We start from the raw sequence: 57,671 nt of genomic DNA, 5'->3' as shown, positions 1-57,671 counted from the left end.
CGCCGGGGTCATAGCCGATCGGTGGGACCGTCCAGGCATCATGATCACCACCGACCTCATGCACGCCCTGGCGATCTCCGTGGTACTCCTGGCCCAAACGCCCGAGACGACCTGGATCATCTACGCGGCGTCGCTCGGCCAAGGCACCGCCGCGGTGATCTTTCGCCCAGCCGCCCAAGCGCACACCCCCGCCGTCGTGGGCGTCGGCCCACTACTCAGCAGCGCCAACGCGCTCGGCGCCTTCACCACGGGGGTGGTCGGACGCCGGCGGGTGAGACGCCCCAGCACCGCACGGCCTGAACTGAGGACTCAAGGCCCGGAACGGGCATAGGCGTTCACTGGGCACCTCCCGGCCTGCCGCCACGAGGCCCTCGATCGGCTCCATGGGATGTCATTGGGATAACACGCCGCGCTTGAGGCTGTGTCACGGGTCCGTGGTCTGCCGGGCGCGTAGAGCCCGGAGCTTGTGGCGGTTGCCGCAGCGCTCCATCGCGCACCAGCGCCGGGCGCCGGGACGAGACGTGTCGACGAACACCAGCGGGCAGTTGTCGCTCGCGCACTCGCGGATGCGCCCGGAGAGCAGCCCGGACAGCAGTTCGATCATCTCCCGCGCCAGCGTCGACAGCGCTTGCGTCGCGCGTACCGGCGGCGTCCACCCCGCGGTTGTGCCGTCGGCGGCGAGTTCGGGGATCAGCGGCGCCGCGGCCGCGGCCCGGTTGATGGTCGCGACCGCCACGGCGGGGAGGGGGCGGCGCGCCGCCCGGGCGTGCGCCGCGTCCCAGATCGCCTGGCGGAGGGCCTTGGCCGAGGTCAGCTCGCGGGTCGTCACGGGGACCGTCATGACCGCGGCCAGCGGCGGCTGGGCCAGCCATTCGCCCAGGTCGGCAGGCTCGTGGAGGGTCTCGAATACCGCGTACTGGCCTTCGCCGCCCGTGTGGGCGAAGTCCAGGCAGACGGCGCCGGCGTCGAACCGGAACGACCCTCCCTTGGGGTCGTGCAGCACCCGTCCGGTTGCGTTCGCTCGCATGAAACCACTATAACCGGTGTCAAGAAACCACTATTACTGGTTTCATCGTCGGAGGAGGCAACACATGGGTGTACGGCACATCAACCCCGATGGACTCCATCGCAGCCCGGCCTTCAGCCAGGCCGTCGTGGTCGAACAGCCGGCGAAGACGATCTACGTCGGCGGGCAGAACGGCGTCGGCGCCGACGGCAAGGTCGTCGGTCCCACGGTCGGGGAACAGGCCAGGCAGGCGTTCCGCAACCTCGCGACCATCTTGGAGAGCGAGGGGGCGAGCCTGGCGAACATCGTGCACTGGCGCATCGCCGTGCTGGACGGCCACACGTTCGACGAGGGTGTGGCCGCCTTTCAGGAGGTGTGGAACCGGGCCGACCCACCGCCGGCCATCACGGTCCACGTCGTGGCCGGCTTGGGCCCCGGGTTCCTCGTGGAGATCGACGCCGTCGCCGTCGTCTGACGCCCCAAGGCCGGAACCATCCACCGGTCGTCGGGTTGGCCCGGTTTTGATGCTGGGTGCGACCCGACCGCGACGTGCTCTGGCCCGTCATCGTGCGCTCGGCCGGCTCCGAGGTGGACCTGAGCGAACTGAGCGACGACCACGCCCAGCTCGACCCGCTGCTGAAGGAGATCGCCACCGCCGCGGCCGGGCTCGGCAAGGAGCAGTCGGCGGCCGGACGGATGGCCAGGTCCCTCGCCACCCTCTTCGACGAACACATCGAGGAGGAGGAGCGACTGCTCGTCCCTGTCATCGCGGAATACGTATCGGAGAAGGACTGGGAGGCGGCCGAGGACGAGGTGCGCAAAGGCGGCGACATCGGCTCCGACCTGCCGCGGATCGGGCAGTATGCGCGGCCGGACGAGCCGGCCGAGCTGCGGAGGCCGGCTGGGCCGCTGCCGGCGATCCTGCTCAGGCTGCTGAACCATGGACACCGGCGCCGCCAGCGCCTCATCTTCGGCACGGCGTGAGCCGCGGCGCTGGGCGTGGAGGAGTTCGTCCTGTCCGGCTGGCCGCATCTGGAGGAGGCGTACCGGGTGAGCGAGTACGTGCTCCCCCGCCTGAGACGCGTCACCGTCTTCCTGAACCCGTCCTTCTACGGCTTTTCTAAGGTTCGCCGACGGCGCGGTGAAGGTCGGCCGGATTGGCTGGCGACAGCCGCCGGCCGGAGATGCCGGCCCGGGCGGCCGGGAGGAGAAGCGACATGGACCGACGAAAGGCCGGTTTGGCCGCCGGGATGGTCGCGGTGATGGTGCTCGGCGGGTCGGGGGCGCTGGCGGCCTCGCCCCCGCCCGGCGGCGCCGACGATCCGTGCGCCAAGACCGCGACGTGCTCACCCGCCGACATCGCGAAGTTGAAGGAAGAGGCGGTGCTGAAGGAGCAGGCTGCGAAGGCCGAGGCGGCCCGGACCCAGGCCGTCGATCCCGGCCAGGACGGGTCCAGGTGCTCAGCCGACGTGAAGCAGCCTGAGGCGATCGATTCGGGCAAACTGGCCCGGGCGCTGGCCGACACGCTGGGCGTCGGGCTCGACCAGGCGACCGCCGCCATGGAGGAGCTCAACCTGCTCTCCCAGAAGGGCGGGATAAATCCCGACTCGGCGGAGTTCACGGCGGTGGCCGCGCGGCTGGGCGTGTCCGTGAACAGCCTGAACGAGGCGCTGGGCGCGATCAAGCGGAAATTCGCACCGCCGGAGGTCGGCACGCCGGACCGCGCCGGAACGCCGGAGCGCATGAACACGCCGGACCCCGTGAAGCCGGACTACGTGAAGCCGGATCCCGTGAAGACGCCGGACGGGATCGGGACGCCGGACCCGAAGATGCCGGACGGAGTCGGGACGCCGGACTCCAAGACACCGGACGGAGTCGGGACGCCGGACTCCAAGACGCCGGACGGAGTCGGGACGCCGGACTCCAAGACACCGGATGGAGTCGGCACGCCGGACTCCAAGACACCGGACGGAGTCGGCACGCCGGACTCCAAGACGCCGGACCCCGTCAAGACGCCGGGTTCCTGAGCCGCCGGACGGCCGGGTGGGCGACCAGCCCGCCGGGGATCACTGGGGGCTGGGCGATGGCCATCCCGCCCGGCTGTCCTGAGCGGCCGCACCCACCGAGACCCGAGCGGCCACGCCCTCCTGGCCATTCCAGGCATGGGAGGCAATCGCGCCACCCGGCTGTCCGAGGGACTCACCAGCGACCGTGCATCAGGCCTGGGGCATGAGAGGGCTGGGCGGCGGGGTGCTTCAGCAGGGAGAGTGTCATCATGCACGTCCTTGTGGCGGATGACGACGAGGCGGTGCGCCGCTCGCTGGCGCGCGCGCTCGCCCGTGAGGGCTATCACGTGAGCACGGCCGCCGACGGCCTGCTCGCCCTGGAGGCGGCCGGCGGTGGGAGGCAGGACGCGGTGGTGCTGGACATCATGATGCCCGGGCTGGACGGGCTGGAGGTGTGCCGCCGCCTCCGAGCCGGTGGCGACCGTACGCCGATCCTGATGCTCACGGCCCGCGACCTGGTCGCCGACCGGGTGGCCGGGCTGGATGCCGGGGCCGACGACTATCTGGTCAAGCCGTTCGCGCTGGAGGAGCTGCGGGCCCGCCTGCGTGCCCTGCTGCGGCGCAGCGGCGCGGCGGATGAGGTGCTGCGCTTCGCCGACCTCGAGCTGGACACCGCGGCCTGCCGGGCCTCGCGCGGCGCGCGGGTGCTCGACCTGACCAGGACCGAGTACACGCTGCTGAAGGTGTTCCTGCGCAACCCGAACCGGGTGCTGAGCCGCAGCGTGATCTTCGACGCTGTCTGGGGGTACGACTTCGGCCCGTCCTCCAACGCGTTATGGGTCTACATCAGCTATCTGCGGGCAAAGCTGGAGGCCGGGGGCGAGCCACGGCTGATCCAGACGGTGCGCGGGCTGGGGTACGTGCTGCGGGAGCAGCCGTGAACCCGCGGACCGAGGTCGACCACGACGGGTTCGTGCTGCGGGAGGAGCCGTGAAGCTGCGGACCCGGGTCGCGCTGGCGGGGGCGGCCGTGGTGGCGGCGGCGCTGCTGGTGGCCTCGCTCGTGCTGTATCCGTCGGTGGCGGCCGGACTGTCCGGACAGCACGACGGGGAGCTGGTGCTGGCCGCCGGCCAGGCGCCCCGCCTGCTGAAGACGTTCAAGGTCACCGAAGAGCCCCTGCCCGTGCGTCCGGTCAGCGTGGGCAACACACTGCTGCAGTTCTTCCCGCCTCCCGTGGAGCCGGGCGCGACGGGCGGCTTCGTGCCGCTCACCATCACGGATGCCGAGGTCGCGGTGGGCAGGAGCACCCCGTACTTCCAGGACGTGACCTATGACGGGGCCCGCTACCGCGTCTACACGGCCCCGCTGAACGAGGTCGACCAGGCCCTGGTGCGTACCGCGTTCCCGCTGGACCGGGACGACGAGACGCTGGGCAGGCTGAAGCTCCTTCTGGCGGCGCTGACATCGGGCGGCGCGCTGATCGCCGGGGTGGGCGCGCGGCTGCTCGCCGGGCGGGTGCTGCGTCCCATCGGCCGCCTGACCGAGGTGGTCGAGCACGTAACCGCCACCCGTACGCTCACCGCCGGCGGCCTGGACGCCAGCGGGCGCGACGAGGTGGCCCGCCTGGCCCGCTCCTTCACCACGATGACGGGCGCGCTGAACGAGTCCCTGCTGGCACAGCGGCGCCTGGTGGCCGACGCGTCGCACGAGCTGCGTACCCCGCTGACCAGCCTCATCACCAATCTGGAGCTGCTGGGGGAAGGACGCGGCACCGCCGACCCCCAGGCCCCTGCCCTGGTGCACGAGGCCCGCGCCCAGGCCGGCGAGCTGCGGGTGCTGGTCAACGACCTGGTGGAGCTCGCCCGGTACGGCGACACGCAGATCCACATCGAGGACGTCCGCCTCGACCTGGTGGCAGAGCGCGTGCTCGCAAGGGCACGGGCGCGCGCGCCGCACGTGCGGCTGCGGGCCGAGCTCGCCGAGTGCCTGGTGTGCGCGGACCCGGATGCCGTCGAACGCGCCGTCGCCAACCTCGTCGACAACGCGATCAAATGGAGCCCACCGGGTGGCGAGGTGCTGGTGCGGGTGGACCCCACCGGCACGCTGTCGGTCGCCGACCGGGGCCCCGGCATCGCGCCCAAGGACCTGCCCTTCGTCTTCGACCGGTTCTACCGCGCCGAGGCGGCCCGCGCGCTGCCCGGCTCGGGGCTCGGCCTGGCCATCGTGCGGCAGATCGCCGAGGCGCACGAGGGCACGGTACGGGCCGAGCCGCTTCCGCAAGGGGTCCGGCTCGCCCTGTCGCTCCCCTTGGCGACCTGAGCTGGGCCACCCCCCTGCGATCAGTGATGGGGCGGGGGGAACGTTCTGTCGGTGGCGGAGCGTAGCGTGCCGTCCATGGCGACACTACTCGGCAACCTGGTGGACCTCTCCGACTTCGCATGGCAGCGCCTGCGCACCCGGCTGGAGGGCCTGACCGACGAGGAATACCTCTGGGAGCCGGTGCCCGAGTGCTGGACGGTCCGCCGCGGCGAGGACGGCTCGTACGAAGCCGACGGGGCGCGGCTGCCGCCTGAGCCGCCGCCGTTCACCACGCTGGCCTGGCGGATCACCCACCTCATCGACGTGCTGCAGGCCGAGCGGACGGCGACCTGGTTCGGGCACCGGCCGTCGCCGCAGGACGGGCTGCCCGGGGTGCCGGGCAGCGCCGCCGACGCGCTGCGGGCGCTGGAGCATGCCTACGACGTGTGGCGGCGGCGGCTGGCCGGTTTGAGCGAGGACGATCTCGTCCGTCCCATGGGCCCGATCGCGGGGCCGTACGCCGAGCAGGACGGCACCGCCTTCGCCCTGCACATCCTCGACGAGCTCATCCACCACGGAGCCGAGATCGGCGTCGTGCGTGACCTCTACCATCAGCTCGGGCCGCGTGACCCCTTCGTGCTCGCCTGCGTGCGCGGCGACCGAGCGGAGATCGACGCCATGCTCGAGAAGGACCCCGCGCTGCTCGAGCGCACGCGTGCCGAGCATCCCGCCCTGCTGGTCCAGGCGGCCGCGCTGCAGCGCTGGGCGGCGGTGGAGGTGCTGGTCGAGCTGGGCTTCGACGTCAACGCCCGCTCCGCGTCCGGCCGCGTCCCGGCCCACTACGCCGCCGGAGCCGGGCACGTCGACACCCTGCGGCTGCTCCTCGGGCACGGAGCCGATCTGACCGTCACCGATGCGATGTACCAGGCCACACCGCTCGGCTGGGCCCAGTGGTTCGGCCAGGAGGAGGCCGCCGACTACCTCCAGCGGCACCAGGCCACCGGCGGCTCGGCCTGACAAGGGCCTTATACCGCCCAACCGCCCAACCATCCCGACCGACCCGCCGATCGGTCATGTCCCAGAGGGCCCGTGCGCCGGCACGTTCAGGAGCCCCGAGGGCGGGCGCGTCCATAAGACGTGCCCGCCCGCCAGAAGGGTCAGGCCAAGGGCTTCGACTCGTCCAGCTTGGCGATCTGGGTCAGCGCCGCCTTGTACTTCTTGGCCAGTTCCCGGATCTTGGCCCCATACGTGGCCGCGTCGGCGTTGACGATGTTGCGGGCGTTGGTCGCGTCCCACTTGGCCGGCAGGTCGTAGTCGGCCAGCTTGTGGTTGCCGCGGAACATCCCGTCCCGCATCCCCAGCACCATGATCCCCGCCGCGACCGCCGGTTTGGCGGCGTTCTCCGGGTTCGTCAGCAGGTCCACGTTCCCCAGCGAGGCCAGGTTGGTGAATTTGGCGTAGTTCGCCCGCCCGGTGACCTGGACGTAGCCGCGGCCGATGAAGACCATGAAGTCGCACTTCCTGGCCGCCTTCTTGACGGCGACCGGCTCGGCGTCCGGGTAGACGGTGCCGTTCCACAGAGCCACGTCCGCGGCGGTGCTGATGTCGCCCGCGTCCTTCAGCGCCTTGCCGGCCTTGATGTTGCCGGCGAGCGTGTTGTAGCTGCTCTTCTGGCCGGGGATGGCGTTGAAGAAGTACGCGTCGCGGGTGAACACGGTGTCGGTGGAGATGCCGTTGGAAAGCTCCGTGGTGTACTTGCCCATCGCCGATTCGTGGTGCGCGGTGGCCAGGACGTAGCTGACCGGGTTCAGGTCCGCCACCCCGTGGGCCGCGCAGGCGCCGAGTATCGCGTTCAGCGCCGTGCGTGCGGTGGCCGCGCCGTTGACGGTGTTGGCCACCGGCAGCGCGCGGTTCACCGCGACGGTGAGCGCGGCGGCCCGTACGCCGGCCACGTCGGCCGGCGGGAAGCCCGCGTCGTCCGGCAGCACCCCGGTCTTGACGAACTGGGCCGCGTAGAGGAAGCGGGCCGGGTTCTCCAGGCTCGCGCTGTGGGTGGTGACGACGTCCACGAACTCCGGGTACTTCAGCAGCGGATCGATCTCCTTGGCGAGGTTGCCGAAGCGCTTGGCCACGGCCGCCACCACGTCGGAGTCGGTGAGGAGCTGGAGCATCTGCACGAAGTCGAGCACGTTCGAGAACGTCGGCTCGGTGATGAGGACGGAGTTGAGCAGGGCGGGGTCCGAGACGGCAGGGGCCGGCGGGGTGGAACCGTTCTGGGTCACGGCGGGTTTCGTGTCGATCCCCTGGGCGGACAGCGCCTTGTCGACGAGGGCCGCCTTGACCGAGTCGCTTCCCGGCTGCACCCCGTCTCCATTGGTCTGGGAACCGTTCGCCCCGGCGTCCGCCTGTTTCTCGTTGATGGCCGCCTTCTCGTTGATGGCGGCGCCCGCCTCGGACAGCGTCTTCTCCTCGGGTTTCTTGGCGCTCATGGCGTCGGCCAGCGCGCTGAGCGTCGTCGCCAGAGCGGTGCCCGCGGCCTGGAGCTGGCCGATCGACGCCTTGCTCGCCGCGTCGAGCGCCTGCCCGGCAGCCTCACCGCTCGCGGTCAGCCCGCTCATGTTGCGGAAGGCGTCACTGGTCGAGATCGCGGTGAGCACGCTCGACAGGCCGGCCGGCTCCGGCAGCGCCAGCGGGCTCTGGATGTTGACCAGCGGCTTGTCGAACGTCCCCAGGTCCGGCGCCGTGGCCGGCGTGTGCGTGCCGGCCGTCAGCGGCTGGATCCCGGGCGGCGCGGGCGGCGGCGAATCGGCCCAGTCGAAGAACCGGGTGATGTCGAGCTTCTCCGCCGCGTTCGCCCGCCCGAGCACCGCTTCGGCGAACACGCCCCCGGTCGGCACCGCGACGGTGTCCACCGAGATCCGCGAGCGGTCGACGTGCTCGTGCACCCAGTCGCGCCAGTCGTCGTCCTCCTCGTACGTGAAGCGGTAGACGAGGTAGTTGCCCACGACCTGCAGGGGCGCGGGCGAAAGGTGGTCGACGAGGTTCACGGTGTGGCCGTCGCCCACGGCGACCTTGAACGGGGCCAGCTCCATGATCCGCGACTGCGGGTCCTCGTGCAGCCACACCTGCTGGCTGTAGTAGAGCCGGTTCTCGTTGAGCAGAGCGCCGAGCTGCGCCAGCGCGGGTGGGGTGCTGGTCTGGTAGAGGGGTACGTTGTTGAACTGGCTGACGCTGGTGTCGACGATGAAACTGCAGTCGAGCCATCGGGCCTCGGATCCGAGCCCGACCGCGAACTCCAGCTTCACCAGATGGTCCATGTGCGTACCCGGCGGGTAGCGGGAAGGCTGGTAGGACGGCTGCATCTGCAGCGACACCGCCGCGATCCGTCCGAAGGACAGCGGCGACTGGTCGGGCAGCTCGGAGTGGATCTCCGTGGGCGGGGCATCGTCGGCGGCCGACTGGTCGAGGGAGATGAGGTTGCCGTCCTCGAGCTGGATGTCGACCTTGAGCACGGCGGACCTGGGGTCGTCGGCGCTTACCGCCGGCCACCGCACGGTGTTGAGCTGCAGCCGGTAGTCAAGGGTCAGGCGATCCAGGTTCCCGTTGAACACGATGAACCCTTCACGCGCCAGTGCGCGCGCGTTCGCCTTCATCGCCGGCCCGAAGAGGTCGGCCAGCTTCCTGTAGAACGGAAAGGCCGGGTTCGGCGGGATGTCCGGCAGCCGGCTGCCCGTGGCGAAGTACAGCTCGAACCCGGCGGGGGCGCTCTCCTCGAGGTCGGCCAGCAGCGCGCGGGTCTGGCCGTCCAGCGCGGCCGCCCTGAGGATGGACAGGTACTTGACGATGTTGCGCTCGTCGGAGAAGTCGATGAGCCGCATCGGCAGGAAAATGCACCGCTCGGCGCCGGCCAGCCGCGTCTGCGTCTCGTAGACCTGCACCATCTCGTAGTACTGCACGGTGAGCGCGTGCATGTGGTTGTAGTTGGTGACCGTGCGCGTCGCCAGGTTCTCCGACTGCGTCTGGTTGACCTCGCTGACCGACGCGGCCCGCTGGTTGCGCAGCGAGGACGACACCTGCTGCGTCGCGTCCCTGATGTTCTGCTGCAGGTTGGTGGCGATGGCGCGGTCGCCGGTCGAGACCGTGTGCGTGGCCGCGACCTGCTGGTTTGCGCTGCCCGAGAACGAGCCGAAGAGCACGCCCGCGAGCCCGCCGACGCTGCCCGCTGTGGAGGTGGACTCGGTCGCCGTGACGGAGGCGCCTTTGGTGAACTCGGTCGCGACGCCGCTCGCGATCTGCGAGACCGTGCGGGCGCGATCGTTGCTGCTGCTCAGGCGCTCCGACTCGGTCAGCGACTGCTGCGTGGAGGCGGAGGACTTGCTGGTCCAGTCGATCACGGCGATGTTCGTGCTTTCCCCCGGTGCCAGCGGCAGGCTGTGCAGGAGGTGGCCCTTCGCCACGCCCACGGGGTTCCAGCTGTGCGTGTACGTCAGGCGCGCGCCGTACCGGACCCGGTCGAAACCGGCCTGCGGGGTGGCCGTGATGTCGAACAGCACACCTTCGAGCGTCTTGGGGTCCGCCCCGAACTCGCCGGGGAACATCACGACGGCCGAGTACAGGTGCCGTTCGGTGCCGAACTCGCCGCTCTTGGGCACCAGCTCGATCGGTGCCTCCAGGTCGGCGCCGTCGCCGACGACCGGGGTGTAGGCCTCGATCATGATCGCTTTGGCGGCGAGGTACGGCGGCCAGTACGCCAGATCCCTGATCGTCCGGACGCTGAGCTCCTGCCGCAGCGACTGCCCGATGGCCAGGTCGACGCCGGCCAGCACCTCGATGTCGGCGTAGGGCAGCTCGGCCGTGTCGGTGTCGAGGAACCCGTCGTCGACCAGCGACGAGGGGCCCCGCCCGTAGCGGCGCATCACCGATCGGGGGTTCTCGCTGGACGCCACGATACGGGCGGCGTCATCGAAGACGGCCGACACCGACAGGTCGAAGACCGTCATGGCCTTCACCGCCGCGATGGCCGCGGCGGCCGCGCCGCTCACGCCGAGCAGCACCGACGGCGGGCTCGTGAGGATCTGCGCGATCGACAGGTCGGCGAACTGCGATTTGACGAACGTCTGATATCCCATGTCGCTCTCCTGTCACACCAGCAGCGCGGCGGCCGCCGGCCCGAGGGCCTCGAGGATGGGCCCGATCTCGCCGCCGATGCCGGCCACCGCCTCAGCGCCGCCACCGGCGACCCAGTCGCCCAGCCCGGACGCGCCATCGGCCGCCGTCCCGGCGTTGACCGCCGTCCCGGCCGCGTTCCCGGCCTCGGCGCCCGCCGCGTTCCCCTTGCCTGCCAGGTTGAACAGCGACCCCAGGCCCTTAGCGGTCTTCGTGAGGTTCTCGCCACCGTCGGTGCCGGACGCGAGCAGCTTGCCGAAGGAGTCGGTGATGGCCTTGAGCGTGTCGTCGGCCTGCTTGGCCGCGGCCAGGTCACCGTCCCTGGAGGCCTCGAGGCTGGCCTTGAGCAGCCCCTTGGTGATGTCGATGCCGCTCATGTCGTTGAACAGCTTCGACACCATCAGCGTCTTCAGCAGCGCCTCGCTGTTGCCGAGCGCGGGCAGGGCGAGCGGCTGCTGGAGCGAGAGCACGGGCTCGGGCAGCGGCGTGACGGCCGGCACACCGATCCTGGTCTGCCGGCCCTGCTGTGCGGCGGCGATCTCCGGCGCCAGGTTGGGGATCGGCGACTCCTGCCACTTCCAGAAGCGCGTCACGTCGAGTTTCTCGGCCGAGTTGAACTCACCCAGGACCGCCTCCGTGAACACCCCTCCGGTGGGCAGGGGCACCAGCGCCACCTGCGGCACGGCGGCCTTGGTCTCGCGCCTCTTCCACGCCTGCCAATCTTTGTCGCCCTCGTAGGTGAACGGGAAGGCGACGTAGTTGCCCGCCACCGTGACGGGCACGGGATCGATCCACTCGACCACGCGGACCTTGACGTCGCCCACCTCGCACTCGTACGGCGCGAGCTGCATGACGAGCGACTGCCGGTCGGCCCGCATCCAAATGCTCTGGCTGTAGTGGAGCTGGTCAGCCATCAGCCTGGCGGAGACGTCGGCCACGTTGACCGGCGGGTGCCCCTGGAGGACGGTCATCTCGGTGGCCTGGCTGCGCGAGGCCACGAAGGCCGCGTCCAACCACAGGGTGCGGCCGCGCAGCTCGACGCGGAGCCACAGCCGGACGAGGTCGTGGTCCGACGGGCTGGTGTCCTTGGCGGCGACGAGCGAGGCCTGCAGGGTGCGCAGCCGGTCGAGCGGCACCCCGTCGCCGATGCCCGGCTGAGTCGCCGCGGCCGAGGCGCGGTCGTCCGAGCCGGTCAGGTACGTCGTGGCGCCGTCCACGAACTGCAGGGTGACCTTCGAGATCTGTGTGCCCTCCCAGGCGACGCCGCGCAGGATCGCCTCCCTGTCGAACTCGTACCAGCGGTGCCCGGCCCGGTCGAAGCTCTCCAGCCGGCGGGAGCGGACGGCCGCCTCGCTCTCGGAGCGCAGCGCGTCACGCAGCGCACGGATGCGCGTCTGGAGCTGCTGCACCCGCAGGCGTTTCTCGACGGCGCGCGCCAGGGCCAGCGCCGGTACCGCCGCCTCCTTGTCCTCCGCCGTGGACTGCACGGCCGTGCCTGCCTGGTCGCGTACCAGGTCGAGGGCCGCGGTGGCGAAGCGGTCGAAGGGGAACTCCAGCGCGGTCGTGTGCCGGAGCCGCGTCAGCATGTCGCGGGTCTCCCGGTCGAGCGCGGCGTCGGCCAGGATGCCGAGATAGCGCCGCACGATCGACTCGTCGCGGAAGTTCACCAGCCGCATGGGGATGAACACGCATCGCTCGATGCCGTCCAGCCGTGTCCTGGTCTCCCACGTCTGGACCACCTCGTAGTACTGCACCGACATCGCGTGCATGTGGTTGTTGTTGACGACCACGCGCGTGTTGATCGACTCGCTGTCGCCCTCGCTGACCTCGGTGACGATGGCTGCGCGTTTCGTGCGCGACAGCGCCGAGTTCTGCTGGGTACGGGCGTTGATGCTCTGCAGCGCGCTCGCGCTCATCGACCGGTTGCCGAACGAGGTCGAGTACGTCGCCGCGGTCCCCGCGGTGAAGCCGCCGGAGGCCTGGCCGCCGAGCAGCCCAAGCAGCCCCGGAGTGGCCGCGCTGGTCGTGACCGAGGCGGAACCGGCCACCGAGTCACCGCTCTGGAACTCGTGCGCGACCGCCCGGGTGACCTCGGAGATGACGGTCGAGTTGCTGAGCGCGTTCGACAGCTGCTCGGCCTGCGCCTCCTCTTCTTCGGTCTGCGCGGCCACGCGCCGCAACCAGTCCACCACCGTGAGCCGGGTGCTCTCCCCCGGTGCGAGCGGCAGGCTGTGCAGGAGCTGGCCCAAAGCCACGGCCTTCGGCGACCACGTCTGCGTGAAGTGCAGGATCGCACCGAAGGCGACGTCGTTGAAGCCGGTCTGCGACAGCGAGGTGACGTCGATCAGGCCGCCGTCCCAGACGTGCTCGCGCGAGGGCTTGCTCTCGATGAGCACCGTTCCGGTGTAGCGGACCTGGTGGGTGGCGAACTCACCCGAGCGGGCGATCAGATCGTCCGGCTCCTCCCGGTCGTACCCGGCGGCCTTCTCCGGCGCCAAGGCCTGCGTGAGGAGCTTGACGGAGGCCAGGTACGGCGGCCACTGCGCCAGGTCGCGCACCGACGTGACCGCCATGGTGTCCTGCAGGGACTTGGCGAGGGCCGGGGAGACGGCGACGAGGGTCTCGGCGGGCTGCCCGGGCAGCTCGGCCAGGCTGTCGTCGGGGCTCAGCGGCACGATGAGGTCGGACGGCGGGCGGGCGTGCCGTCCGAGGACCGAGTGGGGATCGGCCGCGGCCTCCACCACCCGCGCGGCATCACGGAACGCTCCAGAGAGGGCGAGATCGTAGACGGTGCGTACGGGGATCGTGTCGAGCGTGGCCTCGGCGGCGTCGGAGACGCCGAGCAGCACGCTGGGAGGGGACTGCAGGACCTCTCGGAGCTCCAGGTGAGCGAACTCCGTCTTCACATGGACGGTGTACGTCATCGCAGGTCGCATTCATGGGGTGATGGGCATCTCCCGGATATCGCGACCGTCGTGCGGGCCGTTTCCCACGCCGGGTGTCCAATACCGGCCAATCTCCCTGGAGGCGCCTCGCGCGTTTCATGAGGTCTGGGCGGGGCGGCCGGGCGGGACGAGGTCGCCGAGGGAGACGGCCAGCCAGAGCTGGAGCCGGTGGCCAGGGTCGGTCAGGGGGCGGCCGGAGACACGCTCGGCGACGGCCAGGCGGCGGCGGAGCGTGTTGCGGTGCACACCCAGCCGGCGCGCGGCCGTCTCCAGGTTCGAGCCCGCCTCCAGGTATGCCCGGACCGTGTCGACCAGGTCGCCGCCGTGCCGTGCCTCGTACTCGCGTAGCGGGCGGAGCGCGGCGGCGGAGAAGCGGTGCGCCGCCTCGGGCACGAACGCGTCCCTGAGCAGCGCCGACGTCTCCAGGTCGTCGACGTGGGCGTAGCCGTCGCCGCGGGCGGCCAGGGCGGCGGCGTGCCGCACCGCCGAGGGGAGCTCGTCCAGGCCGAACGCCCGGCAACCGCCGCCCGGCACGCCCAGCCGCGCGCACAGCTCCGCACCCCGCCGCCGCCCGCCCTCGGGCCCCTCCGGCAGCACGAACACCGTGTGCTCGGACCGGGAGCACACGAGGGCCGGCTCCGCGGCGTCCCCCACCACCTCTTCCAGCACTTCCGCCGCCGTCTCGACCGGCACCGCGGCCCGCGCCACGACCACCTCGTACGGCGGGTCCGCCACCGGGCACAGCTCGCCCAGCTGGCGGGGCGACAACCTGCCGTCGAGCACGGCGGCCAGCAGCGCGCCCCGCTGGGCGTGCGCCTTGGCCCGGCTGGCGCGCACGCCGAGCAGCTCCATGGCGAGCAGGCAGGCGGCCTGGTTGGCCAGCATCCGCGCGTGCCACTCCAGCGGCGAGGCGGTGCACACCGCCAGCCAGCCGGTCGGCGGCCCCGAGAAGCCCAGGCTCTGCACCTGCACGGCCTCGATGCCGTCGTCCAGGACGCCGGCGCTGCGCCGGGCCGCCCCCTCCGCCATCTCCCGGGCTCTGGCGTGCCAGGGCCGCTCCCCCGCCGGCGTCGCCGCCCTGGGCTTGCCCTGCGGATCCAGCAGCATGGACTCGCCGCCGGTGTGCTCGGCCAGCGCGCGCAGGATGCCCGACGTGCCCGACAGCAGCGCGGCCCGTGCCATGGCCTCCTGGGCGGCGACGACCCGCCGCTCCCCGCGTACCCGCTCGTCTGCGTGCCACCGGGCGACGGCCTCGGTCACCGCGATGAACGGCGTGAGGATCTCCAGCACCGGCAGGCCATGGAGATCCGCGGCGGCCAGCACCTCCTCGGGGACGGCGGTCATCGCCTCGCCGAGCGCGAAGGCCAGCCCGGCGCAGCCCGCGCCCGACAGCCGCTCGACGTACGCGTGCCGCCCGGCGGGGTCGGCGGGCAGGCCGAGCCCGATGGCCATCACCAGCTCGCCCCCGCGCAGCCACGGCACGGGGTCGGCCAGCTCCGACACGTGCGCCCAACGCACCACACGCGTCAGCCCGGCGCGCCCGGCCAGCAGCCGCATGCGCATGCCGGGCAGGGTCATGGCCTGGGCGACGGTCAGCGCCATGGGAGCCGCCTGCAGTGCATACTGCACCCTAATTCATCCCCAGTAGTGCATTTCCTCCCGGCCCCGCCATGCCTGACCTGCGCTTATCGTCGTCGCACCCCCTGACACCCGGAGGAACCATGAATCGCGCCACCCGGGCGGCCGGCGCCGCCTTCGTCGGGACCACGATCGAGTGGTACGACTTCTACGTCTACGCCACAGCCGCCGCGCTGCTCTTCGACGACCTGTTCTTCCCCAACGCCTCCAGCCCCACGGTGGCGCTCATGGCGTCCTTCGCCACGTACGCGGTCGGCTTCTTCGCCAGGCCGCTCGGCGGCATCGTCTTCGGCCACTTCGGCGACCGGGTCGGCCGCAAGTCGGCGCTGGTGGTCACGTTGCTCATGATGGGCGGCGCGACGTTCGCCGTGGGCCTGCTGCCCACGTACGCGTCGATCGGCACGCTCGCCCCCGTGCTGCTGGTGCTGCTCCGCTTCGTGCAGGGGCTGGCGGTCGGCGGCGAGTGGGGCGGGGCCGCGCTCATGGCGGTCGAGCACGCGCCCGAGGGCAAGAAGACCTTCTACGGCGGCTTCGCCCAGCTCGGCAACCCGGCGGGCGCGCTGCTGGCCACCGGCGCGTTCAGCCTGATCACCCTGTTCGGCGATGACGCGCTGCACTCGTGGGGCTGGCGGGTGCCGTTCATCATCTCGGCCGTGCTGGTGCTGGTCGGCCTGTTCATCCGGCTCCGCGTCGAGGAGTCGCCCGTCTTCGAGCAGACCGACAAGACCGGGGTGCCGATCAAGGAGGTCTTCCGCACGTCGTGGCGGTCGGTGCTGCTCGGCATCGGCACGCTGCCCGTGGCCATCGGCGGCTACTACATCCTCACCACGTTCCTGTTGTCGTACGCCACGGGCCCGTCCGTCGGCGAGACCGAGCAGCTCATTCTGAACGGCCTCAGCTTCGCCGCGTTCGTCGAACTGGTCGCCACGCTCGGCATCGCCTGGATGGGTGACAGGTTCGGCGGGCGCAAGGTCGCCATCTGGTTCCTCGTCATCACCGCGGTGCTGGCCGTGCCGCAGTTCGCGGTGCTCGGCTCGCACAGCACGTTCCTGATCTTCCTGATGCTCGGTCTGATGCGGCTGGCCACCTCGGGCACCTACGGGCCGATGGCCGCCATCCTGTCCGAGATGTTCCCGCCGCACGTCCGCTACACCGGGATCTCGCTCGCCTACCAGGGCGCCGGCGCGATCTTCGGCGGCCTGTCCCCGCTGGCCGCCACCGCCCTGGTCGGCGTGTACGGCGGCGCCGCCTGGCCGGCCGTGGCCCTGCTCGTCGCGATGTGCGCGCTCAGCGTGCTCTGCCTGGCCGTGGCGCCCCGCCACCGCGACCACGTGCCGGCCGCTCCCATCACCATCGAATAGGAGAGTGCATTGTCCACCACCGTCATCACCGGCGGGAGGGTCGTCACCATGGACCCCTCGAACCCGTACGCGCAGGCCGTGGCCGTGCGCGACGGCCGCGTCCTGGCCGTCGGGCGCGAGCAGGACGTGCTGGCCGCGGCGGGCCCGGGAGCCGAGGTCGTCGACGCGGGCGGGCGGAGTGTGCTGCCCGGCTTCATCGACCCGCACAACCACCTGCTGTCCACCGCCGAGACGCTGGTGGCGGTTGACGCCCGCTACCCGGCCGTCGGCAGCGCCTCCGACCTGATCGCCGCCATCGCCGCCGAGGCCGCGAGGACCCCCGCGGGCCAGTGGATCAGGGCGTACGGAATGGACGACGCCAAGTACCCCGGCGGGCGGCCGACCCGGCGGCAGCTCGACGAGGCCACCACCGAGCACCCGGTGATCGTCTACCACGTGTCCGGACACCAGGCGGTGGTCAACTCGGCCGCGCTGTCCTGGCGCGGCATCGGCGACGACGTGGCCGACCCGGCGGGCGGCGCGTTCGTGCGGGACGAGGGCGGGCGGCTGACCGGCATGGTGCTGGACTCGGCCATGGAGCTGATCCTGCCGGTGGCCGTGGACATCGGCTGCCACGGCCCCAACTTCCACGTCGACCTGCCTCTTGAGCAGCTGAGGTCGTGGCTGGAGCTGGCCGGGGAGACGTACCTGCGGGCCGGGGTGACCACCGTGTGCGACCCGCAGGTGTCGCGCCGCGAGCTGCTGGTCTACCGGTCCGCCTGGGAGGCGGGCACGCTGCCGGTGCGCACCGCGGTCATGCCGCTGTCGCACATGCTGGACGAGCTGTCCTCGATCGGCCTGGCGGGCCCGTTCGGCGACGACCGGCTGCGGTTCGGGGCGATGAAGTTCTACTGCGACGGCACGCTGCTGGGCGGCACCGCGATGTTCGACGAGCCGTACGGCGAGGGCTTCACGGGCTCGCTCTACCACCAGCCGGAGCAGCTCGTGGACCTCGTACGGCGGGCCGCGACCGCGGGCTGGCAGATCGGCATCCACACCCAGGGTGACCGGGCGATGGGCTACTCCCTCGACGCGATCAAGGCCGCGGTGGCGGTGTCGGGCGACGACGCCCGGCCCAGGATCGAGCACTGCGGTTACCCCACCCCCGCCCAGGTCAGGGAGTTCGCCTCGCTCGGCGTGATCCCGGTCAACCAGCCCAACTTCCTGTACGACAGCGGCACCGACTTCGTGCGCCGGCTCGGCGAGCGGCGGGCGCACCGGCTGCAGCCGATGCGCGAGGAGCTGGACGCGGGGCTGCGCCCGGTGCTGTCCAGCGACTCGTTCGTCTCCTCGCTGCGGCCCATGGAGACCGTCTCCAACGCGGTGGTCCGCCGTACCAGGGAGGGCGGGCCGATCGGGGCCGAGCAGGCGATCACCTTGGAGGAGGCGCTGCGCGCGCACACGATCGACGCGGCCTACGCCCTGCGCATGGAGGACCGGATCGGGTCGCTCACGCCCGGCAAACTGGGCGACGTGGTGGTGCTGGACGCGGACGTCCAGAGTCTGCCCGCCGGCGCGCTGTCGGGCGTGGACGCGTGGCTCACCATGCTCGACGGGCACATCGCCTACCGCGCGCCCGTGCCGGCCGAGTAGCGCCTCTCGACTGGTGCGAGGCGCGGGGCGGCGGCACGTGCTCCCTTACTTCCCGGCTCCGGCGAAGGGCATGTGCTCGCCCTCCACGTACGCCGGGAACGGCTGGTAGACGTTCACGCCCGGGTTCCCGCGCAGCAGCAGGGCGGAGACGAACGGCTGCTCCTCGCTCGTGATCCGGGTCGAGGTCGGGATGTAGCGGATGGTCAGGCCGCAGCGGCGGCGCGGCGAGGTGTTGGCGTTGGAGGCGTGCAGGATGTTGGGGTGGTGGACCTCCACGTCGCCGGGCGCCAGGACGAGGTCCACGGCCTGCGACTCGTCCACGGTCACCGCGCTCTCCGAGCCGAGCACGTTGTCGATGTCGTCGCGCTGCCGCAGCTCGTGCAGGTCCTGCTTGTGCGAGCCGGGGATCACGCGCATGCAGCCGTTCTCCGGCGTGGCCTCGTCCACGGCCAGCCAGAGCGTGACGACGCGCATCGGCTCCAGCGGCCAGTACGCGCCGTCCTGATGCCACAGGACCGGCTTGCCGGAGAAGGGCGGCTTGCTGATGTAGTGCGAGGCGAACAGCGCGATGTCCGGGCCGACGAAGGTCTCGGCGAGGTCCAGCAGCCGGTCGTCGCTGACCAGCCGCACCCAGAAGGGGTCACCGGCGACCAGCTCGGTGCCCAGGTCCTCGCCGTGCAGGTCGGGGTGCCTGGCCTGGAGCCAGGCGACATGGTCGCTCGCCTCGGCGATCAGGTCGCGGTCGAGGACGTCGCGGAAGATCGTGTAGCCGTCGCGGTCGTAGTCCTGGAGGGTCCGGTCGACTTCCGTGATCACCATGTGCTCCTTGTGAGGGGTGGGCGTCAATCGGATTCTTCGGTCTTCAGGGCAGGCGTTACTAGCACTCGCCGCCCCATAAGTATTAATTTCCTGACATGCCGACCGTCCTGCGCTGGGTCGAGTTCGCGGCCGGCCTGCCGTACCACGCGGCCCTGGTGCCGGTGACCGGCAGCCGCAGGGACCGGCCGGAGCCGCACAGTCACGCCGACTTCCACGAGCTCGTCTTCGTGACCGCGGGGGCGGGCGCGCAGAGGGTCGGCGAGGCGGAGCTGCCGCTGCGCGCGGGCGACGTCGTGCTGGTACGCCCGCATGACCGCCACGAGTTCGCCTCGAACGACGGCATGAGCTTCGTCAACATCGCCTTCCCGAGCGAGCGCTGGCGTGCCTTCGCCGACCTGGCCGGGCTGGCGGGCCCGGCGGACTGGGATCGCCGGGAGTTCCCGCCGTCGGCGCGCGCCGATCTCGGCGGGCCGGTGGCGGCGGAGTTCGGCCGGGTGCTCGGCGCCTATTCCGGCGCGCCCCGCGTCCTCGACCTGGTCGGGCTGTGGACGGCGGTCGTCCCTCTGCTGGAACGCGCCGACGGCACGGCCGTGGACCCGCGGCCCGGCTGGCTGGTGTCGGCCTGCGCCGCGATGCGCCGCGAGGAGCACCTGCGCGAGGGCCTGCCCAGGCTCCAGGCGATGGCCGCGGTCAGCTCGGGGCACCTGGCCCGCTCGATGCGCAGGCACTACGGCTGCACGCCGATCGGGTTCGTGGTCGGTCGCAGGCTGGAGCACGCCGCCCTGCTGCTGGCCACGACGACGGAGGGCATCGGCCGGATCGCCCAGCGCTGCGGCTTCTCCAGCCAGTCGTACTTCGGCCGGCTCTTCCAGGACAGGTACGGCATGGCCCCGCGAGATTACCGGGAGGTTACGCGTCGGGCCGTCGTCCCTATGGACACCCAAGATATCAAGTGATTAGATGACTTATCCCCCCAAGATCGAAGAGGAGGCCGGGCATGATCCGGTCACTTGGTATCGCCGCCGCCATTTGCCTCGCTCTCACCGCCTGCTCCTCCGGCGGCTCCGCGCCCAAGCAGGCCGCCGGCAAGACGGAGCTGAAGCTCTACAACGACAAGGGCGCATGGAGCAAGTACTTCGACGAGATGGGCAGCCTGTCCAAGCAGCAGATCGGCCTGTCGATGAAGCCGGTGGGCTACACCGACGAGCCGACGTACCAGGCGTTCATCAAGGCATCCTTCCGCACGAACGTGAAACCCGACCTGTTCACCTGGACGACGGGCGGACGGATGGCGGAGATCGTCGGCCAGAAGCAGGTGGCGGAGACGACCCCGATCTGGCAGGAGGCGATCAAGAACGGCGACCTCTCGGCGGACCTGGCCAAGTACTACACGGTGGACGGCAAGCAGTACTGCGTGCCGCTGAACGCGGCGTACTGGGGCATGTTCTACAACAAGTCGACCTTCGACAAGTACCGGCTCAAGCCCCCGACCACGTGGGACGAGCTCATCAAGATCGCCGACACGCTGAAGAAGAACGGCGTGACCGCGTTCTACCACACGTCGGTGCTGTTCTCCTTCGTCTGGTTCGAGCAGCTGCTCGCCGGCACCGACCCCGACCTCTACGACCGCCTCTCGACCGGCCAGGCGAAATACACCGATCCCGGCGTGGCCGAGGTGATGAAGCGGTGGAAGTCGATGATCGACGCCGGCTACTTCAACAACCCGGGCGACAAGACCGACCCCGCCGACATGCTCAAGACCGGCAAGGCGGCGATGGTGTCGTTCGGCACGTGGTTCAACACGAGCATGACGCAGCGTGATCTCAAGGCGGGCACCGACTACGGCTTCTTCGTCATCCCGAACGTCAACCCGGCCCTGCCCAAGACCTCGATGATCTTCGAGAGCGGCCCGCTCTGCTCGCTGGCCAAGGCGCCCGACCCCGGCGCCAGCATGAAGTACCTCAAGTGGTGGGTCGGGCCGGCCGCGCAGGAGAAGTGGGCCACGGCCAGGGGCGACGTCTCGGCCAACCCCAAGGTGGCCATCGCCGACCAGGCCATCGCCGAGGTCAGCAAGGCCGCTGGGAGCGGTGAGTACCGGCTGGTGAACCGCTACTTCGAGGCGACGCCGCCGGCCGTGCTCACCGCCGCGCTGGACGGGTTCGGCGCCTTCGTCGTCAAGCCGGACACCTACCAGAAGGTGCTCACCGACATCCAGGCCGCCGCCGACGAGTACTGGAGCACCCACCAACAGGGGAACTGAGTCACCGGCTACGGTGATCCGCGTGACCGAGCCCCCCTTCCTCGCCGCCATCCGGACGTCCTACGACACCGTCGCCGCCGACTTCGCCAAGCGCTACGAGGGTGTGCTGGAGACGTTGCCTCTGCCCCGCGCGATGCTGGGCGCGTTCGCCGAGCTCGTGCTGGCCTCCGGACGCGGGCCGGTCGCCGACGTCGGGTGCGGGCCAGGGCACGTGACCGCGCACCTGGACGCGCTCGGGGTGCCGGTGTTCGGGATCGATCTGTCACCGGGGATGGTCGAGGTGGCCCGGGAGGCGTATCCCGGGCTGCGGTTCAGCGTCGGCACGATGACCGCGCTGGACCTCGAGGACGGCGTCCTGGGCGGCATCCTGGCCTTCTTTTCGACGTACCACATCCCGCCGGAGCACCTGCCGGTGGTGTTCGCCGAGTTCCACCGGACGCTGGCGCCGGGCGGGCACCTGCTGCTGGGCATATACATCGGCGACGAGCACCTGCGTCCGGAGCGCGGCTACGGGCATCCGGTGTCCTACGAGTCGTACCTGCTGCCGGTGGAACGCGTCGTGGACCTGCTCGCCGAGGCGGGGCTCGTCGTGACGGCACGGCTGCTGGAGGAGCCCGGCGAGCGGGCGAAGCGGCCGCACGGCTGCCTGCTGGCCCACAAGCCGCAGTGACCGCCGCCCTATGGCCCACCCTTACGGCGACGCAGGCCGGTCGCCGTGCCGTGCGGGAACGAGGCTAGGGCAGGAAGCCGCGGCGGCGGGCGGTGACGACGGTCTCCATCCGGGTGTGGGTGCCCAGCTTGCGCATGGCGTTGCGCAGGTAGCCCTTGACCGTCTCCGGCCGGATCCCGAGCCGGACCCCGATCTCGGCGTTGCCGCAACCCACGGCGACCAGGGCGAGGACGTCGAGCTCGCGCGGCGACAACGGGCTGGCCTGGTGCGGGGCTCGGCCGTTCGAGCCGGCCAGCCGGTCGCAGACGTCCTGGAGCCGGGCCCGGATCACGGCGTCGGAGACGTCCCGCGCGATGGCCCTGAGCTCGGCGTGCGCCTGGCGGACCACCTCCCACTCGCCGGTGGTCGGCGACTCGCGGGCGGCGCGGGTGATCGCCGCCGTCTCCACCTCGGCCAGCCGGCGCTCCACCTCGCGCCGTACGGTCATCTCGAAGCTCACCCGCATGGAGACCTGGGTCATGGCGTCCAGCACGCGGTCGCTGATCGACAGCGGCTCGCGGATCCCGCCATACAGGACCCCCGACACCATGCCGTCCACCGTGACCGGCACGGCCGCGATGGCCCGCAACCCCTCGAGGTTGACCGGTTTGTCGTACTCGTGGCTGATGCGCGGGTCTGCGGTGTAGTCGTCGACGGCGCCGGGCCGGGCGGTGGTGATCACCCTGCCGCCGAGCCCGTTTCCCGCGCTGACGACGAGGCCGCGTAGCGCGCCGGTCAGGGTGCCGCTGAACTCCGTCAGCGTGACGCCGTGAGAGCGGCCCCCCACCACGCCGCCGAACGCGACGGGCAGCCCGGTGGCCCGCCGCAGCCTGCCCACAGCGGCCTGGAACGTCTCGCGTTCACGGTCGGCGGGCGCGTACGGTGCGGCCATGGCATCAGCATGGACCAGGCCCGCCGCCGCGGGCCACCCCCGAACGGGGGTGGCGGGGCGCCGGATATGGGGGAATCCTCCGGGCATGGCTGATGCACTGCTCTCGTACGCCTCGGGCGTGTCCGAGGTCCCCCTGCTGGGAGAGACGATCGGGGAGAACTTCGAGCGCACCGTTGCGCGGTTCGGCGAGCGTGAGGCGCTGGTGGACATGGCGGCCGGGCGCCGCTGGACCTACGCGGAGCTGGACGCCGCCGTGAACGAGGTGGCGCTCGGCCTGCTGGCCCGCGGCATCGCCAAGGGCGACCGGGTGGGCATCTGGGCGCCCAACTGCGCGGAGTGGGTGCTCGTCCAGTATGCCACCGCCAAGATCGGGGCCATCCTGGTCAACGTCAACCCCGCGTACCGGGCCCACGAGCTGGCCTACGTCGTGAAGCAGTCCGGCATGCGGCTGCTGATCAGCGCGGTCGCGCACAAGACCAGCGACTACCGGGCGATGATCGACGAGATCGGGTTCAAGGACGCCGTGTTCATCGGCGAGCCCGGGTGGGACGAACTGGTCGAGAACGGCAGGCGCGGCGACCCGGCCGCGTTACGGGAGCGGGCGGCGCGGCTGACGTTCGACGACCCGATCAACATCCAGTACACGTCGGGCACCACCGGCTTCCCCAAGGGCGCCACGCTGTCCCACCACAACATCCTCAACAACGGCTACTTCGTCGGCGAACTGGTCGGCTACACGGAGGCCGACCGGGTGTGCCTGCCGGTGCCGCTCTATCACTGCTTCGGCATGGTCATGGGCAACCTCGGCGCGACCTCCCACGGCTCGTGCATCGTGCTGCCGTCGCCGGGGTTCGACCCGGAGGCGACGCTGCGCGCCGTGCAGGAGGAGCGGTGTACGTCCCTGTACGGGGTGCCGACGATGTTCATCGCCGAGCTGGCCGCACTGTCCGGGTCCGGAAATTTCGACCTTTCGACCCTCAGAACGGGCATCATGGCGGGCTCCCCGTGCCCGGTCGAGGTCATGAAACGGGTCGTCAGCGAGATGAACATGGCCGAGGTCGCCATCTGCTACGGCATGACCGAGACCTCGCCGGTGTCCACGATGACCCGCAGGGACGACGGCCTGGCCCGCCGCACCGAGACCGTCGGCCGGGCCATGCCGCACATCGAGGTCAAGGTCGTCGACCCGGAGACCCGCCTGACCGTCCGCCGGGGCGAACCGGGCGAGCTGTGCACCCGCGGCTACTCGGTCATGCTCGGCTACTGGGGCCAGCCGGACGCCACGGCCGAGGCCATCGACACCGCCCGCTGGATGCACACCGGCGACCTGGCCACCATGGACGCCGACGGCTACGTCAACATCGTGGGCCGCATCAAGGACATGGTCATCCGCGGCGGCGAGAACATCTACCCGCGCGAGATCGAGGAGTTCCTCTACGGCCACCCGGACATCAGCGACGTCCAGGTGATCGGCGTGCCCGACGAGAAGTACGGGGAGGAGCTCATGGCCTGGATCGTCATGCGTCCGGGCGCCGAGCCGCTGACGGCCGAGCGGGTCAGGGAGTTCTGCACGGACCGGCTCGCCCACTACAAGATCCCCCGGTACGTCCACGTGGTGGACGCGTTCCCCATGACCGTCACGGGCAAGATCCGCAAGGTGGAGATGCGCGAGCGCGCCGCCGACATCCTCGGCCGCTCATGAGGGGTCGCGCGCGGTCCAGCCCGCGGTGCCTTCGACGATCCTGACGGCGGCGCGGGCCAGCGGCTCCAGCCCCGCCACGTCCACCTTGTCGAGGGTGTCGGCCGAGTCGAACAAGTACATGGGCGCGGACAGGAAGTGCACCAGCGGCACCCCCTCCGGGTGGAAGAAGGCGCCGTCGGTCGGCGGCATCGGTGAGAACACGTCGGGCGGCAGCACGAACGACCGCCGCAGGTCCTCGGCGACCAGCGCCTCATGGACGAGCCTCTCCAGCCGGGGCCGCCTGGAGGTGAACCACCACCGCGGCTCCGGATCGCCGGTCGGCACCAGCTCGCCGTCCACGCCCTCGCACCGGAGGGCGGCGTGCTCCAGGTGGAGCTGGAGCACGACGTCAGGAAGCATGGCCCGGTTCTCCTCGATGAACGCCCTCGTCCCGGCGGCCAGCGCCATGTGCCCGGCGGTGAGCAGGAAGAGCAGGTTGTGCGGGCGCTCGCGGGCGGGCACGGAGGCCCAGTGGCGGGCGGCGGCCAGCACGAGCGCGATCCCGGTGGCGTCCTCGACGGCCGAGGCCCAGGGCGCGTCGTGGTGCGAGCCGATGATCACCCACTGGTCGGACGCGCCCGGCAGGACGCCGATGACGTTGTGCGAGACGGCAGGCCCGGTCTCCGCCTCGACGGTGAGCACACCGGTGCGCGGCCCCTCGTCGATCAGCGCGAGCACCCGCCGCGCGTCGCGCCCGGACAGCCACACGGCCGGGATGTCCCTGGTCTCGGCGTCGTAGGGGGCGTAGTAGTCGCGGGTCTCCCACGGCACACCGGTCAGCCCGCCCGCGAATCCCGCCGCGCCACCCCGCATCGCGCCGTGCAGCACGTCCAGGTAGTCGAGCTGGAACGGCAGCACCTGCGTGAGCTCGTCGAACGCGCCTTCCGGGTCGTGCCAGGCTGTCGCCAGGTCCCTGAGGTAAGCCTGCGGCAGCTCGGTGAACGCCATCTCGGGCACCACGATCGCCCCTGGCGCGACCTCCCTGCTCAGCGGCGCCCGCACCCGGGCCTTCGCCCTCGTGTACGGCAACGCGAACGCCTCGAACTCAGGCCCGCCCTCCACCGCGAGGGTGGCGCTGACCGGCTTCCAGCACGGCAACTCGACGGGCGCCAGCCGCACGCCCTCCAGCCCGAACTCCTCGAAACGCGCAGCGGCCCACGCGGCGGTCCAGTCGTCGGCCGGATACCCCGGGCGCCTGATCCCCCGCTCGGTGACGGCCCGGATCCACGCCATCATCTCGCCTGCGTCCGGAATCATCGCCAAACCCTCCCCAGTCCCGCCCCACCACCGGCCGTCTGCATCAAGACGCGCACCCCACCACCGACCTCTCTGGCCCAAGACGCCCGCCTCACCACCGGCTCCTCCCGGTAGGGGCGTCAAAGCCGCCGCTCCGGGCTCCTCGCACACGCGGCGGACGGACACGCTGCCGACCACCGAGCCTTCGCCGGGTCCGGCCGCCAGGCGTGGCCTGACGCCTGCCGCTGGAAAGCACACGCCCGCAGAGGTTCCGAGCGGGCTGGAGGCGCGGAGTGTCCCGACCAGGGCGCGGCCGAGTAGAGACCGCGTCACCGTCCAGCACATGCCCGCTGGGGGCTGCGGTCCTGGCCAGGGTGGTGCGCGGCGCGTGCGGGTCGAGCATGTGCGGGGCCCCTAGCTGAGGTTCTTGACGGCCTGGCCCTGCCAGGCGGTGTTGGTGGGCAGCTCGGGCGCCGGGCCCGCGAAGGCGCCGCGCGCGAGCGTGTCGCCGCGCAATTGGTACATGAGCCAGGCGGTCAGGTAGCCGAGGAAGCCGCCGCCACCGTTCTGGATGTCGTTGTGGCCCGCGCCCTTGAGCAGGGCCTTGCCCGCCGCGCCCGGCACCTGGTCGTAGTAGCCCTGGACGGTGGCGGCCGAGGAGATGACCCAGTCGTTCGCGCCGCTGAGGAACAGCACGGGGCAGGTCAGCGCCGCGACGGAGAACTCGTCCCCCGGGCTGACCCAGATCTGGGCGGGCAGCGCGATCGGCACGACCGTCGTGATCAGCCCGCCGGAGTGGTTGGTGGCGTTGACGGAGCCGCCCGCGCCCTGGGAGTGGCCCACGGCCGCGACTCTGGTCACGTCGAGCTTGCCGGCGAAGACGCTGCCGGAGTCGGAGTTGAGCCCGGCGAGGTGCTGGGCGGCGGCCAGGATCTCGGCTCCGGTGCCCGTGGTGGTGTCGGTGGAGGCGACGACGGCGAAGCCCCAGGAGGCGAGCTGGTTGAGCACGCCCGGATAGTTGTCGGGGGTGGCGTTGGTGCCGTTGCCCCAGGTGACGATCGGGTGCGCGAACCCGCCCGCGCCCAGGTCGGCCGGGTGGTAGAGCCGGTGGCCGCCCGAGGTGCCCGTCGCGACCGCGTACGGGCCGGTGGCCGCGAAGTGCGACTCGATGGCGCTGGCCGCCTCCGCCGAAGTCGTACGGGCCAGGGCGCCCGCCGCCAGGAGGCCCGCGATGCCCGTTTGGAGCGCGCGCCGCCGAGTGATGTGTTCCATGGTCACCTCGCGGGGAGAACCTATTTGGAGACATGAACGTCTCCTGACATGAGGGAAGTACGATCGGTGAGCGATGTCAAGAGATCAACAGAACAAGGTTCCGATCGCTGAGCCGCTCCCCCGGGGTCGCCACGGGCTCTCGCCGGAGACTGTGCGCAGCTCGCAGCGTGAGCGGCTGATCGAAGCGATGCTGCAGCTGGTGGCGCAGCGCGGCTACGCGGCCACGACCGTGCCCGACGTGATCGCGGCGGCCCGGGTCTCGCGCAACGCCTTCTACGAGCAGTTCGCCGACAAGGAGGCCTGCTTCCTCGCCCTGTGCGAACGCGACCTGCCGAGCCTGATCGAGGAGATTTACACAGCCGCCGCCTCCCCAGACGACTGGCGGGCCGCGAACCTGCGCGGGCTGCGTGCGTATCTGGGCTGGTGGCAGGAGCGCCCCGCCTACGCACAGGCGTACTTCGTCGAGCTGCCGCGCGCGGGCGAGCGGGCGGTGGCCCAGCGCGACCGCGCCTACCGCCCGTTCCTCGACATGGTCACCGCCATGGCCGCGAGGGCCAGGAAGGCGGACCCCGCACTGCCGCCCCTGCCCGCCACGACGCCGAGGCTGATCGTGTATGGGGTCACGGCGTTCGTGGAGGCGGAGGTGCGCGAGGGCAGGGTCGCCGACCTTCTGACGTGGGCCGACGACCTGCAGAACTACATGATCACGCTGCTCACCGCGTCTGGCGCACCCGGCCGTGCCTGACGCTGCCCGGCTCCGTGGTCAACCCGACCACGGAGCCGGCCCGGAATGCGCGTCGTAACGGCGAGCAACCCGTGAGCCTTCACGACCGGCCATGACAGACGGCCACTGACGTCGGCCCGTGCGGCCCACTGTGCGCAGCCGTAACGGATGGACGGTTTCAGTTCTGGTCGAGGAAACGCTGAGCCAACGTACGGCCCAAATTGACCGCCTGGGTGTGGTTTTCGATGGTTTGGACTTTGGTGTCGGAGCCGGTGAAGACGATGTAGGTGACGCCGGTGTCGGTGCCGCCGTTGCTGGGGTCGGGGTTGATGCCGAGGTCGGCGGCCGTCCGGTAGGACGCCTCGCCGATGATGCCGGTCGGCCCCGTGTCGCCCATCACGGCGTACTCCACCTGCCCGTTGTAGACGATCGCCACCACGGTGCCGCAGCCGATGCCCTTGGTCCGGTAGTCCCAGGTGGAGCTGGGGCTGGGCACCACCATGTAGGCGAGCTGCGCCGCGTTGAGCGGCGAGTCGCCGCTGGTGTGGCAGAACGTGTCGGGCTGGAAGCAGCAGTCGGTGTTCTCGTTGCACTGTGACGTGCGGATCCCGTCACAGTCGATGTCCATGTCGCCCTTCCAGAACACCGCGCCGGTCTTCTGGCACACCGCGACCGTCGCCGTGCTGACGTCGGAGTCCGTCTTGTACTTGCCGTTGGAGATCTGGCTGCACGCCGTCACCTTCGCCAGGAGCTGGTCGGCCGTCGGGCCGGTGCTACCGCCTCCGGTCGTGCCGGTGGCCGAGGCGCTGTGACCGGACTCGTTGCCGGCCGCGTCGAACGCGGTGACCGTGTACGTGTGCGTCGATCCCGCGGCGAGCCCGCCGATCGTGGCACCGGCGGTCGGCGTGGTGGTGACCACGGTCGTCCCCTCGTAGACGCGGTAGCCGGTGACGGCCACGTTGTCGGTGGAGTCCGTCCAGGCCAGCGAGATGCTGGAGGCCGAGACGCCGGTGACGCGGACGCTCGCGGGCACGGTCGGCGCCTGCCCGTCGGGCCCGCCGGGGCCGCTGACCGAGAGCCGGTCCACGTTGGGGCCGCCGTCGGCGGTGGTGGCGGTCGCGCGGACGGTGTTGACCCCGGCGTTCAGCGTGGCGGTGATCTGCGCGTCCGCCCAGGTGTCCCAGGTGCCGGTGCCCGGGAAGTCCCGGGTCTGGGCCGCCCCGTTCACCTCGATGGTCATGGCGCGGTTGACCGTCGTGCCGTTGGCGTATCTGATCGTGAGGGTGTGCGATCCGGACTCGGCCACGTTGACGGTCCACTCGATGTAGCCGCCGGCCGTGTTGACGTAGTCGACGAAGCCGGAGCCGGTGTAGCCGGTGTGGTTGGTCGCCACCGCGGCCTGTGACAGCGTGGCGGCCTCAGCCTGGTACTCGGTGGCGGGCGCGTCGGCCACGGTGGCCTCGAGGTAGTCGAGGTTCGGGTTGCCGCCCGAGTTCGTGGACGTGAGGCGGATCTTGTTGTCGCCCGCGGCGAGCGTCGCGGTGAGGGTGGAGGTGGCCCACGTGGTCCATGCGCCCGTGGGGCCGAACGTGCGGCCGGCCGAGACGACCGTGCCGTTGACCGAGATGTCCGCGGTGCGGGCGGTGGTCGTGCCGTTGGCGTAGCGGATGGTCAGCGTGGCGGTGCCCGCCGCGGGCGCGTTGACCGTCCACTCCGTGTACGGGCCCGTGACGTTGTCGCTGTTGACGAAGCCCGTGCCGGAGAAACCGGCGTGGTTCGACTCGACGACGCCTTGCGAGATCGTCGCGTTCTCGGCCTCGTAGCGGACGGTCGCGGCCCGGGCGGGGAGCGCGACCAGCGCGGTGACGGCCAGGCAGGCGACGGCCAGGACGATGAGGGGGCGTAAGCGCGCGAGGGGACGTAAACGTGTGGGGGTCTGTAAGCGTGGGGGGTGCATGGGCGCTCCTTTCGTGGAAGACGACGAGCTGGTCAGGACACGTCGAGGTAGTCGAGGTTGGGGCCGCCGTTGGCGGTGGTGGCGGTGGCGCGGACGGTGTTGGCGCCCGCGTTCAGCGACACGGTGAACGCGGAGTCCGCCCAGGTGTCCCAGTTGCCGGTGCCGGGGAAGTCCCGCGTCATGGTGGTGCCGTTGACGTCGATGGTCATGGGGCGGTTGGTCGACGTTCCGTTGGCGTAACGCAGGGTGAGTGTGGCGGTTCCGGCCGCGGCGGCGTTCACCGTGAACTCCACGTACGAGCCCGCCACGTTGTCGCCGTTGACGAAGCCCGTGCCGGAGAACCCGGCGTGGTTCGACTCGGCGGCGCCCTGCGAGATCGTCGCGTTCTCGGCCTCATACCGTTGTCCCGCGGGCCTTACCCGGATGAGGCGGGTCTCGCCGGGGCGTAACGTGGCGCTGTAGGAGGAGCTGACAGTGCCCTCCGACGCGCCCGACCACAGGTTCGTGACCGCGGCCGGCCCGGTGAAGCCCACCTGCGACCAGGTGACGCTCACCGTGGAGTTGCCGGACGTGCCGGTGTTGTAGAGCGCGACGATGTAGTCGCCGCCCGGTTCCCGCTTGCGCCACACCTGGTTGACGCCGCTGTTGACGATGCGTTGCGCGGCGACGCCGTCCTGGTTGACCGCGATGAGGCGGTCGTTCTTCAGCATCGCCAGGTCGACCGAGGTGAGCGCGGTCAGGTCGGTGCCGAGCAGCAGCGGGCTCGCGACCATCGCCCAGTGCGTCATGTGGGAGCGGCGCTGGTCGGCGGTGAGCCCGACCTGGTCGCCGTTGCCGATCTGCAGCGAGTCGTAGTCGTTCCACCCGCCGGGACCGGCGTAAGGCTGCCATGAGGCGGCCGAGTTGAACCGGCTCACCACGTGCGACCAGTCGGTCAGCGGGTAGCCGCTGCCGTTCGGCCCGGAGCCGCAGTAGCACTCGACGTCGCCCTGGGTGCGCCAGCTGTTGGCCAGCCGCTTCCAGGTGTCGGCCTGGGCGATCGGCAGGTTGTTGGAGAGCGCGAAGTTAATCGGCCGGCCGGTCTGGCGCAGCGCCTTGTCCCACGCCTCCACGTCAGCGATCGTGGTCGCGTCCACGCCGTCGATCTTGAGGTAGTCCACGCCCCACGAGGCCATCTGATCGGCCCACGAGTTGATGAACGCCTGCGCGCCCGGGTGGGAGTACTTGAGCCGGTACATGTTCTTGCAGTTGTAGTTCTTGTGCGTCTGCGTCGTGTCCGCGATGTCCTGCGCGTGGTACGACGTGCCCTCGATCGGTTTGTTGGCGGTGACGGCGTTCTTCGCGATGCCCGGGGTGACGTAGAAGCCGAACTTCAGCCCTTTGGCGTGCACGTAGTCGGCCAGCGCCTTGATCCCGGACGGGAACTTCGCGGTGTCGACCGCCCAGCGGCCGTAACTGTCCACGACGAAGCCGTTGGAGTCGCACTTCTGGTAGAAGTCGTCGAGGTTGACGTAGACGAAGCCCTTGGCTGCCAGACCGCTGCTGACCAGCGCGTCCGCCTGCGCCTTGATCTTGTTCTCGTCGGGCCAGCGGCGGACGAAGCTCCAGCTGCTCCAGCCCATCGCGGGCCTGATCGACAGCCCGTTGTCGGAGGCGGCGGCCGGGGCGGCGGGGGCGGCCAGGCCGGTGGCGACGAGCGCCACGGCCGCGAGCACGGCCCTCAACCTCCTGACTCCTGGCAGGGATCTCCCGAGTGCGCCTTTCATGAGGCACCTCCCGTGGTGACGTCGATGTAGTCGAGGTTCGGGTTGCCGCCGTCCGTCGTCGCGGTCACCCGCAGCGTGTTCGCCCCGGCGTTGAGTGGAACGGTGAACGTGTCCGTCGCCCAGGTGGTCCAGGCGCCGGTGCCGGGATAGTCGCGGGTCTGGGCGGCGCCGCCGTTCACGGTGATGGCGGCCGGCCGGTTGGTCGACGTTCCGTTGGCGTGGCGCAACGCGATCGTGGCGGTTCCTGCCGCGGGCGCGTTCACGGAGAACTCCACGTACGAGCCCGTCACGTTGTCGCCGTTGACGAAGCCCGCGCCGGAGAAGCCCGCGTGGTTGGACTCGACGACGCCCTGCGAGATCGTCGCGTCCTCGGCCTCGTATCGGGTGCCGGAAGAGCCGCCGCCGCCCGCGTACTGGCCGCCGACCCACGCCTCGTCCACCCGCCAGCGGGCGACGCCGTGGTGCCCGGTCTTGGAGAGCCGGACGTAGCGGGCGGTGACCGCGTTCAGGTCGATGAACTGCACGCCGCGCGCGTTCGGCACGGTCCCGGTCTTGACCGCGCTCCCCCAGTTCGAGCCGTCGTCGCTGACGTGCACCTGGTAGCCGGAGACCCGCGCGGACCCGGACGACGGGTAGACGGTGGAGTCCTCCCGCTGGTTGAACGCCAGGTACTGGATGCGTTTGGCCGAACCCAGGTCGAAGGTGAGCCGCGCCGGCTCGGCGGCGTTGCTGTCCCAGTAGGTCAGATAGTCGCCGTCACCCGCCGCCGGCGCGCCGTGGCCGCTGGTGGACGAGCTCGCCGAGAGCGTGACGCCGGTGTAGACGCCCTGGCGGCCGTTCGAGACGACCTTGAAGACGGTGTCGTACGGGTCCCAGCTCGTGACCCCGCTCAGCGTCAGCGTGCCGCCCGACTGCGTGAACGCCACGGGCGCGCCGGTGCGCAGGTTCGTCACCGAGGTGATCCGGTAGCCGTTGTCCCGCAGCGACAACGTGCTGCCCGACGGCGGCGTGATCACGTGGATGTAGTGCCGGTCGGGGTCGTTCTTGGCGATCGTGGTGACACCGTGCGCGCCGTTGTTCCAGAAGCCCGGCTTGAGCCCGCCGAACATGTAGCCGCCGCCCTCGGTGCCGCCGAGCGACTCCCAGATGGCCGAGAGGTACGTGTTCGCGAAGTTGTTGAAGTCGGCCTGCTGGGCGGGGAAGCGTCCGTTGACCATGGCGGTCTCGGCCATGAGCGCCTTGACCGACGATCCGGCGTTGGTGATGAGCCGGCCGAACGTGAGCTTGCGGTCCACGGCCTGGTCGGAGCCGCCGTACCACCAGGGCCCGCCGGTGGGGAGCTTGAAGTCGGCCTCGATGAGCCGGGGCAGCGCCGTGTAGATCGCCTGCGGGTAGTCGTACGACGGCGTCATGCCGGTCTTCTGCTCGTTGCTGATCATGTCCATGATCGGCGTGTCTTCGTTGTTGTTCGAGATCGTCATGTCGGGGCGCTGCTGGTAGATCTTGGCGTAGAGGTCGTTGCGCTCCCAGTAGGCGTTGTCGTTGTCGATCCAGAACCCGGCCAGCTTCGGGTAGCGCCGCATCTGCTCGAAGAACTGCAGGTAGCTGAACTCGCCGAACCCGTCGCGGGTGGTCAGGTCCACGCTGTGGCCGACGTAGCTGGAGAAGGCCGAGGAGTTGAGCCAGTCGCCGGAGCTGAGGCCCTCGTTGTGCCACTGCGGGTCGTCGGTCATGTAGTTGATGACCTTCAGCCCCTGCGCGTCCGCGGCGTCGATCAGCTCGCCGAGGAAGTCCCGCGTGGTGCGGCAGGAGCCGGGGATCTCCGACGGGTACGGCCGCGCGTACCCGAGCCTGCTGTGGAACGTGGCGAGCACGATGTACTGGGCGTGCAGCTTCTTGGCCTCGTTCACCCAGTAGGAGGCGCTCCAGCCGCCGTTGGTGACGTCGGCCTCCCACGCGCTGCAACTGGTGTGCTGAGGCGAGGTCCGCTCGCCCCAGTGCAGGAAGAGGCCGGCGATCGAGTTGCGTAGGAACGCCTGGCGCGGATGCTGCAGGTCGGCCCGGGCCGGGACGGCGGTGAGCAGGCCGAGCAGGAGCGCTAAGACGGCGAGCATCGCCGTGCGTTTCATGGTGGGCCTCCTAGGATGCGGGGGTGAACGCGGGGTCGCTGGAGATGGCCACCCGGTCGAGGCGGGCGCCGTCCTCGCGGTAGGCGAAGGTGATCGTGCGCGCTCCGGCCGCCAGGTCGTACGTGACGGGCAGCTTGGCCCAGTGCCAGGAGGTGCCGATCGGGATGTTGTTCCAGTTGCTCCACGTCCCGGTGCCGGAGCGCACCCAGAACGAGTCGTCGCCGTCGTTGGCGGCGATCACGCGGGCCCACACCGCGAACGTCCCGTCGTGCTCGACGGTGAACGGGATCGTCATCCAGCCGGTGGAGGGCGCGCTGGACTTGCTGTTGTTGCCGGAGGCGACGGTCACGTACGAGCCGCCGGACGCGGCGGGGTCGGCGGCCACCTGCATGGGCGCGGTGACCGTGCCGGACTCCGCCTCGGCATAGAGACTCTCCGAGGTGCCGGGGACGGGCGTGGAGCCGGTGGCCCGGATGCGCAGCGCACCACCCGAGGTGTCGGCGCTGTCGCGCACGGCATACCCGGTGACGCCGCTGAACCCGACGTCGTACGCGCTGCCACTGCCGCGTTGCGCGACGACACCGTTCAGTTGAACGTCCGAGGCGTCGTCGGCGATGACGTACGGCCGGTTGTCGTTGTCGTCGAACCGGGTCTCGCCGTTGAGCGTGATGCCGGTGGCGTGCCTGATCCAGTAGCCGTACGAGGGGCGCGCGCCATAGTCGCGCGGCGGGTAGGTGGTGAGGTACTCGCCCGGCACCCTGCTCGCCTCGGAGGCGGGGTGCCCGCCGGGGACCGTGAGGTCGACGTTCTGGAACGTGATGCCGGGGCCGATGTCCACGGATGGCGTGCCGGTCAGCGTGCTGGTGTAGTCGGACGCGCCGACCGTGCCGGTGACCACGGGCGCGGTCAGGTCGGTCCCGGTCACGTCCGAGATCGTGATGTTCCGGATCCGGCCGGCGGGCGGCGAGCCTGGGCAGCGCTTCCGCTCACCGATCTTGAAGAAGAAGGGCGACGTGGTCTTGGTGAGCGTCACGTCGCTGTAGTGGATGTCCTCGATGACGGCGCCGTCCATCGAGACGATCCCGATGCCTGCCTTGCCGGCGCCCAGGACCGTGACGCGCTCGAAGCGGAAGTCGCGGAAGTCGCCGCAGGTCTCGGAGCCGAACTGCAGCGCGTTGTTCTCGTGCGAGTACACGGTCGTGTCGTGCACGCGGACGTTCTGGCTGGTGTAGGTGTGGCCGAGCGCGTAGTCGCTCTTGAACACCAGGGCGTCGTCACTGGCCTCGATGCGGCTGTTGGCGACGGTGACATTCCAGCTGTTGATCAGGTTGATGCCGTCGCGCACGCCGCTGCTGGAGTAGATCGTCTTCAGGTTGTCGATCGTGACGTCGTGGCAGCCGTTGATCAGGGCGCCGAAGTGGCCGCCGCGGCGGAACGTGACGCCTTCGAGGCTGATGTTCGAGCACTCGGTGAGCGTCAGCGCCTTGTCGGCCTGGCCCGACGACGGGTTCCCGGTGATGAGGTTGCCGTCGCCGTCGATCGTGCCGGTGCCGGTGATGTGCACGTTCGTCAGGCCGCTGCCCCACATGAGCGAGTTGTGGAAGTGGCTGTGGCCGTAGTCCTGGTAGTCGTCATTGGGGTTGGACTCGGGGGCGTCCATGCCGCTGCTCGCGGCCAGGATGGTGGCGCCGGAGTCGAGCCTGAGCGTGATGTTGGACTTCAGGTGGATGGTGCGGGCCCGGTAGCGGCCCGAGGGGAGGACCACGGTGCCGCCGGGGGCGGCGCTCGCGGCGTTGATGGCGCGGTCGATGGCGTCGTCGTCGTTGGTCGTGCCGTTGCCGGTCGCGCCGTAGTCGCGCACGTCGAACTCGGCGAGCGCGCTCGCGGACCGGGGCACCGGCCCGAGCCGGGAAGCGGCGCTCGCGGACTGTGGCAGCGACCTGAGCTGGGAGGCGGCGCTCGCGGGCTGGGGCGCCAATCCGAGCAGGGCCACGGCGCACGCCAGCAGGGCCCGGCGGAGGGAGGTCATGGCTGGATCTCCACGTAGTCGAGGTTGGGCAGGCCGCCCGCCGTGGTGGCGGTGAGCCGGACGGTGTTGGCGCCGGAGACGGCGGGGATCTGGACCGAGGCCGGCGCCCAGGTGCTCCACGCGCCGGTGCCCGGCGCGTTCACGGCGGCGTTGACGACCGTGCCGTTGACCGTGACCGAGTACGGGCGGTTGGTGGTGGTGCCGTTGGCGTAGCGGATGGTGAGCGCCTTCGTGCCCGCGGCAGCGACGTTCAACGAGAACTCGACGTAGGCGCCGGCCACGTTGTCGCTGTTGACGAACCCGGTGCCGGAGTAGCCGGCGTGGTTCGACTCGACGACGCCCTGGGAGATCACGGCGTCCTCCGCCTCGTAGCGGGCCCCCGCCGTGTTCGAGATGTCCTTGCCGTTGACGAAGACGCCGGACAGCACCAGGTTGTCGACGTTCGACGCGGTCGGCGTGGCCGTCGTGATCCTGTTGAACGTGCTGTTGGAGATCGTGACGTTCTTGATGTGGTCGGTCGAGCGGCCGTCCAGGTTGTACGCCTGGGCGGCGCCGTCGATGACCAGGCCGTCGGCGGTGAAGTTCTGGACGGCCGGCGGCAGGGAGCCCGAGGTCTCGTAGTTGAGCGTGACGTAGAGGGCGCTGCGCTCCAGGTCGTGGCCGGTGATGCGGCGCAGGTGGACGCCGTCCACGTAGCCGCCGCGGTTGAAGCTGGTCTTGACGTAGAGGGCGTACTTGACCGGGTAGCGGCCGGGGAAGCCGGGCGCGTTGCACTCGCAGTCCTCGGCGAACACGTCGCGGACCCCGCCGGACATCTCGCTGCCGATCGTCACGCCGCCCCACCGGCCGCTGAACTTGCAGTTCTGGATCACGATGTTCTGCGAGGGGCGGCCGACCCGGCGGCCGTCGCGGTCGCGGCCCGACTTGACCGGCACGCAGTCGTCGTTGGTGTCGAACTTGCAGCCCGTGATCAGCACGTCTGTGCACGAGTCGGGGTCGCAGCCGTCGCCCTGGGAGTTGGTCGAGTAGAAGGTGACGTTCCGGACGGTGACGTTCGTGCAGTAGACCGGGTGGAGTGTCCACATCGCCGGGTTGCGAAGGTTGACGCCTTCGACGAGCACCGCGGTGCAGTTGTAGAGGCCGATCATGTTGGGCCGCAACTTGTGGCCGTCGCCGAACTGGCGCTGCGCCACCGGATGATCATTGGCGCCCCACTCGCGGAGTTGGTCGCGGTCCGCGCCGCCGCTCCCCCACGACGACCAGTCTCCGGCGGGCGCGTTGCCGTCGATCGTGCCCGTTCCCGTGATCGCGATGTTGGTCTGGCCGTTGGCGTAGATGAAGGGCGAGTAGTTGTAGCACTCGATGCCCTCCCAGCGGGTGAGCGCGGTCGGCAGGTAGGAGCCGGGGTCCGTGCGGAACCTGATGGTGCCGTTCACCTGGAGGTTGACGTTCGACAGCAAATGGATCTTCCCGGTGCGGAACGTGCCGGACGGCACCACCACCCGGCCGCCGCCCGCCGCGTTGCACGCGGCGATGGCGTTGCGGAACGCGGCCGTGCAGTCGGTGCTGCCGTCGCCGACGGCGCCGTAGGAGGTGATGGGGAACGCTCGGTCGGGGAAGGCCGGCGGGACGATCCGGGCCAGGATCTCGGGCACCCGGTCCCAGGGCGAGGCGGCCGAGCCCGCGCCGACGGGCCCGGCGGCGACGGGCCCGCCGTACGCGGAGCCGCTCGCCGCGACGGGCTCGGCTTGCGAGGGCCCGCTCGTCGCGCGGGCCGTGCCGGAGCCGGCGAGCAGGACGCCGCCCGCCACGCCGCCGGCTCTGAGGAGGTCACGACGGGAGATCGTCATCGGAGCACCTCCAGGTAGTCGAGATTGGGACACCCGCCCGCCGTGGCGGCGGTGAGCCGGATGGTGTTGGTGCCGGCGGCGAGGTCGGCGGACACGCTCCGGGAGGCCCATGACGTCCACGCGCCCGTACCTGGGAAGGGCAGGCCGGAGGCCACCACCCGGCCGTTGACGGCCAGGTCCGCGGGACGGTCCGCGCTCGTGCCGTTGGCGTAGCGGACCGTGAGCGTGGCGGGGCCGGCCGCGGCGGCGTCGTGCCGCCACTCCACGTAGGCGCCCGCCGCGTTGTCGGTGTTGACGAACCCGGTGCCGGAGAACCCGGCGTGGTTGGACTCGACGACGCCCTGCGAGATCGTCGCGTCCTCCGCTTCCAGCCGGGTGACGGCGGCCTGCACCTGCTTGTAGGCCCGCATGTTCCTGAGCAGCAGATAGCAGTTCTGCAGCGAGCCCGAGGTGTCGCCGAGCGAGCGGTAGATGCCCCGCTTGGGGCGGACCCGGTCGCCGAGGAAGGTGTCGCCGGTCTTGGTCGCGTCCACGAGCGTGACGCCGCCGCTGCGCAGCACCCATCGCACCGAGCCCGAGCTCCCGTCGCCGATCTTGATCTCGTACTCGGCGTCGATCCACTTGTCGTGCAGCGGCTCGAGCTCGGTGCGGCCGACCAGGGTGTCGGACTCGAAGATCTTGTGTTCGATGGTCTGCACGCCGTTCACGCGGCGCAGCGACGTGACGGTGATCGGGCTGGTGCCGGTGCCCGGCATCTTCGTCTGGCTGATGTGGGTGAAGGTCGTGGTCGCCTTGAGCGAGCTGGGGATGTACATCGAGTACGTGACGCGCCAGGTCTCGCCGGCCAGCCAGCGCAGGTAGCCGTCCGGGTTGCGGGTGCCGGTCACCTCCTGGCGCTGCCGGTCCGTGCTCGTGTCGCGGTCGACGGTGTGCATGTTGAAGCGGAAGGCGTCGCCCTCGACGTAGATGTGGGGCTGCCCCGCCGGATGGGAGTCGGCGCGGTCGTCCTCGATCGTCTCGAACGCGCCCAGCCCGACGGCGGCCGGATCGGGCGCCCACATGAGCTTCCAGGCCGCGGCCGAGGCGGGCCTGGCGGGCAGCGCGGGGCCGAGGAGTGCGGCGCCGACCAGGGCGCCCAGCTGGCGACGGGTCACTGTCATGGCTGAATCTCCAGGTAGTCGAGGTTGGGGCCGCCGTTCGCGGTGGTGGCGGTCGCCCTGACCGTGTTGGCGCCGGCGAGCAGCTGGGCGGAGATGGTCGTGGACTGCCAGGCGGTCCACGAGCCCGTGCCGTTGAAGGGCTTCGCCGCCGCCACGACCGTGCCGTTGACCGCGATGTCCATCGGCCGGTCGGCCGCGGTGCCGTTGGCGTAGCGGAGGGTGAGCGTCGCCGTTCCCGCCGCGGCGGCGTTCACCGCGAACTCCACGTACGAGCCGGCCACGTTGTCGTAGTTGACGAACCCTGTGCCGGAGAACCCGGCGTGGTTGGACTCGACGACGCCCTGGGAGATCGTGGCGTTCTCCGCCTCGTACCGGTTGCCCGGAGCCGACCCGTACAGGGCGCCGTTGATGCGGACGTCGCGCAGCACGACGTTGTCGGCGTTGGAAAGCTGGGGGGCGGGCGTGTCGATCTGGGTGAAGGTGCTGTTGGAGATCGTCACGTTGCGGACGTGGCTGGCGGAGGAGCCCGACAGCTTGATCGCGAACGGCGAGGCGGCGATGTTCAGGCCGTCCACGGTGAGGTTCTGGATGACCGGGTTGACGATCGGGCCGTAGCCGGGGCCGGTCAGGCTGTAGTTCATGTCGATGTAGAAGCCGCCCCGGTCGCACGGGCCGCCCGTCAGCTCGCGGACGTGCACACCGTCCACCGTCCCGCCGCGCCGGTTGTTGGTCTTCAGGTAGAGCGCGTAGAACGAGTGGTAGCTGGAGCCGGCGAGGATGCGGTTGTTCTCGGCGAAGACGTTGCGGACGCCACCGGACATCTCGCTGCCGACCGTGATCGCGCCCCAGCGGCCGTAGTACGTGTTGCCGCGGATGACGATGTCGGTGGACGGCACTCCCACGCGGCGGCCGTCGGTGTCGCGGCCCGACTTGATGACCGTGCCGTCGTCGCCGGTGTCGAACGTGCAGCCCTCGATGAGCACGTCCGACGAGCACTCGGGGTCGACGCCGTCCACCATCGCGCCCCGGCTGTAGATTTTGACCCGCCTGATCATGATATTTCGGGATAAGACGGGGTGGATGGTCCACATCGCGGGGTTCCGGATGTCCAGGTCCTCGACGAGGATGTTCCGGCAGCCGTAGAACTGGATCATGCTCGGCTTGAGGTAATGGCCGTCGCCGAACTGGCGCTGCTCGATCGGCACGCCGTCCACGGCCATCTGCTGCAACCGGTCCCAGTCGGGGCCGCGCTGGTCGTCGAAGCCGAACCACGGTCCGGCCGCCGCGTTCCCGTCGATCGTGCCGGTGCCGGTCAGGGCGATGTCGGTCTGGTTCCTGGCGTAGATGAAGGGCGAGTAGTTGTAGCACTCGATCCCCTGCCAGCGGGTGTAGACGTTCGGCAGGTACGAGCCCGCGTCGGACCTGAACCGGATCGTGCCGCCCGCCTCGACGTGCAGCCGCACGCCGGACAGCAGGTGGATCTTGCCGGTGCGGAACTTGCCGGCGCCGGGCACGAGCACGGTGCCGCCGCCCGCCGCGTTGCAGGCGGCTATGGCGGAGCGGAAGGCGGCCGTGCAGTCGGTGGAGTTGTCGGGCTTGGCGCCGTACTCGGTGATCGGGAACGTGCGGTCGGGGAACGTCGGCGGCACGATCCTGGCCAGGATCGCGGGCACCTGATCCCATGGGGAGTCGAGTGCCTGAGCCGTGGCGGGCGCCAGCGGCAGCACGGCGCCCGCCTGCACGGGGGCGAGCAGCGCTCCTTTGAGCACGGCCCTTCTGGAGGGATGCATCGGAGGCTCCGAGGGGTGCTGGATCCGGCGGCCGCGCGATTCGCGCGGCCGCCGGCGACGAGGGGGTGACTACTGGATGTTGGAGCGGCGGATCGTGTCGGCCGAGCCGTCGCCGTTGTTGTCGGAGTTGGTGGAGCCGAACCAGATGGCGCTGGCGCCGGGTACCTTCTCGACCGCGCGGAGCCGGCCGTACGTGCCGTTGAAGTACGAGTTGACGGTCGAGACGTTCTCGCCGTTCAGCACGATGCGCCACAGCCGCTGGCCGCGCAGCGCCGCCATGAAGATCGTGTTGTTGACGATGGCGATGCCGCTGGGCGAGGCCTCGGCGACGCCCCAGGTGTACTTGGGGTTCGTCATGCCGGACGTGCTGCAGGTGCCCTCGCAGGTGGGCCAGCCGTAGTTCTTGCCCGGCTGGATGAGGTTGAGCTCGTCACGCGAGGAGTTGCCCAGCTCCGACGACCACAGCCGGCCGGCCGAGTCCCAGGCCAGGCCCTGCGGATTGCGGTGGCCGTAGCTGTAGACCCGGGTGCCGAACGGGTTGCCGGGCGCGGCGGCGCCGGTCTTGGTGATGCGCAGGATCTTGCCGTTGAGCGAGTCGAGGTCGGGCGCGTTGCTGGACTGCTGCGCGTCGCCGGTGGTGACGTACAGGTAGCCGTCGGGGCCGAACCTGATCCGGCCGCCGTTGTGGTACCGGTTCTTGTCGATGCCCTGCAGGATGGTGGCGTACCCGCTCAGGGTGGTGCCGTTGAAGTTCATCTTCACGACGCGGTTGCCCTCGGAGGCGGTGTGCATGAAGAACACCTCCTGGTCGGTCGTGCCGTTCCAGGTGGGCGAGAAGTCCAGGCCCATCAGGCCGCCCTCGCCGTCGGTGGTCTGCACGTTGGGCACGGTGCCGACCTGCGTCTTGGTCCCCGACGGCGTCACCTTGAACACCTTGAACGTGTCGCGCTCGGTCACCAGCGCGTACGAGCCGTCGGGCGCCCAGGAGATGTCCCACGGCACGTCCCAGCCGCCGGCGATGCTGGCCGGGGTCTGTGGCACGGTGCCGCAGCTCGCCGTGGTGAACGACGCGGACGGCGCGCTCGGGGTGGAGAGCTGGTTGGCCGTGTCACGCGCGACGACGTGCACCTGGTAGGTGTGCGCGCACTCGAGCGGCACGCTCGCCGTGGTGGCGGGCGGGGTCCCGGTGACCGTGGCCAGCACGGCGTTGGTGGCGTTGTCGCGCACCAGATAGGCGCGAACGCCGTTGTCGTCGGTGGAGGCTCCCCAGGTCACGGTCGCCGAGGTGGCCTGCACGCCGCTCACGGCAGGCTGCCCCGGCTGCGACGGCGGGTCGTCGGCGGGCGCGGGCAGCGTCTGGCAGTTCGCCTCGGGGCTGCTCAGCGACACGTTGCCGGAGGCGTCACGGGCGAACACCGACAGCTGGTAGGAGAAGTTCGGGTTGAGCCCGGTCAGCCGGTACGGCGGCGCGGTCGCGGTCGCGATCTGCTGGCCCTGGTGGTAGATGTCGTACCCGGCGACGCCGATGTTGTCGGTGGACGGCGGCCAGTCCAGTGTCAGGGCGTTGTAGGTGATGTCGGAGCACGTCGGCTGGCCGGGCGAGGTCGGCTTCTCGGTGTCTCCTGGGCCGCTGACCCGCAGCCGGTCGAGGTTGGGCCCGCCGTTCGCGGTGGTTGCCGTGGCCCTGACCGTGTTGCCGCCCGCGTTGAGCGGCGCGTCGATGCTGATCTCCTGCCAGGTGGTCCAGGCACCGGTGCCGGGGAAGGACCGGCCGGTGGCCACTGCGGTGCCGTTGACGGTGATGGTCATCGGCCTGTCAGTGGTGGTTCCGTTGGCGAAGCGGAAGGTCAGGCTCTGGGTGCCGGCGCCGGCCGCGCTGACGGCGAACTCGACGTACGAGCCGGTGACGTTGTCGTAGTTGACGAAGCCCGAGCCGGTGAAGCCGGCGTGGTTCGACTCCACGACGCCCTGCGAGATCGTGGCGGACTCCGCCTGGTAGTCGGTGAAGCTCGACGACTGGACCTCGGAGTCGAGGTAGTCCCAGTTCGGGTTGCCGCCCGCGGTCGTGGCGGTGGCCCTGATCTTGTTCGTGCCCGCGGTGAGCTGGGCGGTCAGCGTGACGGTGGCCCAGGTGGTCCAGGCGCCGGTGGCGGGGAAGGACCGGGCGGCGGCGACGGTCGTGCCGTTGACCGCGATGTCGCCGGGCCGGTCGGCGCCCGTGCCGTTGGCGTAGCGGAAGGCCAGCGTGGCGGTGCCCGCGCTGGGCGCGTTGACGGTCCATTCGGTGTACGAGCCGGCGACGTTGTCCCCGTTCACGAAGCCGGTGCCGGAGTAGCCGGCGTGGTTGGACTCGACGACGCCCTGAGAGATCGTCGCGTTCTCGGCCTCGTACCGGGTGGGCGCCGCGTCGGCTGGGACGGCTGTCATTCCCAGGGCGAGTAAGCAGGCGATGACGCAGGCCCGGGACTTGCTGAAGTTCATCGGGCGCTCCTGGCTGAGAGTGATGCCTCGAGTAAGGGGAGGGAGCTTTCCAAACGTTTGTCACAAACCGCCCTTGGACGTCAATAGTTGGAACGGTCCATATTTTAGGAAACTTTCCTAACTCGTTTAGGTCGATACATCGGATGAAAGTGACCGATGGACAGGCGTGCCGCCGGGATGTATGCCTGTAATGCGCCAAGGAGATCGGAGCCATGCGCCGCTGATCGCGTACATCTGGACCGGCGGCACGGCATCACAGCTCGTCAGACCGGGAGTGATACATGGGACGTCTTCGCGCAACGACCGCTGCGGCACTCGGCGGACTGTTATTTCTGCAACCGGTTGCCGTCGCCTCGGCCACGGCGGCCACCCTCTACGAGGCCGAGGAGGGAACGATCTCGCGGGGTGTCGTGGAGTCGAACCACGCCGGCTTCACCGGCTCCGGCTTCGTCAACCTCGACAACGTGGCGGGCTCGTCCGTCGAGTGGACCGTCGACGCGCCCGGTCCGGCCACGCTGGCCTTCCGGTACGCCAACGGCACGGGCGCCGACCGGCCGATGACCATCACTGCCGGCAACACGACCACGACGCTGTCCTTCCCCGGCACCGGCTCGTGGACCACGTGGCGGACGGTGACGGTGCGGGCCGAGCTCGCGGCGGGCGCGAACGCGGTCAAGGCGACGGCCACCACCGCCAACGGGGGCCCGAACCTCGACTCGCTGACCGTGGACTCCTCCTCCGGAGCGACCGACTGGTCCAGGGCCGTGGTGGACTCGACGATGGCCCGCTACTCCCCCGGCTCGCTCGGCGGCTGGGGCTACACGCGCGGCCTCTACCTCTGGGGCCAGTACCTGGTCTGGCAGCGCACGGGAGACGCCCGCTACCTGCAGTACATCAAGGACTGGGCCGACCGCTTCGTCGACTCCTCCGGCGGCATCTCGCAGAGCTTCGACAACCTCGACAGCATGCAGGCGGGCAACGTCCTGCTCGCCCTCTACCGGGAGACCGGGCAGGCCCGCTACCGCACCGCCGCGGCCAGGATCAGGACCCGGCTGAACACGTACCCGCGCACCTCCGACGGCGGCTGGTGGCACTCCACGTCCACCTCGCGCGAGGGCCAGCTCTGGGGCGACGGCGTCTACATGGTGGACCCGTTCCTGGCCCGCTACGGCGCCTGGGTGGCGGGCGACTCCTTCACCGGTGCCGAGCCCGCCAGGCAGCTCGAGGTCTACTGGAGCCACCTCCGCCGCACCTCGGGCTCGGCGGCGGGGCTGCTGTACCACGCCTACGACGAGCCGGGCGGGCCGACCGCGTCCTGGGTCAAGCCGTCGCTGGGCAACACCAACGGGATCTCCTGGTGCCGGGCGATGGGCTGGTTCGGGATGGCCGTGACCGACGTCCTCGAGCTCATCCCGGCCGACCATCCGCGCCGGGCCGCGCTGATCGGCATTCTGCGCGAGCTCGTGCCCGCGTACGCCCGCTGGCAGGACCCGGCCACGGGCCGCTGGTGGCAGGTGGTCACCGAGCCGTCCAACCCGTCGAACTGGACGGAGACGTCGTGCTCGGCGATGTACACGTACACGATCTCGCGGGCGGTCGAGCGCGGGTACGTGGACGCCTCCTACAACGTCTACGCCCAGCGCGGCTACCAGGGAGTGCTGGCCCAGGTGTCGCTGGGCTCCGACGGGCGGACCAACATCGCGGGCATCAGCGAGGGCACCAACGCCGACGACTCGCTCGCCTATTACTTCGGCCGGGCCAGGCCGGTCAACGACCTGCACGGGCTGGGCGCGTTCCTCATCATGAACGAGCAGCTCAGCCGGTAGGGGGCTCGGGCTCCGCGCTCGCCGAGCCGCCCTTCCGGGCCGCTCCCCCTACGATTGGTGCGAGCATCACCTGGTCAGGTCGGCCGGCGGGAGGTAGCGCGGTGCGGGTCGAGTTCGGGATCCTGGGTGAGGTCAGCGCGTGGGCGGACGGCCGGTCGGTCAACCTGGGTCCCGCACGGCAGCGGTGCGTGCTGGCGGCCCTCCTCGTCGACGCCGGCCACCCCGTCTCCCTCGACCAGCTCGCCGACCGCGTCTGGGGAGACTCCCCGCCGCAACGGGCCGCGGGCACGCTGCACAGCTACCTGTCGCGCCTGCGTGCCGCCCTGCCGGCCGCCGACGGGGAAAGCATCCAGCGCAGCGCCGGCGGCTACCTGCTGCGGGTGCCGGAAGAGGCGGTGGACCTGCACCGGTTTCGCGCCCTGCTGGTCCAGGCCAGGCAGAGCGACGATCGGGACGCGGCGCGGCTGTATGAGCGCGCGCTGGGGTTGTGGCGCGGCGAGCCGTTCGCCGACCTGGACAACCCGTGGCTGGCCGGCCTGCGCCACACGCTCCAGGCCGAGCGGCTCTCCGCGCGGCTCGACCACCACGACGTCCAGCTCCGGCTGGGCAGGCACGCGGAGCTGCTGGCCGACCTGACCGCGCTGGCCGACGAGCACGCGCTCGACGAGCGCGTGCTCGGCCAGCTCATCCTCGCGCTCTACCGCAGCGGCCGCCAGGCCGAAGCGCTCTCCCGCTACGAGGAGGTGCGCCGGCGGCTGGCAGACGAGCTGGGCACCGACCCCGGACCCGAGCTGCGGCGGCTGCACCAGCAGATGCTCAACGCCGACGCCACGCTCGCCCCACAGCGGCAGGCCACCGGCGCGCTGGTCCCCCGGCAGCTGCCCCCGCCGCCGCCGTCGTTCACGGGGCGCTCGCGCGAGCTCGCCACGCTCGACCGGATCATGGCCGCGCCGGGCGAGCGGGAGAACACGGTGGTGATCTCCGCGATCGGCGGCACCGGCGGCATCGGCAAGACGTGGCTCGCCCTGCACTGGGCGCACAGCAGCCAGCCCCGCTTCCCCGACGGCCAGCTGTATGTGAACCTGCGCGGGTTCGACCCCTCGGACGCGCCCATGACGCCCGAGGCGGCGGTACGCGGCTTCCTCGACGCCCTGGCCGTGGACGCCGCCGCGGTCCCCGTGGGCCTGGAGGCGCAGGCGGCGCTTTACCGCAGCCTGGTGGCGGGCAAGCGCATGCTGATCGTCCTGGACAACGCCCGCGACACGCAGCAGGTGACCCCGCTGTTGCCCGGCAGCCCGACGTGCGCGGTGCTGGTCACCAGCCGCCACCAGCTGCCCGGCCTCATCACCGGCCACGGCGCCCGCCCGATCCCCCTCGACACGTTCGATCCGGCTGAGGCGCGTCAAGCGCTGACCCGCCTGCTGGGTGAGGAGCGGGTACGGGCCGAGCCGGACGCGGTGGCGTCCCTGCTCGACCGCTGCGCGGGGCTGCCCCTGGCGCTGGGCATCGTCGCGGCCCGCGCCCGCATGCATCCCGACTTCCCCCTGGCCGTGCTGGCCGAGCAGCTGCGCGAGGACTCCTCCGGGCTGGACACGCTGGACGCCGGGGAGCAGACCGCGAGCCTCCGCTCGGTCTTCTCCTGGTCCTACCGGGCGCTCACGCCGGAGGCGGCGCGGCTGTTCAGGCTGCTGGGGGCTTCCTTCGGCACGGACCTCGGCCGCGCGGCGGCGGCGAGCCTCGCGGCGCTCACGACCGCGGAGGTACGGCCGCTGCTCGCGGAGCTCACACGCGCGCATCTGGTCACCGAGAGCGTCCCCGGCCGGTTCACCATGCACGACCTCCTGCGCGCGTACGCGGTGGAGCAGGCACGTGCCGCCGACCCCGAGGAGCGGCGGCGCGACGCGACGCTCCGCATGCTCGACCACTACCTGCACACCGCGCACGCCGCGGCCCTGATCCTCAACCGCAGCCGCCGGCCGCTGGCGCTCGCCGAGCCCCAGCCGGGGACGTCCACGACGGAACTGGCGGACCATGTCCGGGCGATGGAGTGGTACACCGCCGAGCACCACATGCTCATGGCGGCCGTCCGGCACGCCTCGGACGCCGGCTTCCACACGCACGCGTGGCAACTCGCCTGGACGCTCAGCGACTACCTGGACCGCCGGGGCCGGTGGCTCGACCTCCTCGCCGCCCACGGCGCGGCGCTCGCCGTCACGCAGTCGCAGGGCGACCGGTTCGGTGAGGCCCAGTCCCATGCCGGGTCGAGCCGCGCCCTCATGCGGACGGGCCGGCTCGACGACGGGCTGGTCCACCTGGAGCGGGCGCTCGCCCTGTTCATCGAGCTGGGCGACCGCGACGGCCAGACGCGTACGTACCTGGGGCTCGGCTGGCTCCACGAGAAGCAGGGCCGGCCCCGCACCGCGCTCGAGCAGTATCACCGCGCCCTCGACATCCATCGCGAGTCGGGCAACGAGGCGGGAGCGGCCCTGTTCCTCAACTCGATCGGCTACGTGCTCGCGCTGCAGGGGGAGCACGAGGAGGCCATCCCGTACGCCCAGGAGGCCCTGGAGCTGCACGAGAAGCTGGGCTATCTGCACGGGCAGGCCAGCGCGGCCGACAGCCTCGCCTACGCCTTCCACCACCTCGGCCGCTACGCGGAGGCCTCCGACCTCTACCGGCGGGCCATCGGCCTGTTCCAGGAGGTCGGCGACCGCTGGCACGAGGCCGACACTCTCGTGCACCTCGGCGAGATGTACGACGCCGCCGGCGACCACGCGGCCGCCCGCGCCACGCTCGGCCGGGCCCTGGATCTCCTGGAGCAGCTCAACCACCCGGACGCCGACCGTCTGCGCGCCAGACTGGCCGCGTCCTGACGCTTAGAGGTTACTCGAAATGGACGGTTTGGTTACGTAGCGCACTGTTAGCTTGGCCGGGCATTGCCACCCATTCGGAGGGAAACAGCTTTCATGGCAATATCGTTCGGCCGCATGACCCGTCCCGTAGGCTTGGGGCTCGCGGTGGCGCTCGGCGCCACGCTGTCCTTCGGCATCGCCACGCAGGCCTCCGCCACCACGGCGAAGTCGTCGGCCCAGAGCGTCGCCGAGCAGCGGGTGAAGGTCTACGAGCTGGTGACGAAGGACGGCGGGTTCTTCTACACCAGCAACGAGGCGGAGAAGCAGAACGCGATCACCAATCACGGCTGGTCTGTGACCCAGACCCCGCTGTACTACATCTCGCGCGCCCCCTTCGCCGGCGGCAAGCCGCTCTACCGGCTGCGCTGGGAGAACAAGGCCTCCTACATCGTCACCGGCTCCATCGCGGAGCGCGAGGCGCTCGTGACCTCGGGCAAGTTCCGCTACGACGGCATCCTCGGGTACGCGCCCGCCGTCGGCACCCCGGGCGAGACCGTGAAGATCTTCCGCCTGTCGAACAACAACAAGTGGCGCCTCGCCATCGAGTCGCACACCCAGAAGATCCTGGCGAACGAGCCGGGCTGGAAGCTGGACGGCCCGCTGTTCAACCAGTTCACCCAGGCCGGCTGAGCACAGACGACGAGGGCGCGCCGAGACCCGGCGCGCCCTTTTCGTGTCCCGCGCCTTTCGTCTACCGGAGGCAGAGCTCGAGGAGTTCCCCCGCCCGGGCCGTGCGGCCGATCCACACCTCGCGGCCCCTGCGCTCGCGGGCGATGAGCCGCGCCGCGACGAGCCGGTCGCAGTGGAACGTGAGGCTGCTCGGCGGGATGTTCATGTCGCCGGCCAGCGTGGTCATGGTCATGGGCCGGTCGAGCGTGCGGAGCACCTCCGCCCGCACCGGACCCACCAGCTCCGACAGCTCGTCGGAGTCCGTACGCCACAGCCTCCCCGCCGCGGGAACGGGATACGCGATCCACACGGCCTCCGGGTCGTCCAGCCCGACGATCAGCGCGTCCTTGCCCGCCAGCATCGGCACCAGCACCAGCGACCGGTCGCCGAGCTCGTGCACACCGGCCCCGGCGCCCTCGATGACCAGGCCGTTCGCGTCACGGACGAGGCGCTCGGCGACCGAGCCGAGCAGCACGTCGACGCCTCCCCGCACGCTCGCCACGCCCACTCGCGCGACCTCCCGGTCGAGGAGCGGCCGGGCCCTGCTCCACAAGCGCTCGGCCGTGGCCCAGACGTCGCCGAGCGCACCGGCGTACCCGTGCAGCCAGCGGCCGGGCCGCTCGGCGGCGGCCCTCCAGTGCGCGGGCACCGGCCCGAACGCCTGCTCGAGGTCCTTGAGCAGGGTGTCGGGCGGCAGGTCATGCAGGAGGTCGATCTGCTCCTGCACGGAGTCGTCGTGGACCGGCGCGCGCGGCACGACGCTGTCAGGCGCCAGAGCGCAGCCGGAGGCTCCCAGCGGGCGCACGGCCTGTCTCGACCGCCGGCTCGCCCCCGACTGGACCGCCCTTCTCCACGATTGGGGAAGGCCGCGATAACGGCCGGCGAGCGCGTCCGTGGTCATGGCGAGGACGGTCAAACTCGGGGAGAGCGACACCGAAATTCGCGGCGCCGAGGCTATTCGAATTTCCGTCCGTTGTCGCGTGCTGAATATTTCCAACCCCCCGCAATCACTCGTGCCGGACGCTCCACTGTGCCGGGCCGGTCTTGCAGGGTTCGTGTGCGTTCATTGAATCGCCTGCTCACCCCGGGCAGACAGGCCGTCTCCGCAGGTGGCGCCGGGTCCTGAGCTGCTCGCTGTTACGGCGCCGGCACGTCGGTCTCCCGCGCGCCCTGCCTTGGGTTCAGCTTTCTCGACGGCTTCCACACAGCCATGGGCGGCTCCTGAAGCGATTCGCGCGCCGGCCGCTCCCGGAAGAAGTAAGCGGTGGTATCTAGGCGAAAGGCGGACGCCCGGATATGGTGCGGTACGGGCAAGCCACAACTGTGCACCGTCTCCCGAATTCCGATCGGTGGGCATCGCATGCCGGATCTGTCGTTCGTCACCCAGAGGTTGCCGGGCGTGAGCGTGATCTCGGTGGCCGGCGAGGTCGACGCCACCACCGCCGGGCAGCTCGATCGCTACATCCGGCACAGCCGGCGGCTGCCGGGCGAGCACATGGTGATCGATCTCAGCGAGGCTCACTTGATGGGCAGCGCGGGCCTTCGCGTCCTGCTCAACACCCATGCCTTCGCCCGCCAGCACGGCGGCACCCTGCACCTGGCCGCCGCCCATCCGAAGCTCGCCAGGATCATGGAGATCACCCAGGCGCACACCGTCCTGCACGTGCACGCCACGGTGGAGCAGGCCGTACTCGCAGCACTGGGCAGCCCGGCCCCCGAAGGCCCTCGTTCATCACCCCGTTCCTCATCGGAGCGGGCGACTCCGCTTTAGGCGCGTGGCCGGACGGGACCCTGGCGCCACGCGAGCCGGCCGGACCGAGCACCACACCACATAGGGCGTGGCGGGAGGCCGGGGCTGCGGATCCCTTCGGCGACCGGTATATGACCACTGCCGGACACTGTGTTCCCGAAGACGCTGACACTGAACACGTCATGAGGGGCGGCCAGAGTATCGGAACCGTCTTGTGGTCGAGCTGGAAGGATAATACCGGCTCCATCCCACTTCCGAACAGGACGTCTGCCTACGGCGATATCGCGCTGCTCGACTACACAGAGCCGATCGAATCTACGGCGTCCATCTTCGTTGGCGACACCGATGCAGCCACAAAACGGCCTGCTGGAAGTCAGCAATGGGTAGGAGACTTTGCTCAACGGCGCTGAGGGTATGCGCGACGGAGGCTGCCCGAAACCTGGAGACTCTGGCGGTCCAGTATATACGCTGGAGTCAGACGGATACGTTGTCGCAAAGGGTATCCTCTCAGGCGGAGGGAAGCACGATGGTGACACGTTGTGCCGGTCGACCTTCAGTGACATACATGATGCGCGCCTCGGTTTCGGTGGCGACGTCATGAAGCGCCGATAGAAAGCAGGATGCCCCGATGGCCGCCACGATTGGCATGAGGATCTGCCGGACGATGCTTTTCCTGGCAGGAACCATTACCTTGGCGAGTTGTGGCGGCCCACAATGGCAGCCCATCAATTGGGTTAACTTATCGGAAGACGGGCGGACGCTTACCGTTGAATTAACGTTCTCAAGACCGGCCGACGCAGTGCAATGCGAGCATGTGAAAAACACGGAAGTGCAGGAGTCGCCCTCCCAGGTGATTATCGGAGTTCAGCTCGAGATGGACTGTCCTACGCCGGAAGCGAACACCAGCATGAAAGGATACGTACGTCAGGTGCCTCTCAAACTTCGGCGGCCACTTGGTGTACGTATTGTCCTCGACAACACTCGTTACCACAGGGTCACAGTAAATACTCCGCTCCGCTGACTCTGGGGTACATAGGGCTGCCTCGGCTCCACGGCGTTCCAGGCTGGCGACGTTCTCCACTTCGGGGGAGCGCGTCTGCTACATGGCCCGGAGGAACACCTGCGGCATCAAGTGATGTCCTGGATCAGGCCTGGCGTTTGCCCCGGCCATGACCATCATCACTCCTCACTCTGGAGTAGACGCGGGCCGACACCACGCACCTCCGCCGACAGGCCGCCAGAAACCGCACGTTCTCCAGGACTACGCGATCAGCGCCAGACCGGATCGCGTGCTCCCAGTCGTGCCGCTCGACCAGCCGGGGGTCGCCAGCAGGTAATCGGGGACGTGCCGCCGTACCTGGCCATCGCCCCGGGCCACCATCCAACACGGCTGTGCGAAGATCTGCTCCACTGCCGGGTCGAAATCAGCCAGCAGCAACCGTGCCAACTCTCATAGACCACGTGCCCACCCCTTCGTGGCCGAGGCGTAGCTGCCCGAGTAATGGGCCTTCCCATGCATAGATCGAACACGGCGCCACGGTACCGACTCCGCGAAATCCGCCAATCTGAGCTGCGCAAAGGGGACTTCGCGCACGGACTCATCTGTGTACTGGACGAACGCCATGGAAACCTCGCGACCGCGACGCGCCTCGACCGCGTCTTGTCCCGCCATATGCGGAGCGTACGGATCTGCGGCACGCCTCACCCCACGGATCACAAAAGACCCGTAAGTCCGACATCGCAGAGCGTTATCAAAGCACATGATCACGCGGATTTGTCGTCGGATACGGTTCCAGCCGGACAAGCCGTGTCCGTAAATCTTGTTACCGGGGTGTTCGACTGGTGAGAAGATCGGGCGTGCTCCGAATAGCAAACGCAGTACTCGCAAGCTTGCCGAAACCGCTGCACGCACTTGCCCTGAAGCACCGCGAACTGCTGAAGTTCGCGGTGGTGGGTGGAACAGCGTTCTTAGTGGACAACACGGTGTTCTATGGGCTGAAGCTGACCATTTTGGAACCGAAGCCGGTGACCGCGAAGATCATCGCGGTGCTCGTGGCGACGATCGTGTCCTACGTGTTGAACCGCGAATGGTCGTTCCGGACCAGGGGCGGCCGCGAGCGCCGTCACGAGGCGGCGCTGTTCTTCCTGGTCAGTGGCGTCGGTCTAGTGCTCAGCTCCGCGCCGCTATGGATCTCCCGGTACGTATTTCGCCTGGAGACCCCGGATGTGAGCCTGGTAACCCAGGAGATCGCCGACTTCATGAGCGCGCAGATCATCGGCACGCTGATCGCCATGGTCTTCCGCTTCTGGGCGCTCCGGAAGTGGGTCTTCCCCGACGAGAAGGCCCAATCCCGCAGCGTGCGACTGGCTCGCACTCTCGATTCCACGGACGAGGCGGCGTGATGGCAGCGAATCCGGAAGCCGTTTCGGCGGTTGGACTGCTTCATGCCGCTGCTGCACCCCACGAGCGCGGCCCCGCGGATGACCAGGCGAACGCCGCACTTGCTCACCGAATCGCGGATTCTACAGTGGAAACGAGTCAGCGGTAGGCGGCGGCCTGAAGGGAGTAGAGGTCGGCGTAGAGGCCGTTGAGGGACATCAGGGTGGCGTGGTCGCCCTGCTCGGTGACCTTGCCGTGGTCGAGGACGTAGATGCGGTCGGCGTAGCGGACGCTGGCCAGGCGGTGGGTGATGAGCAGCACGGTGCGGCCGTCGGAGTGGTGGCGGATGCGTTCGAAGAGGGCGTGTTCGGCGCGGGCGTCGAGAGCGGCCGTGGGTTCGTCGCAGATGAGCAGGTCGGCGTCGCGGTGGAAGCCGCGGGCCACGGCGATGCGCTGCCATTGGCCGCCGGACAGTTCGTGGCCGTCTTTGAAGCGGCGGTCCAGCAGGGTGCGGTAGCGGTGCGGGAGGCCGGCGATGACCTCGTCGGCGCCGGCCACGGCGGCGGCCGCGTCCAGGGCATCCGGGCCCTTGTCGGTGCCCATGGTGATGTTGTAGCGGGCGGTCAGCGGCCAGCGGGTGTGGTCTTGGGCGATGACGGCGGTGCGCAGCCGGAGGTCTTCGGGGTCGACCTGGCTCAGGTCGGTGGAGTCCCAGCGGACGGTGCCGGAGTCCGGTTCGTACAGACCGGCGAGGATCTTGGCGAGCGTGGTCTTGCCTGAGCCGTTCTCGCCGACGAAGGCGATCACCTCTCCGCGTTTGATCTCGATGGAGACGTTGCGCAGGGCGGCCTCGTCGGCTCCCGGGTAGGTGAAGGTCACGTCTGAGGCGACGATGCGGTCGAAGCCCTCAGGGACCGGGGACGGGCGGGGGACGGTCAGGCGGTGTTCGGCGTCGGCGCAGAACTCCAGGAAGTCGGTGAAGTACAGGCCCTGCTCGTAGAGCCGGTTGGTGGCGTACAGGAGGCTGCTGAGCGAGCCCTGACCCGATCTGATGGCCAGGACCGCCGTGCCCGCCACCGCCAGGGGGATGGCGGCGAGGGCCAGCAGCACGCCCAGCGCGACGTAGACCAGGGCTGTGCCGAGGCCGCCCAGCGCCTCACCGATCAGCCGGGCGAAGGTCTGGCGGCGGGCCAGGCGGAGCATGACCTCCTGCTCGGCCTTGGCCACCGCGTCGTACATGCGCAGCAGGAACCCGCGCATCGTGAAAGACCGCACCTCGGCGGCGGCCTCCCGCTCCGCCAGCAGCTCCGCGATGATCCACTTGCGGCGGCGGGCCGGGATCAGGCCGTACATGGTGGAGTAGCGCATGCGCGCGCTCCGGACCGCCGCCCACGCGTCGGGCAGGACGGCGAGCAGCAGCAGCGGCAGCAGCACCGGGTGGAGCACGCCGAGCACCCCGGCCGCGGCCACGATGCCGACCGCCGCCGTGACCACGTCGACGGCCGCGGACACCACGGAGTCCGCCACGGCCACGCCCCGGGCCCTGGCCCGTTCGAGGGCGTCGTGGAACTCCGGGTCGTCGTAGGCCACCAGCTCCACCCGGCTGGTCAGGCCGTACAGCCGCTCCTCGGTCAACCGGGTGATCTGGGGGGTGAGGCGCGACTCCGCCCAGCCCGCCCCCGCCTGAACGGTCGTCCGCAGCACGGCCGCGCCGCCGACCAGGGCGAGGCTGGGCAGTGCGGCCATCACCCTGTCGGGGGTGGGACCCTCGTTGAAGAGGGCGGTCAGCACGCCGGTCGTCGCCAGCAGGCCGAAGGCCGTGAAGACGCCGCCGAGGAGGTTGAGGCTGATCGTGGCGAGCGTGTCGCGCGAGCTCGCGCCCCACGCCATGCGCAGCGCCTGGGCCACCAGGGAGGGGAGCCGCCTGGCGATGGTCAGGAAGCCGACCTCCGCCATCTTGTCGTTGTGAGCGTTCCATTGGGGCGTCGCGATCTCGCCGAGTTCGAGGGGCTCATCCTGCATGCTCTGAGTATGCGGCCGGGCACCGACAGTTTGTCATCTCGTTAGAACGAGGCCCCCAAGCCGCTGAGGGTCAGATCGCCGAGCCGGGCCGGGGTGGACCGCGGCTTCGCTGCAGCTGGAGTCCCACCCGGCTCCACGTCGTCCGGCGGCGGCGTCCGATGTGCTGTACGCCGCCGCCTTGGTGGACGGTCAGGAGGCGGTGCCGGTGGGCGGGATGCGGACGATGCGGTCGTCCGTGGCCGCCGGGGTGCCGCGGCCGTCCCGGTTGCTGGTCGTCACCCACAGCCAGCCGTCGGGCCCGACCGTCACCGTGCGCAGCCGCCCGTACGTGCCCTGGAGCTCGGCGACCGGCGTCCCTGCCCCGCCACCGCTCGTCACGGGCACCGTCCACAGCCGCGTCCCGCGTAGCGCGCCTACGAAGAGCGTGTTGTTCGCGTACGCCAGCCCGCTCGGCGACGCCTCGGCCGTCGACCAGGTGACGATGGGATCGCGGAACGACGGGTTGCCGCAGACGCCCTCGCAGGTGGGCCAGCCGTAGTTGCCGCCCGCCACGATGAGGTTGATCTCGTCCCTGGCGTTCTGCCCCAGCTCGGCGGCGAAGAGCCTGCCCTGCGTGTCCCAGGCCAGTCCCTGCACGTTGCGGTGCCCGTAGCTGTAGACCCGGGAGTTGCCGAACGGATTGCCCGGCGGGATGCCGCCGTCGGGCCTGATGCGCAGGATCTTCCCGGCGGGGGTGTTCAGGTTCTGGGCGTTGGCGGTGTTGCCCGCGTCGCCGGTGGCCACGTACAGGAGGCCGTCAGGACCGAACGCGATGCGCCCGCCGTTGTGGATGGAGGATCGCGGCACGCCGGAGAGCAGGACGGTCTGGGTCTGCGGGGCGCTCAGCCGCAGGCGCACGAGCCGGTTGTCGGTGCTGCTGCTGAAGTACGCGTACACCCACTGGTCCTGGGCGTACGTCGGCGACACGGCGATGCCGAGCAGCCCGCCCTCCCCCGAGGCGGACACCCCGTTGACGGTGGCCACCTGCGTGGGCGCCTGCCCGGGCCGTACCTGCAGGATTTTGGCGGTGGTGCGCTCCGAGACCAGAGCGCTGCCGTCCGGCAGGAACGCCAGCCCCCACGGCACCTGCAGGCCCGTGGCGGCCACCTGCGCCCGGGAGTAGTCGAAGCCGCCGATGGCGGAGGCCGGCGGTGAACCCACCAGGACCAGCCCGGCGGCGGCTAAGAGGACCATGATCGCGGTGCGGATGCGCATGACTGGCTCCTTGACGGATTGTCGAGGTCTCTCTACATACCCGACATCCCGGAGGTGTAGCCCGCCGGTCGTGGCGGGCAAGGGCGCCACAAGGCCCCGAAACCGGTCCGGCCAAGGAGCCCGGCCCAAGGTGGCGGCACACCCACCCTCCCCCGGCGCCGCACCCATGCCAGTTGGAAAAAGGGTGAAAGTTTCAGCCTCGCTCGCGGGCGAACGGCGGCGGCGCCGACGGGTCCTGGAGCGGCCCGCTGAGCTGGATGTTGGCGATCAGCCAGCGGTCGCCCTGCCCGACGGCGACCAGCGTCACCCGGAACGAGTCGTTGACCTCGTGCCCTCTGACCGAGGTGCGCTGCTCCTGCACGCCGCTCACGATCGCGGTGTCGCCGTGGAAGCGGACCTGCGGGTCGAGGATCGCGAAGTGGTGGTTCTTCAGGTCGCCGCGGTGGCGGCCCGCCCACTGCTGCTTGTCCAGCTTGAACCCGACGGGGCCGATACCCGCGAAGTCGTCGCCGAGGAGGTCGCCGAAGGCGTCGGCATCGCCGTTGAGCTCGGCCTGCACCCAGCGGTCGACGAGGTCGAGGACCCGCTCCTCACTGCTCATGATCTACCCCTTTGTCTGATTAAGTGGGGAAAAACTCCCCGGTTAACTGTCGCACGACGCCGAAGGCCGACACAACCCAACCGGGGAAATTTCCCCCACTTAGCCGCTATGCTCGGACTCGTGAAGTCCAAGCCCATGCGGGCCGACGCGCGGCGCAACCTGGAGCAGATCCTGCTCGCCGCGCGCGACATGATCGCCGAACGCGGCCCCGACGTGCCGCTCGACGACATCGCCCGGCGCGCCGGAGTCGGGAGCGCCACGCTCTACCGCCGCTTCCCCGACCGGGACGCCCTCTTCCACGCGGTCGCCCTGGACGCTCTGACCAGGACCGCCGCGGCGGCGGTGGCGGCGGCCGAGGAGGAGCGCGACCCGTTCGAGGCGCTGGCGCGGTACCTGCGCGAGGCGCTCGAGCTGCGGGTCTCGGCCGTGCTCCCTGCCCTGCTGGACCTGGTCGAACCGGCGAACGACCCGGAGCTGTCACCGGTGCGCGAGGAGTCCGCCCGCGCAGTACGGCAGCTCATCGCCGACTGCCACGCGGCGGGCGCGCTGCCGGAGGACGTCACGTTCATGGACATCGTGATGATGCTCGTACGGATCGCCCGCCCCCTCCCCGGGCCGCTTTCGGCGGAGGCCGACCAGGAGCTCGCCCGCCGTCACCTGGAGCTGTTCATCCACGGCCTGCGGGCGATGAGGACGGCGTGAGCCGACCCCTTTCCTGACAAGATCGCGCCATGTATGGTCGAGCCGAAAGAAAGTTTCACCCGTGGAGGAATAGTGGGCAAGAAGCTTCACATGTTGGCGTTACCGCTCGCTGCCGCTGCCCTGGCCGCCCTGGCGGTCCCCGCCCAGGCAGCCACCGGCTACGACAGGTGCCAGGACGGCTATTACTGCATGTTCTCCGGCCTCGACGGTGCCGGCGACATCATCCAGATCAAGGCTGACACGCCCGACCTTGCCGCCCTGGGCATGGCCGACCGCGCCAAGTCCGACTGGAACCGCACCGACTCCTACATCCACCTCTTCTCGGAGGCGAACTACGGCGGTTGCTCGGCGGTGACCAGTCCGCGCGACAAGGGCAACTTCTACATCGACTTCCGCGACTTCTTCGACTCCGTCCGGTTCGACGGCCAGAACGGCCCGTCCTGCTTCTCCACGCTCAAGGGTTCCGCGACCGACTCGCACGGCTGATCACAGCCGCAACGCCTCCAGGAACCGGTCGGCCTCCGCGGCGATCCGCGGCAGGTCGGCCGCCGGGCTCTGGGAGCGGGCCAGCAACATCCCGCCCTCGCACAGCGCGCCGAAGATGATCTGCGCGCGTGCGGGCAGGTCGCCGTCCGGGGCCTGCCCGCACGCCACGGCCAGGCGCAGCCCGTCGAGCACGATCCGTAGC

43 protein-coding genes (1 of these 43 only partly in view) are annotated in these 57,671 nt (G+C 70.4%); 21 read left to right on the top strand and 22 right to left on the bottom strand.

Annotation, left to right across the window (positions count from 1 at the left end):
- The first annotated feature begins 40 nt into the window (after window positions 1-40).
- On the top strand, window positions 41-331 hold the full coding sequence (locus ACQPWU_RS16115) for a hypothetical protein (RefSeq protein ID WP_433440723.1): 291 nt from the start codon (window positions 41-43) through the stop codon (window positions 329-331).
- A gap of 93 nt (window positions 332-424) precedes the next feature.
- On the opposite strand, the gene ACQPWU_RS16110 is transcribed toward ACQPWU_RS16115, so the two are convergent.
- Window positions 425-1,027: a CGNR zinc finger domain-containing protein gene (locus ACQPWU_RS16110; protein WP_433440721.1), complete on the bottom strand. Its 603-nt coding sequence runs from the start codon at window positions 1,025-1,027 to the stop codon at window positions 425-427.
- A gap of 64 nt (window positions 1,028-1,091) precedes the next feature.
- Here ACQPWU_RS16110 and ACQPWU_RS16105 point away from each other — a divergent pair, with 64 nt between their 5' ends.
- The 6 genes from ACQPWU_RS16105 (at window position 1,092) to ACQPWU_RS16080 (ending at window position 6,327) form a co-directional block, all read left to right on the top strand.
- Window positions 1,092-1,481, top strand: a complete 390-nt coding sequence (locus ACQPWU_RS16105; RefSeq protein ID WP_433440719.1) for a RidA family protein — start codon at window positions 1,092-1,094, stop codon at window positions 1,479-1,481.
- 56 nt (window positions 1,482-1,537) lie between these two features.
- Window positions 1,538-1,990 carry a hemerythrin domain-containing protein gene (locus ACQPWU_RS16100; RefSeq protein ID WP_433440717.1) on the top strand — a complete coding sequence of 151 codons (453 nt, stop codon included), beginning with the start codon at window positions 1,538-1,540 and terminating at the stop codon, window positions 1,988-1,990.
- Between the two features lie 233 nt (window positions 1,991-2,223).
- Window positions 2,224-3,033, top strand: coding sequence for a hypothetical protein (locus ACQPWU_RS16095; protein ID WP_433440715.1), 810 nt, complete (start codon window positions 2,224-2,226; stop codon window positions 3,031-3,033).
- 248 nt (window positions 3,034-3,281) lie between these two features.
- Complete coding sequence (locus tag ACQPWU_RS16090) at window positions 3,282-3,953, top strand: response regulator transcription factor (protein WP_433440714.1); 672 nt, start codon at window positions 3,282-3,284, stop codon at window positions 3,951-3,953.
- 49 nt (window positions 3,954-4,002) lie between these two features.
- Window positions 4,003-5,331 carry a sensor histidine kinase gene (locus tag ACQPWU_RS16085; RefSeq protein WP_433440712.1) on the top strand — a complete coding sequence of 443 codons (1,329 nt, stop codon included), beginning with the start codon at window positions 4,003-4,005 and terminating at the stop codon, window positions 5,329-5,331.
- 75 nt (window positions 5,332-5,406) lie between these two features.
- On the top strand, window positions 5,407-6,327 hold the full coding sequence (locus ACQPWU_RS16080) for a DinB family protein (RefSeq protein WP_433440710.1): 921 nt from the start codon (window positions 5,407-5,409) through the stop codon (window positions 6,325-6,327).
- A gap of 140 nt (window positions 6,328-6,467) precedes the next feature.
- Here ACQPWU_RS16080 and ACQPWU_RS16075 read toward each other — a convergent pair whose 3' ends face one another.
- The 3 genes from ACQPWU_RS16075 to ACQPWU_RS16065 all read right to left on the bottom strand — a co-directional run bounded on the left by ACQPWU_RS16075 (window position 6,468) and on the right by ACQPWU_RS16065 (window position 15,050).
- Window positions 6,468-10,439 carry a hypothetical protein gene (locus ACQPWU_RS16075; protein ID WP_433440708.1) on the bottom strand — a complete coding sequence of 1,324 codons (3,972 nt, stop codon included), beginning with the start codon at window positions 10,437-10,439 and terminating at the stop codon, window positions 6,468-6,470.
- A gap of 12 nt (window positions 10,440-10,451) precedes the next feature.
- Window positions 10,452-13,412, bottom strand: a complete 2,961-nt coding sequence (locus ACQPWU_RS16070; RefSeq protein ID WP_433440706.1) for a hypothetical protein — start codon at window positions 13,410-13,412, stop codon at window positions 10,452-10,454.
- Window positions 13,413-13,517: 105 nt separating this feature from the next.
- The gene (locus tag ACQPWU_RS16065; protein WP_433440704.1) at window positions 13,518-15,050 is read right to left on the bottom strand and encodes a PucR family transcriptional regulator; all 1,533 of its coding nucleotides are present in this window, start codon (window positions 15,048-15,050) and stop codon (window positions 13,518-13,520) included.
- 92 nt (window positions 15,051-15,142) lie between these two features.
- Here ACQPWU_RS16065 and ACQPWU_RS16060 point away from each other — a divergent pair, with 92 nt between their 5' ends.
- A complete protein-coding gene (locus ACQPWU_RS16060) occupies window positions 15,143-16,420 on the top strand; it encodes an MFS transporter (RefSeq protein ID WP_433440702.1) in 1,278 nt (425 codons plus the stop codon).
- Between the two features lie 48 nt (window positions 16,421-16,468).
- Window positions 16,469-18,052, top strand: coding sequence for an amidohydrolase (locus ACQPWU_RS16055; protein ID WP_433445220.1), 1,584 nt, complete (start codon window positions 16,469-16,471; stop codon window positions 18,050-18,052).
- 45 nt (window positions 18,053-18,097) lie between these two features.
- Here ACQPWU_RS16055 and ACQPWU_RS16050 read toward each other — a convergent pair whose 3' ends face one another.
- Window positions 18,098-18,871, bottom strand: coding sequence for a phytanoyl-CoA dioxygenase family protein (locus ACQPWU_RS16050; protein WP_433440700.1), 774 nt, complete (start codon window positions 18,869-18,871; stop codon window positions 18,098-18,100).
- A gap of 95 nt (window positions 18,872-18,966) precedes the next feature.
- Here ACQPWU_RS16050 and ACQPWU_RS16045 point away from each other — a divergent pair, with 95 nt between their 5' ends.
- From ACQPWU_RS16045 to ACQPWU_RS16035, 3 genes are read left to right on the top strand one after another with little or no spacing between them, the layout of a single operon-like run.
- A complete protein-coding gene (locus ACQPWU_RS16045) occupies window positions 18,967-19,827 on the top strand; it encodes an AraC family transcriptional regulator (RefSeq protein ID WP_433440698.1) in 861 nt (286 codons plus the stop codon).
- 41 nt (window positions 19,828-19,868) lie between these two features.
- Window positions 19,869-21,131 carry an ABC transporter substrate-binding protein gene (locus tag ACQPWU_RS16040; RefSeq protein WP_433440696.1) on the top strand — a complete coding sequence of 421 codons (1,263 nt, stop codon included), beginning with the start codon at window positions 19,869-19,871 and terminating at the stop codon, window positions 21,129-21,131.
- A gap of 22 nt (window positions 21,132-21,153) precedes the next feature.
- A complete protein-coding gene (locus ACQPWU_RS16035; protein WP_433440694.1) occupies window positions 21,154-21,801 on the top strand; it encodes a class I SAM-dependent DNA methyltransferase in 648 nt (215 codons plus the stop codon).
- A gap of 64 nt (window positions 21,802-21,865) precedes the next feature.
- Here ACQPWU_RS16035 and ACQPWU_RS16030 read toward each other — a convergent pair whose 3' ends face one another.
- Complete coding sequence (locus tag ACQPWU_RS16030; RefSeq protein ID WP_433440692.1) at window positions 21,866-22,732, bottom strand: LuxR C-terminal-related transcriptional regulator; 867 nt, start codon at window positions 22,730-22,732, stop codon at window positions 21,866-21,868.
- 85 nt (window positions 22,733-22,817) lie between these two features.
- Here ACQPWU_RS16030 and ACQPWU_RS16025 point away from each other — a divergent pair, with 85 nt between their 5' ends.
- Window positions 22,818-24,434: an AMP-binding protein gene (locus ACQPWU_RS16025; protein WP_433440691.1), complete on the top strand. Its 1,617-nt coding sequence runs from the start codon at window positions 22,818-22,820 to the stop codon at window positions 24,432-24,434.
- Here the strand turns inward: ACQPWU_RS16025 and ACQPWU_RS16020 are convergent.
- Together ACQPWU_RS16020 and ACQPWU_RS16015 are read right to left on the bottom strand one after the other, a co-directional pair.
- Window positions 24,429-25,730 carry a M28 family metallopeptidase gene (locus ACQPWU_RS16020; protein WP_433440689.1) on the bottom strand — a complete coding sequence of 434 codons (1,302 nt, stop codon included), beginning with the start codon at window positions 25,728-25,730 and terminating at the stop codon, window positions 24,429-24,431. The two genes, ACQPWU_RS16025 and ACQPWU_RS16020, sit on opposite strands and share 6 nt — an antisense overlap.
- Before the next feature lie 393 nt (window positions 25,731-26,123).
- On the bottom strand, window positions 26,124-26,981 hold the full coding sequence (locus ACQPWU_RS16015; RefSeq protein ID WP_433440688.1) for an alpha/beta hydrolase: 858 nt from the start codon (window positions 26,979-26,981) through the stop codon (window positions 26,124-26,126).
- Window positions 26,982-27,054: 73 nt separating this feature from the next.
- Between ACQPWU_RS16015 and ACQPWU_RS16010 the strand changes: the two genes are divergently transcribed.
- A complete protein-coding gene (locus tag ACQPWU_RS16010) occupies window positions 27,055-27,726 on the top strand; it encodes a TetR/AcrR family transcriptional regulator (RefSeq protein ID WP_433440686.1) in 672 nt (223 codons plus the stop codon).
- A gap of 157 nt (window positions 27,727-27,883) precedes the next feature.
- Here the strand turns inward: ACQPWU_RS16010 and ACQPWU_RS16005 are convergent, their stop codons facing one another.
- The 8 genes from ACQPWU_RS16005 to ACQPWU_RS15970 all read right to left on the bottom strand — a co-directional run bounded on the left by ACQPWU_RS16005 (window position 27,884) and on the right by ACQPWU_RS15970 (window position 42,867).
- Entirely contained in the window at window positions 27,884-29,662 is a 1,779-nt protein-coding gene (locus ACQPWU_RS16005) for a glycoside hydrolase family 75 protein (protein ID WP_433440684.1), read from the bottom strand.
- Between the two features lie 32 nt (window positions 29,663-29,694).
- On the bottom strand, window positions 29,695-31,377 hold the full coding sequence (locus ACQPWU_RS16000) for a CBM35 domain-containing protein (protein WP_433445219.1): 1,683 nt from the start codon (window positions 31,375-31,377) through the stop codon (window positions 29,695-29,697).
- Window positions 31,378-31,424: 47 nt separating this feature from the next.
- Window positions 31,425-33,557, bottom strand: a complete 2,133-nt coding sequence (locus ACQPWU_RS15995; protein WP_433440682.1) for a discoidin domain-containing protein — start codon at window positions 33,555-33,557, stop codon at window positions 31,425-31,427.
- Between the two features lie 10 nt (window positions 33,558-33,567).
- Complete coding sequence (locus ACQPWU_RS15990; protein ID WP_433440680.1) at window positions 33,568-35,586, bottom strand: glycoside hydrolase family 28 protein; 2,019 nt, start codon at window positions 35,584-35,586, stop codon at window positions 33,568-33,570.
- Entirely contained in the window at window positions 35,583-37,436 is a 1,854-nt protein-coding gene (locus ACQPWU_RS15985; RefSeq protein ID WP_433440678.1) for a glycosyl hydrolase family 28 protein, read from the bottom strand. The genes ACQPWU_RS15990 and ACQPWU_RS15985 overlap by 4 nt, the downstream gene beginning before the upstream one ends.
- Window positions 37,433-38,596 carry a carbohydrate-binding protein gene (locus ACQPWU_RS15980; RefSeq protein ID WP_433440676.1) on the bottom strand — a complete coding sequence of 388 codons (1,164 nt, stop codon included), beginning with the start codon at window positions 38,594-38,596 and terminating at the stop codon, window positions 37,433-37,435. The genes ACQPWU_RS15985 and ACQPWU_RS15980 overlap by 4 nt, the downstream gene beginning before the upstream one ends.
- Window positions 38,593-40,386 carry a glycosyl hydrolase family 28 protein gene (locus ACQPWU_RS15975; RefSeq protein ID WP_433440674.1) on the bottom strand — a complete coding sequence of 598 codons (1,794 nt, stop codon included), beginning with the start codon at window positions 40,384-40,386 and terminating at the stop codon, window positions 38,593-38,595. Before ACQPWU_RS15975 ends, ACQPWU_RS15980 begins: the two co-directional genes overlap by 4 nt.
- A 69-nt stretch (window positions 40,387-40,455) precedes the next feature.
- A complete protein-coding gene (locus tag ACQPWU_RS15970; RefSeq protein ID WP_433440672.1) occupies window positions 40,456-42,867 on the bottom strand; it encodes a PQQ-dependent sugar dehydrogenase in 2,412 nt (803 codons plus the stop codon).
- Between the two features lie 281 nt (window positions 42,868-43,148).
- Here ACQPWU_RS15970 and ACQPWU_RS15965 point away from each other — a divergent pair, with 281 nt between their 5' ends.
- The 3 genes from ACQPWU_RS15965 (at window position 43,149) to ACQPWU_RS15955 (ending at window position 48,235) form a co-directional block, all read left to right on the top strand.
- Window positions 43,149-44,693, top strand: a complete 1,545-nt coding sequence (locus tag ACQPWU_RS15965) for a glycoside hydrolase family 88 protein (protein ID WP_433440670.1) — start codon at window positions 43,149-43,151, stop codon at window positions 44,691-44,693.
- Window positions 44,694-44,794: 101 nt separating this feature from the next.
- Complete coding sequence (locus tag ACQPWU_RS15960) at window positions 44,795-47,566, top strand: BTAD domain-containing putative transcriptional regulator (protein WP_433440668.1); 2,772 nt, start codon at window positions 44,795-44,797, stop codon at window positions 47,564-47,566.
- Between the two features lie 114 nt (window positions 47,567-47,680).
- Entirely contained in the window at window positions 47,681-48,235 is a 555-nt protein-coding gene (locus ACQPWU_RS15955) for a hypothetical protein (RefSeq protein WP_433440666.1), read from the top strand.
- Window positions 48,236-48,296: 61 nt separating this feature from the next.
- Here ACQPWU_RS15955 and ACQPWU_RS15950 read toward each other — a convergent pair whose 3' ends face one another.
- Window positions 48,297-49,175 carry an ArsR/SmtB family transcription factor gene (locus tag ACQPWU_RS15950; RefSeq protein ID WP_433440664.1) on the bottom strand — a complete coding sequence of 293 codons (879 nt, stop codon included), beginning with the start codon at window positions 49,173-49,175 and terminating at the stop codon, window positions 48,297-48,299.
- A 459-nt stretch (window positions 49,176-49,634) separates the two neighbouring features.
- Between ACQPWU_RS15950 and ACQPWU_RS15945 the strand changes: the two genes are divergently transcribed.
- Window positions 49,635-50,045: an STAS domain-containing protein gene (locus tag ACQPWU_RS15945; RefSeq protein WP_433440662.1), complete on the top strand. Its 411-nt coding sequence runs from the start codon at window positions 49,635-49,637 to the stop codon at window positions 50,043-50,045.
- Window positions 50,046-51,285: 1,240 nt separating this feature from the next.
- Here the strand turns inward: ACQPWU_RS15945 and ACQPWU_RS15940 are convergent.
- Window positions 51,286-51,471 carry a hypothetical protein gene (locus ACQPWU_RS15940; protein WP_433440660.1) on the bottom strand — a complete coding sequence of 62 codons (186 nt, stop codon included), beginning with the start codon at window positions 51,469-51,471 and terminating at the stop codon, window positions 51,286-51,288.
- Window positions 51,472-51,914: 443 nt separating this feature from the next.
- Between ACQPWU_RS15940 and ACQPWU_RS15935 the strand changes: the two genes are divergently transcribed.
- Complete coding sequence (locus ACQPWU_RS15935; protein WP_433440658.1) at window positions 51,915-52,427, top strand: GtrA family protein; 513 nt, start codon at window positions 51,915-51,917, stop codon at window positions 52,425-52,427.
- Between the two features lie 136 nt (window positions 52,428-52,563).
- On the opposite strand, the gene ACQPWU_RS15930 is transcribed toward ACQPWU_RS15935, so the two are convergent.
- The 3 genes from ACQPWU_RS15930 to ACQPWU_RS15920 all read right to left on the bottom strand — a co-directional run bounded on the left by ACQPWU_RS15930 (window position 52,564) and on the right by ACQPWU_RS15920 (window position 56,281).
- On the bottom strand, window positions 52,564-54,426 hold the full coding sequence (locus ACQPWU_RS15930; protein WP_433440656.1) for an ABC transporter ATP-binding protein: 1,863 nt from the start codon (window positions 54,424-54,426) through the stop codon (window positions 52,564-52,566).
- A 189-nt stretch (window positions 54,427-54,615) separates the two neighbouring features.
- On the bottom strand, window positions 54,616-55,680 hold the full coding sequence (locus ACQPWU_RS15925) for a PQQ-dependent sugar dehydrogenase (protein WP_433440654.1): 1,065 nt from the start codon (window positions 55,678-55,680) through the stop codon (window positions 54,616-54,618).
- Between the two features lie 193 nt (window positions 55,681-55,873).
- Window positions 55,874-56,281, bottom strand: coding sequence for a nuclear transport factor 2 family protein (locus ACQPWU_RS15920; RefSeq protein WP_433440652.1), 408 nt, complete (start codon window positions 56,279-56,281; stop codon window positions 55,874-55,876).
- Between the two features lie 120 nt (window positions 56,282-56,401).
- Here ACQPWU_RS15920 and ACQPWU_RS15915 point away from each other — a divergent pair, with 120 nt between their 5' ends.
- Window positions 56,402-56,983 (top strand): TetR/AcrR family transcriptional regulator, encoded by a 582-nt coding sequence (locus ACQPWU_RS15915; RefSeq protein ID WP_433440650.1) that lies wholly within the window; start codon window positions 56,402-56,404, stop codon window positions 56,981-56,983.
- Window positions 56,984-57,073: 90 nt separating this feature from the next.
- Window positions 57,074-57,469, top strand: a complete 396-nt coding sequence (locus ACQPWU_RS15910) for a peptidase inhibitor family I36 protein (RefSeq protein WP_360699115.1) — start codon at window positions 57,074-57,076, stop codon at window positions 57,467-57,469.
- On the opposite strand, the gene ACQPWU_RS15905 is transcribed toward ACQPWU_RS15910, so the two are convergent.
- Window positions 57,470-57,671, bottom strand: partial view of a TetR/AcrR family transcriptional regulator gene (locus tag ACQPWU_RS15905; RefSeq protein WP_433440647.1) — the 3' end only. 389 nt of this gene lie beyond the right edge of the window; the window shows 202 of its 591 coding nt (coding positions 390-591); its start codon lies beyond the right edge, outside the window — the gene reads right to left on this strand; it ends in the stop codon at window positions 57,470-57,472. It lies immediately after the preceding gene.

It is taken from the genome of Nonomuraea sp. CA-141351 (assembly GCF_050944675.1).
Lineage (GTDB): Bacteria > Actinomycetota > Actinomycetes > Streptosporangiales > Streptosporangiaceae > Nonomuraea.
This window is presented reverse-complemented; position numbering and strand designations above follow the sequence as displayed.

Bases quoted from the DNA above. Each gene is read 5' to 3' on its own strand.
- ACQPWU_RS16115 (WP_433440723.1), top strand. From the start codon at position 41: ATGATCACCACCGACCTCATGCACGCCCTGGCGATCTCCGTGGTACTC.
- ACQPWU_RS16110 (WP_433440721.1), bottom strand. From the start codon at position 1,027: ATGCGAGCGAACGCAACCGGACGGGTGCTGCACGACCCCAAGGGAGGG.
- ACQPWU_RS16105 (WP_433440719.1), top strand. From the start codon at position 1,092: ATGGGTGTACGGCACATCAACCCCGATGGACTCCATCGCAGCCCGGCC.
- ACQPWU_RS16095 (WP_433440715.1), top strand. From the start codon at position 2,224: ATGGACCGACGAAAGGCCGGTTTGGCCGCCGGGATGGTCGCGGTGATG.
- ACQPWU_RS16090 (WP_433440714.1), top strand. From the start codon at position 3,282: ATGCACGTCCTTGTGGCGGATGACGACGAGGCGGTGCGCCGCTCGCTG.
- ACQPWU_RS16080 (WP_433440710.1), top strand. From the start codon at position 5,407: ATGGCGACACTACTCGGCAACCTGGTGGACCTCTCCGACTTCGCATGG.
- ACQPWU_RS16075 (WP_433440708.1), bottom strand. From the start codon at position 10,439: ATGGGATATCAGACGTTCGTCAAATCGCAGTTCGCCGACCTGTCGATC.
- ACQPWU_RS16070 (WP_433440706.1), bottom strand. From the start codon at position 13,412: ATGCGACCTGCGATGACGTACACCGTCCATGTGAAGACGGAGTTCGCT.
- ACQPWU_RS16060 (WP_433440702.1), top strand. From the start codon at position 15,143: ATGAATCGCGCCACCCGGGCGGCCGGCGCCGCCTTCGTCGGGACCACG.
- ACQPWU_RS16055 (WP_433445220.1), top strand. From the start codon at position 16,469: ATGGACCCCTCGAACCCGTACGCGCAGGCCGTGGCCGTGCGCGACGGC.
- ACQPWU_RS16050 (WP_433440700.1), bottom strand. From the start codon at position 18,871: ATGGTGATCACGGAAGTCGACCGGACCCTCCAGGACTACGACCGCGAC.
- ACQPWU_RS16045 (WP_433440698.1), top strand. From the start codon at position 18,967: ATGCCGACCGTCCTGCGCTGGGTCGAGTTCGCGGCCGGCCTGCCGTAC.
- ACQPWU_RS16040 (WP_433440696.1), top strand. From the start codon at position 19,869: ATGATCCGGTCACTTGGTATCGCCGCCGCCATTTGCCTCGCTCTCACC.
- ACQPWU_RS16030 (WP_433440692.1), bottom strand. From the start codon at position 22,732: ATGGCCGCACCGTACGCGCCCGCCGACCGTGAACGCGAGACGTTCCAG.
- ACQPWU_RS16025 (WP_433440691.1), top strand. From the start codon at position 22,818: ATGGCTGATGCACTGCTCTCGTACGCCTCGGGCGTGTCCGAGGTCCCC.
- ACQPWU_RS16020 (WP_433440689.1), bottom strand. From the start codon at position 25,730: ATGATTCCGGACGCAGGCGAGATGATGGCGTGGATCCGGGCCGTCACC.
- ACQPWU_RS16015 (WP_433440688.1), bottom strand. From the start codon at position 26,981: ATGGAACACATCACTCGGCGGCGCGCGCTCCAAACGGGCATCGCGGGC.
- ACQPWU_RS16010 (WP_433440686.1), top strand. From the start codon at position 27,055: ATGTCAAGAGATCAACAGAACAAGGTTCCGATCGCTGAGCCGCTCCCC.
- ACQPWU_RS16005 (WP_433440684.1), bottom strand. From the start codon at position 29,662: ATGCACCCCCCACGCTTACAGACCCCCACACGTTTACGTCCCCTCGCG.
- ACQPWU_RS15995 (WP_433440682.1), bottom strand. From the start codon at position 33,557: ATGAAACGCACGGCGATGCTCGCCGTCTTAGCGCTCCTGCTCGGCCTG.
- ACQPWU_RS15990 (WP_433440680.1), bottom strand. From the start codon at position 35,586: ATGACCTCCCTCCGCCGGGCCCTGCTGGCGTGCGCCGTGGCCCTGCTC.
- ACQPWU_RS15985 (WP_433440678.1), bottom strand. From the start codon at position 37,436: ATGACGATCTCCCGTCGTGACCTCCTCAGAGCCGGCGGCGTGGCGGGC.
- ACQPWU_RS15980 (WP_433440676.1), bottom strand. From the start codon at position 38,596: ATGACAGTGACCCGTCGCCAGCTGGGCGCCCTGGTCGGCGCCGCACTC.
- ACQPWU_RS15975 (WP_433440674.1), bottom strand. From the start codon at position 40,386: ATGCATCCCTCCAGAAGGGCCGTGCTCAAAGGAGCGCTGCTCGCCCCC.
- ACQPWU_RS15970 (WP_433440672.1), bottom strand. From the start codon at position 42,867: ATGAACTTCAGCAAGTCCCGGGCCTGCGTCATCGCCTGCTTACTCGCC.
- ACQPWU_RS15965 (WP_433440670.1), top strand. From the start codon at position 43,149: ATGGGACGTCTTCGCGCAACGACCGCTGCGGCACTCGGCGGACTGTTA.
- ACQPWU_RS15955 (WP_433440666.1), top strand. From the start codon at position 47,681: ATGACCCGTCCCGTAGGCTTGGGGCTCGCGGTGGCGCTCGGCGCCACG.
- ACQPWU_RS15950 (WP_433440664.1), bottom strand. From the start codon at position 49,175: ATGACCACGGACGCGCTCGCCGGCCGTTATCGCGGCCTTCCCCAATCG.
- ACQPWU_RS15945 (WP_433440662.1), top strand. From the start codon at position 49,635: ATGCCGGATCTGTCGTTCGTCACCCAGAGGTTGCCGGGCGTGAGCGTG.
- ACQPWU_RS15930 (WP_433440656.1), bottom strand. From the start codon at position 54,426: ATGCAGGATGAGCCCCTCGAACTCGGCGAGATCGCGACGCCCCAATGG.
- ACQPWU_RS15925 (WP_433440654.1), bottom strand. From the start codon at position 55,680: ATGCGCATCCGCACCGCGATCATGGTCCTCTTAGCCGCCGCCGGGCTG.
- ACQPWU_RS15920 (WP_433440652.1), bottom strand. From the start codon at position 56,281: ATGAGCAGTGAGGAGCGGGTCCTCGACCTCGTCGACCGCTGGGTGCAG.
- ACQPWU_RS15910 (WP_360699115.1), top strand. From the start codon at position 57,074: ATGTTGGCGTTACCGCTCGCTGCCGCTGCCCTGGCCGCCCTGGCGGTC.